The organism is Paenibacillus sp. J53TS2 (genome assembly GCF_018403305.1).
GTDB classification, from domain to species: Bacteria; Bacillota; Bacilli; order Paenibacillales; family Paenibacillaceae; genus Fontibacillus; species Fontibacillus rhizolycopersici.
Window position 1 is genome coordinate 1 of record NZ_BOSK01000002.1, and the last position, 57671, is coordinate 57671.

Sequence of the window (57671 nt, forward strand, 5' to 3'; positions counted from 1 at the left end):
TCCCAGTGTGGCCGTTCACCCTCTCAGGTCGGCTACGCATCGTCGCCTTGGTGAGCCGTTACCCCACCAACTAGCTAATGCGCCGCAGGCCCATCCGTAAGTGACAGATTGCTCCGCCTTTCCCAAGCTCCCCATGCGAGGAACTTGCGTATCCGGTATTAGCTACCGTTTCCGGTAGTTATCCCAGTCTTACGGGCAGGTTGCCTACGTGTTACTCACCCGTCCGCCGCTAAGTTAAGCAGGAGCAAGCTCCTGATTAACTCCGCTCGACTTGCATGTATTAGGCACGCCGCCAGCGTTCGTCCTGAGCCAGGATCAAACTCTCCAATAAAGTTGAAACTTATTGAATAAGCTGATAGCTCATTTTGAATCTGACGATTAAAATTAATCGTTTAAATATTGACGTGTTCCATTTGTTCAGTTTTCAAAGAACTTGCTTGCGGATTCGGCAACCCCTGAAGTCTTCATCAGTTTTTGTCGAACAGTTATTTATTATACTCAATCAGTCGAACCATGTCAACTTCTTTTTCGACAATCCTGTAAGTGTTTCTACAGGGTGTCGTCCGAAGCGACAAGTAATAATTTATCACGCCGGTAATCTTTTTGCAACATGAAATATTCCCCAATCAGCGGGCGTCCATAGTCAACGAGTCATTAACCCGTTGAAGGGTTCATCGCCTTGGATTCGCGCCTAGCTCGCCGGATTCCCCAGAGGCCAACCCCACAGCAGGTCGCTAGCAAAAATCCTGAGGCTATACGCAGCGTAAGATCATAATCTCCCGTAAATGCACTGAGTCCGGAAGAGCCTGCAACAACGCCCAACGAGAAGAAGGCGTAAAACATGCCGAAGGCTTTCCCTTTGTGCTCCGGTCTGACATAACTAACAAGCAGCGCGTTCAAAGAGGGGAACAATAGCGCAAAACCTAAACCGTAAACCGCCATAACGACGTACATCCCCATTTGTAATCCGGTCAGCGATAGCGCAAAGAGGGATACGATCACGATCCCACCTCCCACAGCACATAAACGCAGAGGGGGAACTCGATCAAACCAGCGATTACTAGGCAGTACGAATAAACTGATGGCGACGACGCCGAATACACTAAGCATCAGTCCCGCAGCTTGATCGGGCAAATCCAACGCTTCCGCTTTTAAGGGAAGACTATACGTGAGCGCCCCCATAGCAAACATTAAAGCAAATGCACCGTAATAAGCCATGGCAGCCGATGGGTTGCGCAGCGTAGCGATAAACACGTGTTTAGCGCGGGAGGATGAAGCGTCTTGCTCACGGGACCGCCCCACGTCCTCACGAATTCTGCCCAGTAGAACCACCCCACCACCCGACAGGAGTAGAGCAGAAGCGGCTATGAATAGCCAATCCAGCCCCGCACTTGCTTTCATAATGCCGGCAAAAGCGGGTCCCAAAATGGCGGCAACCCCCACCGCTGCGCCGGAAAGAGCCATGGACCGGCCCTGATCCCGGTCCGAAGCCACGCGCGATACCATAGTAAATGCACTTGGCACCAATAGACCGCCGGAGAGGCCATGCAGCACACGAACCGTCAAGAGCTCGCCAGGCTGCGAAACCAACGTATATAGCAGAAGGATTCCTGCGGTTGCAAATAGACCGACGAGCAGAACTCTTTTTCCTCCAAACCGATCGATCCAGATTCCAGCCAGCATATTTCCAATCATATTGGTTAGAGAATACATACCTACCGCGAGCCCAATCTGAAAAGGACCTGCCCCAAGGCTCAACGCCAGAGGGCCCATAACCGGCAATTGGATAAATAAATCCATGAAGCAGATGAGGACCAACGTATTTAATAACCACTTTGTTTTCGGCATATCGTTCCCCCATCCCGTATTCTTTGAAGATTATACGATATAACGTTCCCGCCAACACCTAAACATTCGAGGTCAATGATGGCAATCTGACGAAATTTTCAGTGCTCCGTAAAAAAAGAGGGTGAGTTCCCTGCTTGCGCAAGGACTCGCCCTCCTATGAATTAGACGAAACCGTCTGTTATTTATTCGCCCGATTTCCCGGATTCGATAACGATGACACCGCCGGTTCCGGCATCGGAGGATTCACCGCTAGTTCCAGTATCAGCCGCTTCGCCAGAACTCTTCTTGGCCGCTTCGTCCTTCACCGCCTTGTCCAAAAGAACCTGGGCTTCGTCCTGAACGGTTTGCAGCGCTTCATCAATCGACTTCTTCTTCTCTTGGGCAAGCTTCAACTCCCGTTCAAGAACCGGTTGATACTGCATATAAAAATCATTAGGGACTTTCTCATAACTACGATTATCGTTGTTGAGTTTCGGCTTCAGTTTATAGAACGGCTCTAGGTTAACTCCGTTATACTCCTTAACAACCCCCATACGGGACAGCAAACCATTATTCATCGTTCTCGATTTGACTCGGGCGAATTCCTCGCCATTTATGAACTTGATAAATTCCCATGCCGCATCCGCATTCGGCGAGTTTGCCCGTATCGCGAAAATCTCGTTAAAGTTGATGTTTCGGGAGGATTGCGGATCAGCGGGATCCACCGGCCCCGCTGCAACACCAATTTGAAAAGGTTTATAATCTTTGAGTGAATCCTGAGCTTGCTTCAGGTCTTGCAGCATATAGAGGCTCTCTACAGCCATCGCCATCCGGCCCATCACAAAGATCTGACTCTTATAGTATTCTTCCATTGTCCCGCCTTGAAAACCATTGCCTTCAGGGATATATACGGCCTTGGAATCCACCGCGTCCATCGCCAGCTTATAAGTTTGCTTCCATGAATCCGTGTTAATTGTCACCTTCATCGTGTCCGGATTCAAGAACTGCAACCCTTGGGCCGATGCGATCGAGGAGGCAAGATTCTCCATCGACATACCGTATTGCGCTCCAAAGCCATAAACGCGTGTATCCTTATCGCCTTCCGTTGGGAACCGCCGCGCCAGGTCAAGAAGCTCCTGCCAAGTCATCCCATCATGCGGTACTTCAATGCCGTATTTCGCAAACAAATCCGCATTGTAAAAGATGGCGCTCCCATTAAAGTTCGGGGACAGGCCGTAGAGCTTGCCGCCTCCTTTATCCTTTAGCATCTCGATCAACGCCGGATAAATGGTCTCGGTATCGTACTTATCCCGCTCGATCAACGTATCCAGTTCCATCAGCTTTCCATCGGTCACGAATTTATCGTAATTGGACGAGTCCAATAAGATGACGTCCGGCTGCTCCTTCTCAACGAACTCGGAGAAGGCTTTCTCATAGTCGATCTGCTCGCCATTCGAGTTGTTGTAAATGCTGTTTGTGCTAACCACTTCGATATTCACGTTCGGATGACCGATGGCAAACAAATCACCATACTCCTGAAAGAAATACCTTTCGTCCCAATACATAATCTTTAAGCTAGACGTTTGCACCTTCTCCTGTGCAGGGCGGTTAGCACAACCCGCAAACACCATACAGGCCAGTATGACCAACATCCCCTTATGTAACCAGTTCCTCCTCATTACGACCTCCAAATGAATATTTTTTAATGATGACTCTATGAATAGAACGTCCGAGGAGGAGAGATAGTTTCATATTTTGGTAAAAAAAACCGATTCACCGCGGTATCAACCCGTCCGCGGGAATCGGTTCTTCTTAAAGTGACGCAGAGTTAGCTTAAGTTGCCCGGAACGGATTTAGATACCCGGCCGGTTTTGACGTGTGCAGGCTGAGCCGCGGAACGAATGACCTTCATGCCTATCACCTCCTTGTCGGGATGGGTGTACAGAGACAAGAACGCAGCCAAACCGTCAAGATAAGGCTTCCGAAGCCTCCGCTTCCCGTTGTTCTTGCAGCCAAATGGTACGCAGGGTCTTTTTGATCTGGCGCTTCTCATAGGAACAAGGGCGATTCCCCGTCCGCATCCGGTACAGCGGGCAAAGATTCCCTTGGCAGGCAGGCCGGAAGAAGCAAGCCTGGCACTTCTCGTCCGTCTCTTCGCCGGAAGTCGTCCATAACGCCAGCTTGTCATAATCCAGATCCATCGTTCCATCCTCATGAATCCGGCCCAAACGGTTATTGTCTTGCTCCAGCGCTACCGAGCATTTATACAGCATCCCGTCCGATCCGACGATCAAGGAATTCGGCTTGGCCGCATAACAAACTGCACCGGTAGGCAGCAAAATGTCCGAGATAAAGGAACTGACCGTCAGCCCTTCAGCGATCGCCTGCTCGTTAAATGCCCAGATGCTGTGGTCTTTGGTCCGCTCATCGCATACCGGCAGGTTTAGATCATTCTCGCCGCCCATACATCCGACGGGACGGAAATATACCTTAAACCGCGGATCATCGCCAAACAAATCGCGAAGCACCGGAATGAACCGGGCCACGTCCTCCAAATTGCTATTGTCAAAGTTCACGCGCAAATTAATTTCAAACGGCCGATCCACCTGCTTCAGGGACAGCAAGTTATTTACGATCGTCTGATAGGTTTCCCCGCCTCCGTTCAGACCGCGACGGGTATTGTGGGTTTCGCCTTCCCCGTCCAGTGTCACCATAAACCGCTCGACGTGCAAATCCAGCATCTGCTCGAAACGATCCCGCGTCAAATAATAACCGTTGGTCGACATTTCCGCACCGTATACGGCGCCGCTCGCCTCGCAGGCGGCCATGAACGAACGGGATAATCGTTCGATTATATGCGGGACCAACAGCGGCTCACCGCCATGCCAGCTGATCGTAAGCTGCTTCAGGGTACGGGCCCGCTCAGCCATATAAGCCTCTAGACCGCGAAGCACCTCTTCGCGCATCGTGGCTCTAGGGAAAGATTCGTAACAGTAGGTACAGCGGAAATTGCAGGCCTCCGTCACCAACAAAACCAAATGCATCGCATCTTGAGCATGCATTGATTGATGCAGAAACAAAGCGCGCCGCATTTCGTCCGTATCGCTAGGGACAAGGAATCCGTGTTCGATCATCGATTCGTACAGCGGAGGTGCGGGTTCGGGGACAGGCGCGGCTGGGGACAGCCACTCCAAGACCTGATTCCGCTCGGCCGGCGAGCATGCGGCGATCGCCCCGGTGTAGCTGTTATACAGCATCAGGCCGCCGTCATCCGTTTCGCTCTGCGCATTAAAGCGCGAAGGCTTCCACTGTAACGCGTCGTGATTCATGTGTTCTCCATCCTTTTCATGGTCAAATTGAAAACATGCAAATATGAGGACCTTCCGGTCCATCGACCTATGATGGAGAAAATCCCGCCTCCTTGCCATGATCCTCGTCACTTTTCCGGCGGTTGGGCCGCAAAAAAATCCCCGAACGCGCTGGCGGGCATCCGCTTTACGCTTCGGGGATATAAGTAGATTTATCGGTTTAGCTATTTTCGTTCTCGTTCAACAGCCGGATCAATTCGTTCTCGTCTTCAATGACCGGAATGCCAAGCTCCTGCGCTTTGGCTAGTTTGCTGCCGGCCTTCTCTCCGGCGATGACGAGATCGGTCTTCTTCGATACGCTGCCGGTCACCTTGGCGCCCAGCGCCTCAAGCCGTTCCGTCGCTTCGTCGCGGCTCAACTGTTGCAGGGTGCCGGTTAGCACGACCGTCTTTCCGGAGAAGAAGGAATCGGTCACCGGTGCGGCCGGTTTGTCCGGAGCTTTCGGCGAAACTCCCAGCTCCAACATTTTGCGGATACCTGCTTGATAGAACGGATCGGCGAAGAAAGTGACAATACTGTCCGCAACGATCCCGCCAATGTCCGGCAAAGAAGTCAACTCTTCAACGGTTGCGGCCGACACGGCGTCCAGGCTGCCGAAATGATCGGCCAGCACCTTGGTCGTCGATTTGCCGGTGTTCGGAATACCCAGCGCAAACAGGAAAGAAGCGAGATCCCGTCCCTTGCTCTCCGCGATTGCCTGGAGCAGATTGTTCGCCTTCTTCTCGCCAAAGCGCTCCAGCTTGATCAGATCTTCGAACGTCAACGTATACAATTCGGCCGGCTCGCGGAGGTTTAACTCATCGTGGAGCTGCTCGGCGGTTTTTTCGCTGAACGTTTCGATGTCCATGGCGTCCCGGGAAGCGAAATGCGTGATCCGGGCGACGATTTGCGGCTTGCATCCCAGCCGATTGTTACAGAACAGATGGGCGCCGCGCTGTTCCAGCGGCGTGCCGCAGGCCGGGCAAACCTCAGGATACGCGATCTCCTCGCCATCGGGTTCGTCCGGCACCTTGCCGAGGATTTCCGGAATGACGTCGTTGGAACGGCGGATGAACACCCGGGTGCCCAAGGCAAACTTCAGGTTCTTACGTTCAATGTCGCCGATATTGTTCAGCGTACAGTTTTGCACGGTGACACCGGCCAACTCGACTGCCTCGACCTTGGCCAGAGGCGTGATCTTGCCGGTTCGCCCAACGTTCCAAGTGACCGATTCAAGGATCGTCGTCGTCTCTTCGGCTTCAAATTTAAAAGCGACCGCCCAGCGCGGGAATTTATCGGTATAACCGAGCACTTCACGCGTACGCATATCGGTGATTTTGATGACGGCTCCGTCGATCAAGTAATCGAGGGTAGGCCGTTGTTCCACGATTTCATCCAGGGTCTCGATCACTTTGTCAAAGCCGTCGTGATACGTTACATAAGGATTCACCTTGAAACGATTGTCCTTAAGGAAGGCCATCATTTCCCGATGATCCTGAAATTTCAAGTTGTCCGAGTATCCGACATTGTAGAAAAAAGCGCTAAGCTTCCGCTCCGCCGTCGTACGTGGGTTCAGATTGCGCAGGGCACCGGCGGCAGCGTTGCGGGCATTCTTGAGCGGCTCGGCCGCCGTCTCGTTGTATTTGGTCAGTACCGACAAATTCATGATACCCTCGCCTTGGACTTCAATTGTCCCATCCCGGTAAGGAATGGTCAGGGGCACGGATTTGATCGTCTTCACCTGAGGCAGAATCCCCTCGCCCACGACGCCGTTACCGCGGGTAGAAGCCTGAACAAGCTGGCCATCGGTATAGGTCAGGTTCAGCGTTAACCCGTCGAATTTTAACTCGACCACATAAGTAGGATCTGGCAGGGGGGTGTTTGGGTTCTTGCCGTTATAGTCCGCGATCAGCTTAAGCGCCCGGTTGTTCCAATTGAGGAGCTGCTCCTGATTTTGAGCTTTGTCGAGGCTCCACAGCGGGGCCAGATGGCGGTGCGGCTTGAAACCCTCCAGCAGCTCGCCGCCCACGCGTCCTGTCGGCGAATCCGGGAGGGTAATTCCCGTCTGCGCCTCGAGCGCGGTCAACTCATCATACAACCGGTCGTATTCCTTGTCGCTGATGAGGGGCTCATCCAAAGTGTAATAATGATAGTTGTACCGGTTCAACTGCTCGACGAGCTGCTCCATTTGTTGCATCGCATCCATGCAGGGACAACCCTCCTTGGGGTAAGTAGGTTTATGTATGACAACGGAGGAACCCGGCAGGGTTCGCTCCGTGTGGTGGATCGTTTGGGGCAACTGCGGCGTTACTCGGAAAGTGCGCGAATCGCACGGCGTAGACCCGGCGTGCAACACCGCCCCCGACAATAAAGGTATTTTATACCGCTATTTGATGGGAATGCTCTCGTTAGCGAGGAATAAGGGTAAAAAATGGCGTTATCCGAGCCAAACTAAGCTGATGAGTGCCATATCGGCCAAATAAGACCATAATACGGTCTTATTTGGCCGATGGGAACCCGATTCGGTGAAAATAAGGACATAAATTACCCCTATTTACAGCCGACGTAGCCCAATTCAGCCCAGCTATCCTCCAACCTTCCCCGGTTTGGGGCAATTATACCCGGTTATTCGCCGTCGGTCACCTTCGTGATCGGGGCGAAACCGGCCAGCAGTCGCTTGACGCCCACCGGGGCCGGAAAAGCGATCTGCAGCTCCGTGTCGTTGCCGGAGCCTTTGATGGCAACGACCGTGCCCACGCCCCACTTGGCGTGGGCGACTTTGTCCCCGGCGCTGAAATCGCCGGGGGCCGTCTTGGCGGCGGCGGAGGCCGCGCCGCCGGTCACGGTCACGCCGCTCCGCATCGGAGCGGCGGTGCCGCGCCCGGCCGGTCCGCTAGGCGCAGCCGCGGACCGTGCCCCCGGGCCGCCGGCCGCGTCCGTGGCCGGGCGGCCGAAGTTGCCGCCGCCGGCGCCGCTGAAGCCGCGGCCGCTGTAGGCGCCGCCCGCGCCGGCGCCTCGGCCGTAGCGGTCGCGCGGCACGCGGCCGCCGTCCTCCTTCAGTTCCTCGGGGATCTCCTCGAGGAACCGGGACGGCGGATTCGCCGTCGTGCGGCCGAACAACGTGCGCATCTGCGCGCACGAGAGGAACAGCTTCTCCTCGGCGCGGGTGATGCCCACGTACGCCAGGCGGCGCTCTTCCTCCAGTTCCTCGTTGTCGAGGAACGCCCGGCTATGCGGGAAGACCCCTTCCTCCATGCCGATGATGAACACGACCGGGAACTCCAGGCCCTTCGCACTGTGCATCGTCATCAGCACGACCGCATCGTCGTTTGGCTTCTCGGCATCGCCGTTGTCGTTCATGCTATCGATATCCGCGATCAGCGCCAGATCCGTCAGGAAGGAGACCAGCGACTTATCTTCATTATTGTTCTCGAATTCCATCGTGACGGACAGGAACTCGTCGATATTCTCCAACCGCGAGCGGGATTCCAGCGTGTTCTCGTTCTGCAGCTCCAGCCGGTATTGGGTCATCTCCAACAGCTTCTCGGTAAGTTCCGTGACGGAGAGGAACTCTACCATTTTGTGCAGCCCGCTGATCATGTCAAAAAACTCAACCAACGCATTGCGCGTCCGTCCGGCAAATCCCAAATCATCCACGAACTCCAGCACACGGTAAATGGATGTTCCCCGCTGCGCCGCCGCATCCGCCAGCTTGCCCACCGTCGTATCGCCGATGCCCCGCTTTGGAACATTAATGACCCGCGTCAAGCTGATATCATCATCGGGATTGGATAATAGGCGCAGGTAAGCGAGCAGGTCCTTGATCTCTTTGCGATCATAGAACTTGATGCCGCCGACAATCTGGTACGGGATATCCGACTTGATCAGGATTTCCTCGATCACCCGCGACTGCGCGTTGGTCCGGTACAGAATCGCGTGATCGCGGTAGTTGCGTCCGCCTTTGACACTGTTATGAATTTCCGTCGTGACAAAATACCCCTCATCATGCTCCGAATCCGCGCGGTACACCTTGATCTTGTCCCCATCGCCTTTGTCAGTCCAAAGCTTCTTCGGTTTGCGCCCGGTGTTCAACCCAATCACTCCGTTGGCCGCATCCAGAATCGTTGAGGTTGAACGGTAATTCTGCTCCAGCAGAATCGTTTTCGCCTCGGGATAATCCTTCTCGAAGTTCAGGATATTGCTGATGTCCGCCCCGCGCCAGCGATAGATCGACTGGTCGCTGTCCCCAACAACGCAGATGCGGTGGTGCTTATCCGCCAGCATCCGGCACAGCATGTACTGCGCGCGGTTCGTATCCTGGTATTCGTCGACGTGAATGTATTGAAATTTCTTTTGATAAAAATCCAACACGTCCGGCGATCCCTTAAACAGCTCGATCGTCTTCATGATGAGGTCGTCGAAGTCTAAGGAGTTGTTTTGGCGCAGCTTCTTCTGGTACATGGCGTAAATTTTGGCCACGATGCCTTCGAAATAATCGCCGATCTTCTGCTCGTATTGCTGCGGGGTGATCAGTTCATTCTTCGCCGTGCTAATTGCCGCTTGAACCGCTTTCGGCTCGAATTTCTTCGTATCGATGTTCTGTTCCTTCATGCAGTTCCGAATCACGGACAGCTGATCTGTTGAATCCAGGATGGAGAAGTTGGAGGTGAACCCGATCCGCTCGATATCCCGCCGCAGAATCCGCACGCACATCGAGTGGAACGTGGATACCCAAATATCCCGTCCCTCCGAACCGCCCACCAGCCGGGATACCCGGTCCTGCATTTCGCGTGCGGCCTTGTTCGTAAAGGTGATCGCCAGGATCCCCCACGGCGGCGCTTTGCGGGTCGCGATCAGGTAGGCGATGCGGTGCGTCAGCACGCGCGTCTTGCCGCTGCCTGCGCCGGCCATGATCAGGAGTGGCCCTTCGGTCGCCTCTACGGCTTGTCTTTGCTGCGGATTCAGGCGGCTTACCGCCTCTTGTATGTTCACAGGTTGCATCAAACTTGCTCCTTCCTTATTAAAAACCATCTCTTCGTCCTTGCCAAAACGACTAACGGACTCCAGAGCCGTTATTCACTCATTTCCCGAGGTTTTCCCGATGTAACGGACTCAGACGACGCTATTTCACCCCAACCGAGTCGGGAGGGTCCATATTTCAGACAAATAAGGTCTTCTCAGTCCGGTAGCTGTTAGGGGGCTCGTTGTTCCGAGAGATAACGTCCCTGGTGTCCGTTATAACCAAAACCTCTCCGCGAAGATGGCGGTGGTGTTTGTTCCGCCACCCCTTCATCGCTTCTAGTGCTTGACTGCTTCCTTCACCGCCGCCACTGTCTCCAGCGCCCGATCCAGATCGCTGTATACCACGTTGCCAACGACCACCGTATCGCTCACGGCAGCCGCCCGGCGTGCGGTTTCGGCATCCGCAATCCCGCCACCATAAAACAAACGCGCTTGATCCAACGTTCGCCGCACGTCCGAGATCAGCTCAAAATCCCCGACCTGACCGCTGTACTCCAGGTAGACGATCGGCAGTTGCAGCAAGCGGTCGGCCACCTGGGCATATGCCCGTGCCGTTGCCGCCTCCAACGGGCCTTGCGCCGCCGTCACTTTGGCTACGGTCGCCTCCGGATTCAGCACCAGATATCCTTCCGGCACCAGCAGTTCCCAAGGAATCAGGTACCCGTATTGCTCGATTGCCCGAGCATGTTGACCGAGGATCCAGTCCGGGTGACCCGCGTTCAGCACGATCGGAATCATATATAGGTCAAACCCCGGCACGACCGCTTCTAGATCGGAGATTTCCAGCACGCAAGGCACCTCAAAACGGCGCACCCGGGATAACAACTCAACCGTATTCTCATAGGTCACTCCGCTCGATCCGCCGATCATGATCGCATCCGTCCCGGACAGGCAAACCGCCTCCAGCTTCGAGTCATCCAGGTCACGGTCCGGATCCAGCTTAAACACATGCCGCAAGGCAGGTATCATCTGCTTCAACTTCCATTCCTCCAACGGCAATTTCGGCAGATGGACCGCGAAAAACGGGGCTTGCTGCTTCGCCCCGCTCTCCCTTGTCCATCCGATATAAAGTCATAAAGACGACTAAATTTCCAGTTCAGTTTTCTCTGTTTCTAGTCTATGTTACCCGGGGTACCCTGTCAATGTTCGCGTCGGATGCGAACACAAAAAAAGATACGTTTTCATCGGACAAAAACGTATCTTTTCAATAAAGAGAACAATCCCGTATTTTCTGCCAAATCCGCTTCCGTCAAAAAGTCGGTGTAAAACCCGTAGGCGCCCATCTTTTTAAACTTGGCGAGGGTCTCTGGATCATTGATCGTATGGATGTAGGAGGGAACGCCAACCCGGCTTAACTCCTTGATCAAGCCCGCATTTGCCCGGGTGTCGGACATCGTGATGGCGGCGAGTTCTTTCTCCTGGGCAAAGGCCACCACATCCTCATCGGTCTCATGCGTCTGGTATAACGTAAAGATAACCGAATCAAACGGGTAGATTCGCTCGACTGGTTCCCACATCGCCCGGTTGTAAATTTGCGGCACCACGCGATCCAATAGCTCCGGATTCCTCGCCAACGCCTCATCGACGATCTGCGTAAAGATCCGCTGGATTTCTTCCGGAGTAGACTGCTTCGTGTCCGTGACGATATACGCATCCGGATACTGTTCCATCAGCTCCAAGACATCGATCCAATCCAGCGGCTCGTAGGTGCCCTGGATTTTCGCCGCTTTAAACTCGGCCTGGGAAAGGACCGCCCCCTGTCGCTCCGTCGCCAGTTGATCCTGCTGGCCGAGCTGTCGCGTAAAGCTCTGGCCCCACTCATGTCGCGCCACCAATCTGCCATCGTTACTAAGCAGCAGATCAACTTCGAAAACGCGAAGGCCTTTTTCATAGTTGGCGAGGAAGGCATCGTAACTATTCGTATACGTAATTCCCTCGATCCCGCCCATGGCGTGGGCCACCATCCGATGGGCCTTAAAGCCCTGCTCTTCCGTCTTCGGCGACTCCGGTAACCAGCTCAGCGCCAGCAACGAGATGCCCATGAGGAGCAGGAGGTTGTAGAGAAGTTTGTTTTTCATAAGAAAATAATCCTATTCTATCGGAGTTCCAGCGATAAATGTCGTTTATTGTCAAAAGTCATTATAGCATATCTCGTAGATTTATCGAGTCGCCGGTAGATTCAGGGAATACGGTTGACGAATGCACCTATTTTCTTTATGGTCATTCTATGCAAAACACCCTGGAGGACAAAATGGAGAGAAAAGCAAAACTCGAAGAGATCGAAGCGCTTCGCGGCGTGGCCTTCTTGGCAGTCGTGTTGCAGCATGCCATCGGTGGATTGTTCGCTCAACCCGGTTTGTCGTCGTTATCCGTCAGCTTGGGGACGACCTTCTTGGGGTTGATTCGGTTTGCCGTACCGCTTTTTGTGTTTATCACCGGCGTGGTGTTGTTTTACAATTACGACCGATCTTTTCAATATGGATGTTTCTTAAAAAAAAGAGGACAGCAGGTCGTCCTACCTTATCTGTTCTGGACGCTCTTCTACTATGCGTGGTTGAGCGTTCGCAGTGGAGGCGCCATCATCGGCGATTGGGGAGACCTCCTTCATGTACTGGAGCTGGCTTTTACGGGTAAAGCCTCGTATCACTTGTGGTTTATGGTTATGATTATCCCGTTTTATCTGCTGTTTCCTGTCTTCCGCCTGCTTCTGGCCGGCAAGCGACCGGCTTCTGTCAATCTGGCGGTAGCCATCGGGTTTCTGGCAGCCAATCTGTTTCTGGTTTATGCCCTGTCAAAAGGGTACTTTCAATCGAATCAACCGATTCTGCAGACTCTCTACCGCTACCTGGACCGAAACTTCCTGTTCTGGACGTTTTATTTCGTACTTGGCGGATTGGCCGGCTTGTATTATGAACGCTGGAAAAAAGCGATGCAGTCGCTCTGGGGCATCAGCCTTGCGATGACCATCCTCTTTCTTATTTACATTGGGACGAAAATCTGGGGGATCAACCAAGGCGCAGCAGCCGGGGACTACTTAACCAGCTCATATGTAACAGGACCCCTCAAGCCCCTGATGATAGCAGCTACTCTCGCCATGCTTCCAGTGCTGTTCTATACAATCCAGCGCTTGACCTCCAAGCCGACGAAGACGGGATTCGTGCTAACCGTCATCGGAAAATACTCCTTTGGCGCCTATTTGGTCCACGCTTTTATTTTGCGATATACGAACCTTCTAGCGCTGAATGTTCTCGGAAACCTTGGCGTTTACATCCAGACCTTAATATCGTTTATCCTCTGCGCCTGCATCAGCGTCGGGTTGGGCATCGGTTTCCGAAGAATCCGAAATCGTTGGCGGAAGGCGCGGGTTGGTGTGGATCGTGGAATAGCGGGGTGAAGGAAGATAAAAAAACGGTCTCACTATGTGGAGGACCGTTTTTTTGCTGCCGATCGAAATTGGCTGCCTACAAAAAAAGGACTAGCCCTGGCCAGCCTTTAATTCTAACAAAAACGCCTTCAACCCCTCACGCCAAGGGCGTAAATCTTCCAACCCTTCCACACGGATGGCCAAATGATCCAACACCGAATTGCGCGGACGAGGGGCCGGACGCGGAAAGTCTTCGGTCGTACAGGGCTTTACTTGTACCGGGTAATCCCCACCGAGGACCTGAGCCGCCTCCTCAAAAATCGCCTGAGCAAATTCATACCAGGTGCATTCCCCTAAATTACTGGCGTGGAATATCCCATATTTCTCCGTTTGGATCAGTCGCAACAGAAACTCAGCTAAGTCCACCGTATAAGTAGGAGAGCCTTTTTGGTCATTTACTACGGTAAGAACTGGCTGCTCTTGGCCTAGCTTTAGCATCGTTTTAACGAAATTTTGCCCATGAAGTCCATACACCCAGGAGGTTCGTACAATAAAGAACGTAGAAGACAAGCTTTGAACTAGGACTTCTCCTGCTCGTTTCGACTTCCCGTAGACACTATGAGGGTTCGTGTTATCGTATTCCTGATAAGGAGAATTAGCGGTTCCATCGAATACGTAGTCTGTACTAATGTAGCAAAACTTTGCCTTCACCCGTTCTGAAGCCAGAACCATGTTCCGCGTCCCCACAGCATTCACTGCATAAGCTCCGGCACTATCGCTTTCCGCCTGATCGACTGCCGTATACGCTGCGCAGTGAATGACCGCTTCTGGCTTAAACTCCTGCGCACATTTCAGGCACGCCGCGTAATCGGTAATATCCAACGAATCTCGATCACTCGGCAATACTAGATGCCCTGCTTTCTCCAAAAGTCTCACGACATCTTTGCCCAACTGGCCTCCGGCACCGGTTACGAGCACCCTCATGAGGGCTCCCCCAAGTGATATCCGCGAGGGTCGGCATTATACTTCCGGTAATCACCTGTTTGAATTCGGGTCCACCATTCTTTGTTGTCCAAGTACCAGCGAATCGTCTCCTGAATTCCGGTTTCGAAGGAGTGCTTCGGTTTCCAGCCTAGCTCTGTCATGGTCTTCGTAGGATCGATCCCGTATCGACGATCATGTCCTAGGCGATCCTGCACCAACGTGATCAACGATTCCGGCTTCCCGAGTTGTTTCAATATCGTACGCACGATCTCCAAGTTGGTCCGCTCGTTGTTGCCGCCGATATTATAGATTTCTCCGTTGCGCCCTTGGTGGATGACCAAATCAATCGCACTACAGTGATCTTCAACGTAAAGCCAGTCACGGACGTTCAACCCGTCTCCGTAAACTGGAAGCTCCTCCCCCACCAACGCTTTTGAAATCATTAAGGGGATTAACTTTTCCGGAAATTGATAAGGACCATAGTTGTTGGAGCACCTCGTAATATTGACCGGGAGACCAAAGGTTTCATGGTATGCCCGTACCAACAGATCGCCTCCAGCCTTGCTGGCTGAATAGGGACTGTTGGGCGCAAGCGGCGTCTCTTCGGTAAACAACCCCGTCTCACCCAGCGAGCCGTAGACCTCGTCCGTCGAAATCTGCACGTATTTGGTAAGGTTGTATTTTCTGGCGGCGTCCAGCAGGACCTGGGTTCCCAGCACGTTGGTTTTGACGAACACATCCGGTTCCGCAATGCTGCGATCCACATGCGACTCGGCAGCAAAGTTGACGATAACGTCAATGCCTTCTTCGCGAATCAGATCGTCCATTTGGATCGCATCCGTAATATCGGCTTGGACAAAGGTATAGTTCGGATGGTTCTCCACCGTTTGGAGATTTTCCAAGTTCCCCGCATAGGTCAAAGCATCCACATTCACCACGCGATAATCCGGATGACGCTTCAGCATATACCTTATAAAATTGCTGCCGATGAATCCGGCACCGCCGGTTACTAGAAGTTTCATGAAAGGAATCCTCCTAATCGAATTTCAATTCTGCTTCCGCGAATGTCGGATGCCTCCGGTCTTTCTCCGAAAGCAACGGCTCACTTACCGGCCAGTCGATGCTTAATGCCGGATCATTCCATAATATGCCGCGGTCGCATTCAGGCGAGTAGTATTCGTCCACTTTATAGAAAACTTGGGTATTTGGCACAAGAGTGCAGAAGCCGTGCGCAAAGCCTTTTGGCACTAACAACTGGCGTTTGTTGTGTTCGCTAAGAATAACCCCCACCCATTGGCCATAAGTCGGCGAACTTCGGCGAAGATCTAAAATGACATCATAAATAGCTCCGGTTAGTACACGAATTAGCTTCGTTTGAGCCTTTGGATACAATTGATAGTGCATCCCGCGCAAAACACCTGGTTCGGCTGAAAGGGATTGATTGTCCTGGACAAAGTCTATGGTCATCCCAAGCTTCTTCATTACGGAGTCATTATAACTTTCCATAAAAAAACCCCGGTGATCCCCATGAACCACCGGTTCCAGCAATGCCGCTCCTTGCAACTTAAGCGGACTCATTCTCATGCACTAGCTCCCTCCCAGTCTATCGTTTGAGTTTGCCAAACTCTTCACCGAACACTAAATCTTTGGCAAGTTCATTGGCTCGAGCCAAAGATTCATGCGTTCCTGCATCTGTCCACCATCCTTGAAGTATGTCATAGGTAAGCTCTCCACGTTCAATATATGCATTATTTACATCTGTGATTTCCAATTCTCCGCGGGCAGACGGCTTTAAATCCCGAATAATCTCAAATACATGATGATCGAACATATAAATTCCTGTCACGGCATAATCAGACTTAGGATCCTTGGGTTTCTCTTCAATAGAGACGATTCTCTCCCCATCAAGTTCAGGCACCCCGAACCTAGTAGGGTCCGGGACCTTCTGAATCACGATTTTCGCCCCAGCCTGCTGATGTTTAAAGTGATTAACATATGGCGTAATGTCATCTGCAAATACATTATCCCCAAGAATAACGACCATTTGGTCGTTACCCACAAATTTTTCTGCCAAGCCCAGTGCTTGCGCGATTCCACCGGCTTCATCCTGAACTTTATAGGTTAACGAAACCCCCATTTCACTACCACTGCCGAGCAAGCTCACAACATCGCCCATATGCTCTTTACCCGTAACTAACAAGATATCCGTGAGCCCTGCTTTTTTCAGCTTATAGACAGCATGAAAAACCATGGGGTACTTACCCACAGGTAGAAGATGTTTGTTGGTAACTTTGGTTAAGGGAAAGAGGCGGGAGCCTGTCCCACCTGCTAGAATAATTGCTTTCATCGCCTATCCTCTTCCTACAAATGTTAGTTTTTTTGCAAAGTATGATACATAGTTTCCCATAATTACATTATGGCATTGATTCCGGTAGCTAGCTAGTACTTTGCTTCCTAAATTAGCTCGAATTCACTCGACCGATGCCACGAACCGCGAGATTGCCCGTTGGTATCTGGCTGCCTTGCAGAAAACCGGTGCTAGCGATCAGGCCGTATATGACCGTTTGCTGCAAGTCGATCCATCCGAGAGGGATTCGATTGAGCAATTAGCTAACCTAACGTTTTAATCAAAAAACCGGTCTCTCCCAAAGGAGAGGCCGGTTTTTAGTTCAAGCTATCCAAAATAATTTCCGACATATATTTGAGCAGTTGGTCACGAAGCTCGGGGTTCTCGAGGGCATAATGGATCGATGTCTTAATGAAGCCTAGTTTCTCGCCAACGTCATGACGAGTGCCTTCGAAGTGATAGGCTAATACCCGTTCCTTTTCACCTAGGCGCGATATGGCGTCGGTCAACTGGATTTCCCCGTTGACGCCGATGCGTTGATTTTCCAGGATATCGAAAATAGCCGGCGTTAAAATGTAACGACCCATAATAGCCAGGTTGGACGGTGCTTTGCCGACTTCCGGTTTCTCCACCAACTGCTTTGCCTGGTAAACGCGGTCCCGAATCCCCTCGGGATCAACGATCCCGTATCGGGATACTTCATCCCAGCCCACCGGTTGAACCCCTACGATGGAAGCTTGTTGTTCGTCATACACCTCGATCATTTGCTTCAGGCATGGCTTGCCGGATTCAACGATATCATCGCCGAGCAGCACCGCAAACGGCTCATCGCCGATAAACTTTCGCGCGCACCAAATGGCGTGACCGAGACCCTTGGGTTCTTTTTGCCGTATATAATGGATGTCCGCCATTTCCGAGGATTTGCGCACCTCTTCCAGCAGCTGATATTTCCCTTTTTCGTTCAGATTGTATTCCAGTTCAAAAGAGGTGTCGAAATGGTCCTCGATCGCCCGTTTGCCTTTCCCCGTCACGATAATGATATCCTCGATGCCGGAAGCGACCGCTTCCTCCACGATATATTGAATCGTCGGCTTGTCGACGATCGGCAGCATCTCTTTGGGCATCGCCTTCGTTGCTGGCAGGAAACGCGTCCCTAGCCCGGCCGCGGGGATGATCGCTTTGCGGATTTTCATGAAAGCATGACTCCCTCGTTCCAAGAATAATTTCACTGGTTCATTATACCATATCCCTGCCGGTGGTTAGCAAAAAGGACCCCGAGGTTCACCCCCGAAGTCCGACTGAAGTTATAGGTAAGTTAACAACGATTTAGTACATCGGATTTATTGGATCCAGAATTTCCGCCATGTGAAGCGCTGAGGAAGTTTTTCCTCGTTGCGGATCCGATTACCCGGTTCTGGCGTGTGCAGGAAACGTTCGGTGCCGAACTCGATTCTACGATATTCTTGTTCGCCGCCGAGTTCCAGCCGTCCTTGTACACGGGTCACGACCGACTGCATCTCGAGGAATCCTTCAAACATCACTTTCACCCTCCTAAAAGTTTGTGAGCGAAGCTAGAAACGGGTGTTTTCGTCGATATCCCTTGCACTAACAAACCCGCTTAGCGCCTCATTTGTTTACGCTTTCATTATAGCATATCAGCGATTTTTTGATAACCGATAAAGATCGGTTATCGCCCCTATCCTTAACGAGTTCACAAACCTTCCACAAGTTGTATTTGATAGGAAAACAGGTGTCTTTATGAGGTGTAGTCGTCCTTCTGGGGAGGACATTTGTAAGCGGGTTTTGTTCTTTATAAAGAAGGGGATGGGCGGGGCATTGGGAGGATGGTGTGGTAACGGACCTGAGGGACGTTATTTGCTTAAAGTATGGGGCTGCGGATTTGTAACGGACCCCAGAGACCTTATTTGACACGATATGGACTGAAATTCAACCTTTTGTACTGAATAAGGTCATCTGGGTCCGTTAGGATGGGAAATGTCCGGGAAATCGACGAATAGCGTCGATACGGTCCGTTAGAAGTGGGGTACGATGGCGGTGACGGTCATTGCATTGCACACAATGCAAAAAAGAAGCCCCCACGGCAAAACCACTGCCGTTAGGGCTCCCTTCGTCCTTATTTCACTAACTGTCCGCGCGTAACGCCGAGCTGGTTGGTCGCTTTGAGCGTTTTCCAGACCTGCGTGCCGCTGATTTCTCCGCGAAGCGCCTTGTTGTAGAGGTCGATGACCTCGTGCACCTGCTCCGGCGTTTCCTCGAGGAATTCGACGCGGTATTTCGCTACGCCGAGCTCGAGAAAATGGCTCAGGTACTCCGCGCCCGACTGCTCGATGGCATTGTACACCGTGTTGCGGCAGCCTTCGTCTACGCGGACGGGATGCGACATGCCGATCCGGTCCTGCAAGGAAGCGCGATGCTCCTCGCATGGCCGCCCGCAGTTAGTGTAGTCAGTCCCTTCGCTGAGGAAGGTACAGTACACGCAGTGCTCGGTGTGGAACATCGGCAGATGCTGGTGGATGACAACCTCCATGTCAGCCGTAGGGCTGACCCGGAGCAGATCGACCATCTGTTGGATGTTCAGGTCGTAGGACGGCGTCACCACGTCGCAGCCGACCTCCAGGAACAGCTCGGCCGTCTTGTGATTGGCGATGTTCAGCGAGAAATCGCCAATCAATTGCGGATGCACGGCCGAAGGGTTCTCTTGCCGGTGGCGCAAGTAGTAATACAGCGCCCCGGTGTTGCGCACCAGCACCGCGTCGGGCTGGAGGCGCAGGATGTTGTTGTGGTAGCCGTTTTCGCCCGGCATGTGGATGCGCGGCGTCGCCAGCGCAATCCAGGCTCCGGCTGCGCGAACGGCGTCCACCGCTGCCGGGAACTGCTTGATAAACTCGAAGTCGGCGTAGATGTGTGATACGCCGGCTTCCAGTGCAGCCTGCACCTGCGGCAGGCTGCGGCACAACGCGGCGAGCTGCGCCTCGCCGCGCTTCACAGGCGCTGCGGGCCCGCGGCCCTGCGCCTGCTGCGCCGAAGACGCCCCGCCCGTGGCAGGGGCGTCAACCCCCGCCGCCGCCCGTGCCCATACGGGCGGCTTCGGCCGCTCGGCGGCGAGCAGCTCCACCGCCCGCCGGCGGATGCTGTTCAGCTCTCGCATCGGCAGGATCACGTCGCCATAGAGCTCCGCATCTAGCTTCTCGAGCTGGAACACCGTGCCGCCGAGACGCCCGAACTGCTCTTCGAGCAGAGCGGCGTCCATCGGCCGTTTTTGCGCGACCTCGAGCTCAAGCTCCGAGTCGACTTGCACCATCGTCCCCTTCTGCACATCGGTCCAGAAGGTCGAGAGCAGCCCGCCGGCGTGGCCCACCGCTCGCACCTGCACCGGGAAGACGCGGTACGGCTTCTCGGTCTCGTACGTCTGGCGCAGCCGTTTGTCGAGCGCCGGATCATTGGTCTTCCAGATCCGGTCGCCGACATGCACACGGCGCAAGTCGACGTCATTCCGGCCTGGCACGATATCGACGATCCAGCCTTCCCCGGCTTCACCCTCCTGCTTCACGCCTTGACGGCGCAGGTCGTAGACGCGTCCACCTTCTTCTTTTTGCGTCGGATCCCCGGCATCAAAGACGATCCCGTCCCCGCGTTTTAATGGGGCATCCAGCTTGCAAACCACACCGTCGCGCAGCACTTTCTCTACGCGGCCCAGGTACACGCCCCGGCTTTTCGGGAACGTTCCATCCAGCAGCTTCTTATTATTTGTCCCCTCCAGGAAGCCATGCGTGAAGCCGCGCGAGAAGCTTTGCTGCAGCTCACGGATCTCTTCCTTCGACGGACGGGTATCATCCCCGTCAAAATAACGGTCAATCGCCTTGCGATATTTGCTCACCACGTTAGCGACGTACTCCGGACTTTTCATCCGGCCTTCGATTTTAAAAGACGTCACCCCCGCCTCAATCAGCTCCGGCATGATGTCGATCGCCGCCAAATCCTTCGGCGACAACAGGTAGGCTACATCGCCCATCGGCTTCTGTTCCCCGTCGACCATCAGGTCGTACGGCAAGCGACAAGCCTGCGCACATTCGCCGCGGTTCGCCGAGCGCCCGCCCCACATCTCCGACGTCAAACATTGACCCGAATAGGACACGCACAGCGCCCCATGCACAAATACCTCCATCGGCAGCTTGGCTTGCTCCCCGATCACCTTGATTTGCTTGAGGTTATTTTCCCGCCCCAGCACCACGCGTTCCATATTCCAAGGCTTCACGAACTCCACCGCTTCCGGAGAGGTGATCGTCATCTGCGTCGAGCCATGAATCGGAAAATCCGGCGACAATTCACGAATCAGCTTCACTAGCCCCAGATCCTGCACAATGACCGCATCCACGCCACCGTTAATGCACGCCTCGATCAGTTCCTGCGCATCCCGCAGCTCATCTTCAAATACGAGAATGTTGAACGTCAGGAAACCTTTGACCCCATAACTGTGTAGAAACGCCATGATTTCCGGCAACTCGTCCATGCGAAAATTATTCGCCCGCGCCCGGGCATTAAACTTCTCCACGCCAAAAAAGATCGCGTCCGCCCCGTTCGCCACCGCCGCCCGCATGCAATCCCAATCGCCAGCCGGCGCCAACAGCTCAACATCCTGCCGCGTTAACGTTGTTTTGCTCATATATGTCCTCCCAAGCCAGCTTCAGCCAGCGTCTATTCTACTTGATTCGGAAATTTCAAAATTAAAGTGTCAACCAACTTATATATTCTAGCAGACATTGCCCGTGCACTCTAGCTTTTCCATCCATTCGCAAGGAAAAACATGGGGTAACCTCATTCTCACTGTCCTCAAGCCCTCTTACGCTTCTTTCCGCGATTATCCCTTTCGTTCAGGAGGGGCCTAACATTCAATTTTCGAGTCGTCCATGACCTGATGCAACGGGATAATCGTCAAAAGGGTTGGAACAGCTAGCCTGCCTGTCAAAAAAAGAAGCCGACCAGACCCACAAAGGTCCCATCGGCTTCTCCATGCATTATTTGCCCAGCTGTCCCCGCGAAGTCTGAATGATCTCCGCCGCCTGGCGGATGATTTCGTCGAGCGATGCCTCGTCCGTTGCATCGTAATCATCGATGTTCAGTCTTAGCACCGGACAAGCATTGAACTCGTTGATCCAGTTCGCGTACCGTTCATGCATATGCTCCCAGTAGGAGACATCGGTTTGAATCTCCATTTCCCGGCCTCGCAACTGGATCCGGTTCAGGATGGACGTCAGATTCCCTTCCAGGTAGATCAACACATCCGGATGCGGAAAATACGGCGTCATCACCATCGCCTCAAACAAACTGGTATACGTTTCGTAATCCGTCTTCGACATCGTGCCTTGATCGGCGTGCATTTTGGCAAAAATTCCGGTATCCTCATAGATCGAACGGTCCTGAACATATCCGCCGCCCGCTTCGACGATCGCTTTTTGCTCTTTAAACCGCTCCGCCAGAAAATAAATTTGCAGATGGAAGCTCCATCGCTCGAAATCGTGGTAGAACTTCTCCAGATACGGATTGGTATCGACCTTTTCCAGCGAGGTGCGAAAGCCGAGTCGGGAGGCCAGCGCGGTGGTCAACGTGGATTTGCCGACGCCGACGGTACCCGCTACCGTAATCAGAGCGTCCTGGGGGATGCGAAATTCATGATTCATCTCTATAAGTGCTCCTTTATTTTGGCAACGATCTGCTCGAAATGCTCCGGATGTTCAACAAAATCCAGCTCATTTCCGTCAATCGTAATAATGACCGTATCCGGTTCCTGCGTTCGAAGCTGCGTAATCGCCGTTTCATAATCCTCAATCAACCGCTCCAGATAACCTGGATCGATGTCCTGCTCAAAGCCGCGCCCGCGTTTTTCAATTCTTTTCAGCAAGGTGGCCAGCTCCGTTTGGATGTACACAATCACATTCGGTTTGGGAAGATCGTCGGTCAGAAGATGATAAATCTGCCGGTATTTTTCCCGTTTGTCCCCATGCAGCGTGCGTTGAGCAAAAATCCAGTTTTTATAAATATGATAGTCCGACACGACCGGCAAACCCCGGGACACGTAATTTTGCACCGTATCCTCCAATTGCTTGTACCGGTTGCACAAAAAGAACATTTCCAGCTGGAAGGCCCATTCCTCAATATTTTGATAGAACTTGTCCAGGAACGGGTTCTCATCCACGATCTCCTTCAACAGGGGATAATCAAACCGCTCGGCGAGCATCGTAGCTAGCGTGGTTTTTCCGGCTCCGATGGCGCCTTCCACGGCGATAAACGGGCATGGCTTCTTCACTTGATGGTCCTCCCACATCTCTCTTGCCTGAAAAAATAGACTTAAACATTGTAACATAGAACCGGCTTCATGGCCTTTTCATTTTTTGATGATAACGGTGGATCTGCGACGATTCGAAATAAGGGATAAACAGGTATTTTTAACTTTTTTTACAGGAATTTCTGGAATTGTGCCGAATTACTGAAAGGATCAGCTTAGTCGTTGGGAGGTAAACCGATGAGAAGAAGAGGTATCGTTCGAGCATTGGATGAATTGGGGCGAATCGTATTGCCCATTGAATGGAGAAGAGTATTGGAAATCGAGGAGAAGGACCCCATGGAGTTCTTTATTGACCCCGAATCCCGATGGATCATGATTCGTAAATATCAGTCGCAGATCTGTATGTTCTGCCAGACGATGGATAACCTAATCTATTTCCATGAGAAGTTTATTTGTTCCTCTTGTATTCAGAACCTTCGGCTTCAGGCTGCCTTAGAGCTCAGCCCCTCACCTTTTACACCGGGAACAGAGGAAGTGGCGGTAGCAGCTACCACCCCCACAAAGGACGTCGCATCAGGTCAATCCAACGACACCCCTCCTTTAAGGAGACGAGGCCGCAGACGTAGTAATGCCTATGAACTGTTGCTAGAAGCCATTCGCACCCATCCCAACTACACCCAAACCGAATGGGCTGGATTGATTGGCATCTCCCAAAGCCGGGTAAGTCAACTTCTCCAAGAAATAAGGGAATCCGAAAAAAACTCCTCCCCCATCAAGGGAAGGAGTAAATAATGCGATAGGCGGGGTTAGTGCGTCACCAGCGGCCGAAAATCATCTCGGCTCGACAGATCCGCATGATAAAATACTACATCCCCGTCTTTCAGCGCGTAGCGGCGCCCGTAAGGGTCCATCACGCTCCGCGCAAAACCTTCCATCCCGGCCCACTGGTTCATCAGCGGCGCACGGATGTATTGGAGATACGGCTTCCCGGTATCCCCGTTCCGAACGGTTTCGATGTTGAAGTTAACGACGATATAACCTTTTTTCAAAAAGATCGCCGAGCGATCCGTCAGCCCCCCATGCGTCCGTCCGTACTCAGCCACGTTCGTGCCTGCCGGAACGGCGTACAATTCGGCCGGAAGGCTGTATTCACCGTACCATCTTTGTACTGCGGCATTCACCCGCGCCGGATCTACGGCGAAGGGAATCCCCGTCTTCGGACCGATCAGTGTGCGTACCCCCGCCGGTAAACGCAGCAGGCTGAAGCTGCCTACCGGCGTTTTTTGCATCGAAGGCTTGTGGATAAACCACTGCACGAATTGACTGCGACCGATCCCGCCCACTTGGTCAAACGTATAGTTGTGATCGTATTGATAGAGCGCCGTATCCGTCAACTCCTCGACAGGCACGTTTCTTAGCCGCTCGTTCAAAATCACGTACCGCTGCACCTGGTCCGATGCCGAACCGATCCGCACGTAACTTTGGCTCCCGGTATGGTAATACAAATCAACGGGCTGCCGCGTTCCACTCGCCGCATCAATGAAATCAAATGAAGGAGTAATCGCGATTTGATCTAAAGGGCTAAACATATTCCCTTTCGTTTTGAGGTCGAATTTGAAATGGTACCCCGTTTTAATGACGGCGTTTTTGTACAGCGGGTGGCTCCCCGGGCGAATCGGCAACGTGTATTGCGTTGGATTGCCTCTTGGCGCCCCATCGATTCCGTTTAACCCAACCCAGTAAGAAGCTCCCGTTGGCGTTCGACTTCCGGTTGCTGTCCGAAACACGCCTTCCCAATTGTAATCGGCGATATCGGTTACCTGAAAATCATATACCCGCCCGATCACGTCAACCGGCACTGTGCCGTAGGCAATGTGATGGCTGAGGTTCAAGTTGGCATTGGTTTGCTCCGTGGCTCCGGGCGGCGCGTTATGCGCTATGCTGCGAAACTCCACGGCATAAAACCCTTCATCCACCCAAACAGGCAGGTAGAAGGCAAATTGCTCCCGAGACTTGTCTACTTCAATCCAGATGTTTTTCGGATAAAACGCCGCTTTCGTCCCTTCATACACATCAAACGGGAAGCGAACCTGCTTGCTGTCGATGTATTTCAGATAATCCCGGTTTCCATACCCTAAATCATTCGTATGCTGACCGCTGTTGGGCATCATGACCGTAAAAGGCCGGTCCAAAATAATCGCCGACCGTCCTGCCGCCGGAGTCGTCTTCTGATTATGAGCCCGATCGTCGGAAACGCCGGGGTACATGACCACGGGTGTATGTACGGTAACGCTGTTGATGCCGTAGATGGGGAAGCTTTTGTCAGATCCGCCATTGATATTGCCGCTCATGAGCCCATAATAAATCGTCCCGGTGCTCGGCTGATCCGCTTTGTTCGTCTTGCTGGTGGGAATGACATGTCCCGGACTGTACAGCACGTTGTTGGAGATTTGCGTTGCCGTGGGGATCTGCGCCGGGCGTTGTCCAGCACGTTCCGTCTGGGAGCCGTTCATTACCGCACTTCCGTTGAAGGTGAGGCTGTCGTTTTTAACCTTGACCTCATCAACGGCGTCCTCAGCATAGGAATTCAGGTTTTCTCCGCTGACGTCCGGTTTCGTCTTCCCGCCCGACCTGCTTCCGGACGGCGCTTCTACCGTGCTCGGCGGCGATGGCGGAGTATATCCGCTGGATTTCGATGTAGCGTAGCTTGGCGGCGAGTACCCGCTGGGTGTAATCCGAATGCCGTTTCCTTCAAACGCATAGTTTTGCAGCGCTGCCTCGTTGATTTTGTAAACCTCCAGGTTATCAATAACCCAGAAGGAATACTTTCGCTCGATCGTATACGACTTCGTCACCGTTTCGCTGGCCGACTGCGGATCAGGTTCGGTGTGCTTATTCCCCTTCTCGTCCGTGACTTCCTTCCCGGGATCCCAGGTCAGTTCATACGTACGGTTCACCGTAATATCAAAGCTGCACGTCCCGCTCATTTCCACGAATTTATTTTTGGATATGTAACTTTTCGCAAGTACGTTTCCATACAAACTCTCCGTCGTCGGAATCCCATCCAACACATTAAACCTCTCACTCCCCCGGCTGTCCGCCTGTATGACCGCGCTGACAGAGGGATCATTCAGCGGAACGTCGATGGAGTTGCCACTGGGGGCGGGGGAGGTGCATTGGCTGGTAGGGTTACCCGGATCTCCGCCAGGCGGCGATCCCTGCTTATCATAATAGTAGTAGACGTAATAAGTTGAGAAGTTCCCCTCATACTTGAACCCTTGCGGGTCCCCCTCATCCTCCGTTGGGCCTCCCTCCGGTTCTTTATCAATCCTCTTTTGATAGCCCTTGTAGGTATAGTTTGGTGGAGGGGGATCCAGATGTTCGGCTTGAAAAGGCTGCTTCATAACGAGTTTATGCGTTTCATTCTTAAAGCCATCAACCCCGTCCAGCGGCGACCCAGTGGTGGTGAAGTATTTGATTACAGCTTGTCCTTCCTCCGGTTCTAAAGTGAACTCGAAAAGAATCGGGAAGTAGTAGCGGTAGGCTTTAACGCCTGCTCCAAATTCGCCAGGGCTGTGTTCTAGGGCTATTACATCGTATATTACAGATGAATAAAGTCGACCTGTAACACCCAAACGAAAAGATATATCGCTCGTCCCTTTCCCAGTTATCCCCTCTGCTGCTCCAACTGAAATGACCTGAGAGAAAAAGTTTTCTAAGTCGTTTAGATTACCAGCTCTTGAGTTCGCGAAATACTCAATATGCTTCGGATTACTTGGCAAAAACTTTTGAATTTGTACATCCAACACTTTTCGCCCTGGAAAAGGAAAGTCATAGTTGTGAAACAATTCGTCGCTACCTACAGTTTCTCCGGGAGCCCTTGTTGTCCATTGACCTGCCGAATTTGACCAGATTTCATACGACATAAATCCTACGGCGTATCGCTTGTTAGGATCACCTGTAGGGTCTTTATATGGTGTGATATGAGCGTTGCCGAAATCTGAGCTGGATGCAGACTTGGCTTTTTCGGAATGTACTGCTGCAATTGCTATAAACGTAAGGATGAAACAAAATACTCTCCATCCTATTGGCTTGAGCAATATCAAACACCACCTTGATTATTTCGTAAAATCATTCTTGACGAATACTGCTGCATTCGAATCTACATCAACCCCAACAAATTCAATGTCCTTCAGCTCTAGGCTCTTGTAGCTTCTGATCCCTAACATATCTTCATCAATACGAGCTATGATCTGATGATATTTAATCCTCAAATCATTATCTTGGCTAGTTCTCTCCCGAAGTCTAACAACCTCCCCCCTATACTTTAGAGGCTCACCTTTTTGCATTAAATAATAATTCGTGCCTATTTGTGACTTGCTATCCGAAATTGAACGAAGAAATTCCGTTTTATCTGTTGACTGAGCATAATCAATCCGATAAATAATTTCATTTTCGAACTGTATCGGGAAATCATCTTTACTAAGAATGCGAACTTGAGAATAAGTGATATTGCCAAATTTCAGAACATATTCGCCCTTCTTAAACAAATCCAAATAAGGCTCAATCGACACCGGCTTTGCCACATCCTCCAATTTAGGGACTTCTGTGCTGCCGATCCATATGTACTGATTTACGCCATCCCATTTTATGGTTTCACCTAACGCCTGGCTGACAAAACGAAGCGGTACCAGCGTCCGCCCGTTGACGGCAACCGATGGAGTATCCAAGGTAACGGTTTCCCCGTTAACGGTCGCTGTTCTCCCTCCAATCGTCATGGCGATTTGGCGGTCACCTTTTTCTATCGATATGTTCTTTCCGGTTAACGTCAACTTACCGCCAAGTTTATCCGTTACAAATCGCAATGGAATTAGGGTAGTTCCATTATTGATTTGCGGACGGACATCCGGGAAGGCAACTCTGCGAGCATCAACCAGCACCTCAATGGACATGTTTTTTACTTTTGGAATATCTGCGGAAGCCGCATTAGTGACTTGTCCAAAGTTCAACCCTAAAAGAATGAAGCTACACAAACCAATTATTAGCTTTTTCTTCACTTCCATCACTCCCATGAAATTTTATTTCGTCACCCACTTCATAGTAATAGTCCCTATCACACTCCCCATTGCTCGCATAATTTTCCTGAGATACAATAAGGATAAAGAAGGGACGAGGCACATTCGCCCCTCCCGGAAAAGGATGTTGCCCTAACGTTTGCGGCGGTGGGAGCCATCCTTTTTTTCTTTTGTCCGCAAACAGCATCTATTTAGGAAAAATATGCCTCCTCACTTATTCGCTAACCTCTTCTATACACCTCCTTTGTTCTTGCTTTTCTGATAAATTCATCCATTTATGAAAACAAAAAAACACACCTCGCCATCGGATTGATGTCAAGGTGTGCTTCACCTGTCCTTTATTATAATCCATATCCTGTAAATTGAAAAGACACTCCATCCCTCCATAATAAGGAATAAAGTGTCCTGGCTTATTTCATAAGATGAAATATGTATCCCTCGTTCTGGCTTAGCTAAACCAAGTTTTGATCATAATTGCATCGGACGCCAAAAAGACCAACAGGCTGATGATCCCGAAAGCGATCGCGAACAAGTTCTTCTTCGGGCGCTGGGTCACCAAGCGGATGACGCCGATCAAAATGATGATCGTAAACAAAATCATAAAAATATCAAACCCGTTAAATGTCGTTGTTTTTGCCGTTTCTTGCGCTGCTTCGAGCAACATCGCGAAACCTCCTCTTGAAATCCACGAAATCACAACTCTTCTTCTATGTTATCTTCCCTCCGGTTCGGATGCAAGAGGAAAGACAAGTTTTTGTCAAACTTTTCGCTAAAAACATGCATTCACCGTCGGTTTTAACCCTTATTTTGTGTTAGAGGTCATTGACATATGTATTATCATCAGATCTTTAGTTGTTCATAAGTAAGTTTTATGTCCAGAAGTCCCTTTCATTATTTACGCTATATCTCAACTATGGTACCATGAAAATTAACATTATTCATAGTTTTGTTGTCGGAATTAACAAGCTCAAGGAATCAAAGGGAGGTTATCGCATGGCGTATGAACCGATATGGACCGCAGAGCCGGAGAAACTCAACAAATTTGAATTCGTCAAATTGGAAAAAGACGGCCTGGACGTGATCCGTACGATAATTGAAGAGTATGCGGTTAAAGGGTTCGACTCCATTCCAGCGGACGATATGGACCGTTTCAAATGGGCCGGCGTATATCAGCAAAAGCCGAAAGACGGACATTTCATGATGCGCGTGCGCATTAATACAGGGATCATGACCACCGCGCAGGCGCGTGCCCTGACGGACATTGCCCGCTTATACGGACGTGACCTGGTGGACGTGACGACACGTCAAGCCATTCAATTCCATTGGCTGCGCGTGGAGCATTTACCGGATATTTTTAAGCGGCTAGATGAGGTTGGCTTGTATTCCTACGAGGCTTGCGGTGACTGCCCGCGTACGATCGTCGGCAACCCGCTCGCCGGGATCGACAAGGATGAATTGATCGATACGACGGAGATCGTCGAAGAGGTCAACCGATTTTTCTTGTTGAATCGGGACTTCTCTAATTTGCCGCGAAAATATAAGATGTCGATCTCCGCAAACGTCTATAATAACGCACAAGCGGAAATCAACGATTTGGCCTTAACACCGGCGATTAAAGTGATTGATGGCAAGGAAGTTATCGGGTTTCATGCCATGGTTGGCGGCGGTTTATCCGCAAAACCACATTTGGCCAAAACGCTGGACATATTCGTAAGACCAGAGGAAGTGCTGAAGGTAGCGATCGGGGTCACCACGATATTCCGTGATTACGGATACCGGGAGAAACGCCATCAAGCCCGCCTGAAATATCTGGTTGCCGACTGGGGACCGGAGAAATTCAAAGATAAACTAGTCGAGTTGGTTGGCGAGCTGGAATCTCGTGGGGAAGACAAAACCGCCGGCTGGCAAGCAGCCTACTTTGACGGAGTACATCCACAGAAGCAAGAAGGGCTTAACTATATCGGTCTCAACGTACCGGTGGGGCGGTTAAATGCCAATGAGCTGGAGCAATTGGCCGACGTGGCTGATCAATACGGTGACGGCAAAATCCGTACCACCATGTCTCAAAATATTTTGCTTAGCGGTATCCCCGACGACAAAGTGGAGGAAGCCCTTCAGGCACCGGTACTGCAACGGTTAACGCCGTTTCCGAAGCACTTTATGAGCCGGACCGTCTCCTGCACGGGCAATGAATTTTGCAACCTGGCCATCGTGGAAACGAAGCAACGCGCGGTCGAAGTGGCGGAGTATCTGGACGCACATGTGGCTTTGGACGAGAAGGTTCGAATCCACTTTATCGGCTGCCCGAATGCCTGCGGACAGAAGCACATCGCCGATATCGGATTGCAAGGCTCTTTGGTTAAAACGCCGGAGGGCATGGTCGATGCGTTCGACATTGCAGTAGGCGGTACCTTGGGTGGTGGAGCAAATGGTTCACAAGCCCAGTTTAACCAAGCACTGAAAGGACGCGTTAAAGGGGACCAGGTCGCGTACGTCCTGGAACAACTGCTGCTGTTCTATAAATCAAATCGGAATGCCTCCGAGTCCTTCCATGATTTCGTCCTTCGCGTTGGAGTCCCAGCGTTCCAAGAGCAATTAAGCCAGATCCTAGAAGCGGGAATCGCCTCATAACCCCATTTTATTTGCAGCGAGAGTTGTGATATTATGGGAATTAGAAGGATACATTAAAAAAGAGCGGAGATGCGCGAACATCTCCACTCGGCAACAGCCGCTTTTAAGGGCGGTTGACTGTGAACGGTTTTGTCTACTGAAATAGACCGGTACCTTGTTCGGGGCGGTCTATTTCTTTTTGCTTTGGTTCAGTGCCATGACGATCGTAACGATCAGCCCGATCAGTGCAACATGAAGCGCACCAAAGCTAATCATTAACGCCAAAGCATCTTTTACCTCCACAGGCATCACCTCCTTTACAGGAGACTAGCCGACCGCCCTTGCAGCCATTCTGTTGTTAGTGTAATTATACCATTATTGGAATATATTAATAGCCAAAGAAACAGCCTCAATTTAAAGAGACTGCTTCTTTTTATCCTCTATACGACTTCCCGATCCTTCTCTTCCATTATGCTTAATTCCGCGGTGCGCTTGGCATCCCGCTTGAGGATTGGAGCCAGGTAGCGCCCGGTATAGGAATTCTCCACCTTTACGATGTCCTCCGGCGTACCGGTGGCAATTATCGTTCCGCCGCCGCTGCCGCCTTCTGGACCTAAGTCGATCAGGTAATCGGCCGTCTTGATCACGTCCAGGTTATGCTCAATGACAAGGACCGTCTCCCCGGAATCGACGAGGCGATGAAGCACGTTGAGCAAACGATCGATGTCATCGACATGCAAGCCGGTCGTTGGCTCGTCAAGGATGTAAATCGTTTTGCCCGTGCTGCGTCGATATAATTCCGAAGCCAATTTCACGCGCTGGGCTTCCCCGCCAGACAACGTTGTAGCCGGTTGCCCCAGGGTGACGTAACCCAAACCAACGTCCAGCAGCGTTTGCAGCTTACGATGAATCTTCGGAATGTTTTGGAAGAAGTCTGTGGCATCTTCGATCGTCATCTCGAGCACGTCGGCAATACTCTTGTTCTTATACTTCACTTCCAACGTCTCCCGGTTATACCGTTTACCTTTGCAGACTTCACAAGGAACGTATACATCGGGCAGGAAGTGCATTTCAATCTTGATGATCCCGTCCCCTTTGCAAGCTTCGCAGCGGCCGCCTTTGATGTTGAAGCTGAAGCGTCCTTTCTTATAGCCGCGCACCTTCGCTTCGGTCGTTTGGGAGAACAGATCGCGAATGTCGTCGAACACCCCGGTGTACGTTGCCGGATTGGAACGTGGCGTACGACCGATTGGAGATTGGTCGATATCGACGACCTTATCCACATGATCAAGCCCTTTGATCTCCTTGTATTGCCCCGGACGTACTCTCGCTCGATTTAAATCACGAGCCAATGTTTTATACAAGATTTCGTTGACGAGGGTCGACTTGCCGGAACCAGACACCCCGGTCACTGCCGAAAATACGCCGATCGGGAATTTCACATTGATGTTCTTCAGATTGTTCTCCTTGGCCCCTTTGACCTCCAACCAGCGGCCGTCCGGTTTGCGCCGCGATGCCGGCACCGGAATAAACTTCTTGCCACTTAAATACTGGCCGGTCAGGGAACGTGGGTCATCCATGACTTCCTGCGGTGTACCTTGCGAAATCACTTGGCCGCCGTGGATACCGGCTCCAGGTCCGATATCGATAATATGATCCGCTGCCAGCATCGTATCTTCATCGTGTTCAACGACGATCAACGTGTTGCCGAGGTCACGCATGTGGTTCAGTGTGGAAATCAACTTATCGTTATCCCGTTGGTGCAGCCCGATGCTCGGTTCGTCAAGGATATACAGGACGCCCATCAGACTGGATCCGATCTGCGTAGCCAGCCGGATACGCTGCGCTTCGCCGCCGGATAACGTGCCCGCCGCCCGACTGAGCGTCAGGTATTCCAGACCAACGTTCACCAAGAACCCGAGCCGACTATTGATTTCCTTCAAGATCAGATTGGCAATGGATTTTTCCTTTTCCGTGAGCTCCAGTTTATCAAAAAACTCTCTTGCATCGCCGATCGACAAGGACGTCACGTGCGCGATGTTTTGGTTGTTGACCGTGACTGCGAGGACTTCCTTCTTCAACCGGTCACCATGACAGGTACTGCAAGGTTTAGAGCCCATAAACTCCTCAATGAACTCACGAATGCCCTCCGAAGCGGTATCGCGATAACGCCGTTCCAGGTTTGGAATGACCCCTTCAAATGTCACATAGGCATCTCTACTCATACCGAAGTCATTCTCATAACGGAACCGAACCTTCGTATCGCCGGTTCCATACAGCAGCTTGTCCATCTGCTCCGCCGTTAGCTCGGAAACCGGAACATTTTGCGGAATATGAAAATGCTCGCAAACCGATCTCAAAAACTGTGGATAGTAGTTGGAGGTGCCACCCGCCCACGCTTCAAAAGCGCCCTCCTCAATGGATTTGGACGGATTGGAGACAAGCAAGTCCTTATCGATGATCATCTTCACGCCAAGTCCATCACACTCCGGACAAGCCCCAAACGGGCTGTTGAACGAAAACATCCGCGGCGACAGTTCCTCCATGCTAAACCCGCAAATCGGGCAAGCATAGTTGGAGCTAAAGCGAAGCTCCTCTTGGCCGATTATATCGACGAGGATTTGTCCGCCGGACATCTTAAGCGCGGTTTCGATGGAATCCGCTAGGCGGCTGCGTGCATCTTCCTTCACGACAATCCGGTCGACGATGACCTCGATCGTGTGCTTCTTATTCTTCTCGAGTTCAATATCCTCCGACAAGTCGCGTTGTTCGCCATCCACCCGAACCCGAACGAAACCTTGTTTGGCGATTTCACTGAATAAGCTTTTGTGCTCACCCTTTTTGCCGGAAATCACCGGAGCTAGAATCTGCAATCTCGTCCGCTCCGGATATTGCATAATGCGATCAACCATTTGCTCTACGGTCTGCGACGTGATCTCAATGCCGTGCTCCGGACAGTGCGGATGGCCAATCCGAGCAAACAAGAGACGGAGATAGTCATAAATTTCCGTGACCGTACCCACCGTTGAACGGGGGTTACGACTTGTCGTTTTCTGGTCGATGGAAATGGCCGGGGACAATCCTTCGATCGAATCCACGTCCGGCTTATCCATTTGCCCCAAGAACTGCCGCGCATACGCGGATAGCGACTCAACGTAACGACGTTGTCCCTCCGCATAAATGGTATCAAAAGCAAGCGAGGACTTGCCGGAGCCGCTCAGCCCCGTAAGCACGACAAACTTGTCGCGCGGTATCGTGATATCTATGTTTTTCAGATTATGCGCTCTGGCGCCTTTAATGACGATACTCTCACTACCCAACAACTTCATCTCCCTTTTTAGATGATGTTTAAAAATCGGCTTCCCATCACGATGTTATTCGTAGGAGCTTTTCGACGTCGAATCTTGAATTCAGTCGGTCGCTCCGTTGCTCACGTAGATCTGTCTACGCTCCGCTACTCCCTCTCTCCTTCATCCAACCTTCTCGGTGCTGATAACCCGATTTTTAAACTATGATTGAACTTTTTCAAACCAACTTCCCATCACGATGTTATTCGTAGGAGCTTTTCGACGTCGAATCTTGAATTCAGTCGGTCGCTCCGTTGCTCACGTAGATCTGTCTACGCTCCGCTACTCCCTCTCTCCTTCATCCAACCTTCTCGGTACTGATAACCCGATTCCTAAACTATGATAGTAACCTAACGGAACGTAGAGACGTTATTCGATCATTTCCCGGGTATATCCCGGTTTAACGGAACACAGAGACCTTATTGGGCATATATCTCTGCGTTTACGGTCATTCTCGAGTAAATAGCGTCTCCTCGTTCCGTTAGAATGAAAAACGGTAGTTCTTAGAGCTAATAAGGTCGCTCAGTTCCTTTACAATGGTTCGCGCCCCCTGGTCGAAGGCAACAACAGCGGAAGAAGGCGGCGGCAGGATCCGGTCCTAGCGATCAAGGCCGGCCTTCCCCGCTCGAATCCGGTCAACGATGCTACCTACAGCAACCGGCTCGCGGCCAATAGTCACCCCCATTTAGAGGGGCGGCACTCTGTCAGCCATCACTCAGCCCGCAACTCCAAAATCGCGTCACGCAGCTCCGCGGCGCGCTCGAATTGCAGGTTCTTGGCCGCTTCCTTCATCTCGACTTCCAGACGGCCGATCATCGCTTCGCGGTCGCGTTTGGACATCTTGCCTTTGGCGTCGGCCAGATAATCGGCTTTGCTCTCCGCCACCTTGGTCGCCTCGATCACGTCGCGGACCTTCTTGCGAATCGTCTGCGGCGTGATACCGTGCTCCTCGTTGTAAGCAATCTGGATGCTGCGCCGCCGTTCGGTCTCCTTGATCGCCCGATCCATCGACTCCGTGATCGAGTCGCCGTACATTAGCACTCGGCCGTCCGAGTTCCGCGCGGCCCGACCAATGGTCTGGATCAGCGATCGCTCCGAGCGCAGGAAACCTTCCTTGTCGGCGTCCAAAATCGCCACCAGCGACACCTCCGGCAAGTCAAGACCTTCCCGCAGCAGGTTGATCCCAATCAGTACATGGAACGTCCCCAGCCGCAGGTCGCGCAAGATCGTCATCCGTTCCAACGTTTTGATATCGGAATGGAGATACCTGACTTTGATGCCGACTTCCTTCAGGTAATCGGTCAAATCCTCCGACATCTTCTTGGTCAGTGTTGTTACCAGTACGCGTTCATCTTTAGCGATACGGTCGCGGATTTCCCCGATCAAATCGTCGATCTGTCCCTTGGTCGGCCGTACCTCGATAATTGGATCCAGCAGACCCGTCGGACGGATGATCTGTTGCACCATCGTAGGGCAATGCTCCAACTCATAAGGACCCGGCGTAGCCGATACATAGATCAGCTGCGTCGCTTTCTCCTCGAACTCCTCGAACCGCAGCGGGCGGTTATCCAACGCGGATGGCAGACGGAAACCGTGGTCCACCAGCACATTTTTACGCGCCTGGTCACCATTGTACATCGCTCGGATTTGCGGCAGCGTAACGTGGGATTCGTCGATGACGATCAGCATATCATCCGGAAAATAATCCATCAACGTATACGGCGTCGCCCCCCGCTCCCGGAAAGTTAACGGTCCCGAATAGTTCTCGATCCCGGAACAGAAGCCGACCTCCTTCATCATTTCGATGTCGTAGCGCGTCCGCTGCTCCAGCCTCTGGGCTTCCAGCAGTTTCCCCTGCGCACGGAATACCTCCAGCCGTTCTTCCAGTTCACGTTCGATGTTCGTGATGGCGATCTTCATCGTCTCTTCTTGAGTAACGAAGTGAGACGCCGGGAAAATCGCAATATGCTCGCGTTCGCCAACCAGTTCTCCGGTCAACACATCGATTTCCGTGATCCGCTCAATCTCGTCGCCAAAAAACTCCACGCGCACCGCCTGCTCGCCCCGGGAGGCCGGAAAGATTTCCAGCACGTCGCCGCGAACCCGAAACGTACCGCGCACAAAGTTCAAATCGTTCCGTTGATATTGGATATCCACCAGCCGGCTCAAAATCTGATTGCGCGGCTTTTCCATCCCTACCCGCAGCGACAGTACCAAATTGCGATACTCCATCGGGGAACCGAGACCGTAAATACACGACACGCTCGCCACGATGATAACATCCCGCCGCTCAAACAACGAGCTCGTCGCCGAGTGACGTAATTTATCGATTTCTTCATTAATGCTGGAATCTTTCTCGATATAGGTGTCGGAGGAAGGAATGTAGGCTTCCGGCTGGTAGTAGTCGTAGTAACTAACGAAGTAGTCAACCGAGTTATTGGGGAAAAATTCGCGAAACTCGCTGGCCAGCTGCGCCGCTAAAGTCTTGTTATGCGCGATGACGAGGGTGGGCCGTCCGAGCTTCGCGATCGTATGAGCGATCGTAAACGTCTTTCCTGTCCCGGTCGCCCCGAGTAACGTCTGGTGCTTCTTTCCAGCGAGTGTACCCTCCACCAGTTGTCGAACCGCCTCCGGTTGGTCCCCTTGTGGCGTATATTCGGAGATCAGCTCGAATTTATTGTCGCTAACCACGATTTCACTCATTGTCCAACATCACCCTATCGTCTAAAATGGAATACTAGAGGCGTCTCCGGTATTCGTTCTATCTATGCATGAGAGGTTTCCTCAAGATGTTCGTTTCTTCATCTAAACTAGGATCGTCATCATTCCGATGAATAAACCAAGCTTAGCCTTCGAGTCCTTCCTAAATTTATCAAAATAGGAATGGGTGTTCCCATGTATTATACCTTTTTCATCCTATAGATGCAAACGGTAAGTCGAGAATAGGAGTTGTACACAATCCATGGATATTGCAACGCTGATAGGCATCATTGTCGGACTAGCCGCCTTGGTTGGCGGATTTATGCTGGAAGGCGGTCAATTGGGTGGTTTGCTGCAGATTACCGCCGCTTTGATCGTGTTTGGCGGCACCTTCGCCGCAGTGTTGATCAGCTTCCCCGTCGCCAAGCTGCGTACGGTGCCGAAGGCGTTGGCGCTGGCGTTTATGAGCAAATCTCCTGCACAGGATGACGTAATCGAAGATATTGTCGGGATGTCATCGATCTCTCGCCGCGAAGGCGTATTGGCCTTGGAAAAAAAAGCTGCTGAGCATCGGGATCCTTTTCTGCGCGAAGGCATTCAGCTTGTGGTGGATGGTACAGACCGCGCGATGGTGCGGCAAATCATGGAGCTTGAAATCGATGCTGTATCGAAAAAATATGACGGCTACGCCAAAATATTCGAATCGGCCGGCGGGTACGCTCCAACGATGGGGATTATCGGCACCGTGATGGGGCTCATCCACGTACTCGGCAGCTTGTCCGAACCGACCGCGCTGGGGCCATCGATCGCACTTGCATTTACGGCGACGTTATACGGGGTGGCCAGTGCCAACCTGATCTTCCTTCCGATCGCCTCCAAAATCAAAGCGCGCTGCGATGACGAGATCGATCGGATGGATATGATGCTCGAAGGGATTTTGTCGATCCAAAACGGCGACCATCCTTTGCTCGTGCGGCGGAAGCTGGAGTCTTATACCGCGGAAACCACACGGCTTCTGCCTGACAGCGAACCGGAGAAACCGGCTGGATTCGAAATCGGCTCCCGCATTCGCAGCTCTGAGGAGAATGAGCGATGAGGCCGAGTAGTAAATCAGGCAAGAACACGGGGCCGGAACGTTCGCCGCGAGAACCCCGCAGGCGCGGACGCCGTGCGGAGCGCAACGAAACGAAGGACCGCTGGTTGATTACCTATGCGGATTTAATTACGTTGTTGTTGATTTTTTTCGTGATGATGTATGCCATGAGCCGTTTAGACGTGGAAAAATATGAAGTCGTGACCTCCTCCCTCCAGCAGACGTTCAAAGGCGGGGATTCCATCCTGGAGTTGGGCAGCGGGATTACCGGGACGGAGGGAAGGTACAACCACAAGAATCCGCCGGCTTCAGCCGATAACGGCAGCAAGCAAGGCGAGGGAAAAGGCACAACGGGGCAAGCGGACAGTACCGGTCAAGGGCCGTTGACGGAGCGGGAGCTTGCTTTTCGCAAACAAGAGGAAGAACTCGCGAATTTGATGAAGCTGATCGAGGCTTATGTCAAGGACAACTCACTTGAGGATCAAATCCGCGTGACCGACTTGCCGAAAGGCATCTCGATCACGTTAAGCGACCGGTTCCTGTTCGACACCGGACAAGCCGATCTGAAGAGCGGTTCGGCCAAGACGCTTGCCAAGCTGGCCAGCTTGTTCCGGCAGCTCAATACCGTGATCAGTATTGAAGGCCATACCGATAGCCTGCCGATCGTGTATGCGTCGGAATTTAAGGACAACTGGGAGCTGTCGGGGGCAAGAGCGCTGTCGGTGCTGCGGTTTTTCGTGGACAAGGAGAAGCTGGACCCGCAGCACTTCCAATATGCCGGTTACGCCGATACCCGCCCCGCCGCGGACAACGACACCCCCGAAGGCCGCCAGAAGAACCGCCGGGTGGAGATCACGGTGTTACGGCAGTTGCAGAAGTAGGGGGCGAGTCGTCGGGTGTGTATCCGCGCCGATGGCCCGGGCCCTTTCCCGCGAGCCTAGCTCTAACGGACCTCAGTGACGTTATTCGCTATTTCCTGGCCTATTTCCCCAGCTAACGGACTGAAGAAGCCTTATTGGCTAGTTCATCGGCGCTAATGCTCGAATTTGCACCATATAACGTCTCTGAGGTCCGTTAAAATCTACAACTGATGTTTACGGACTAAATAAGGGCCACTCGGTCCGTTAGCAGTAACAATTGGTAAGGAACAGCCTACTGAACCATTGCCAGCAGACACTAAAAGCGATAAACTATGCTCAAACAGGCCGTGAAGCACACGCCGTCTTGATCCTTCTACCCTTTATTTGTGGAATGGGATCGGGACGGCGTTTTTGTTTTCACCATATGGAGGAAGGATGAGTTGAAATGAAATTTGATCAAGCCTTTAATGCGTGGATGGCACGCCAAATGGAGGAAGAGAAGAACCCTAGACGGTTGGAGCTCCTCACAAAGGGATTGGGACACGGTACCATGGAATTTTTGCGGCTCGTCTGGTACCCTGCCGTAGGTCAATTCGATTTCTTATACGCGGAATGGGAGGTGCGGGACTTCAACAACGGTTACCGATACTTGGACCTCGCTTATCTCCCTGGGTCAGGATCGATGAAAGGGGCTATTGAAATTCAGGGCTACGGCCCCCATGCAAGAGATCTGGACGTACGGCGCTTCAAGGATTTATGCTGGCGGCACAGCTTACTGGCGTTAGATGGCTGGACGTTACTCCCCATCGCTTATTTGTCTATCGTGGAGGAGCCGAAACAATGTCAGCAGTTGGTCTTGTCGTTTATCGGAAAATTCATCACAACGGACCTGATGGCTGATCTCAACTGGCTGGAAGCGGAAACTGTTCGCTTCGGTCGCCGTCTTTATCGCCCATTCCCGCCCAACGAGCTGGCAGTACATCTCAGGGTTTCTGATCGCCACGCCAGAAATATTTTGCATGGGTTAATTGAGAAAAACCTCTTCGCCGTCACCAACGGTAAAGCTAGATATCGCAGTTACCAGCTAGTTGATTAGGGCTCAAGGCTTCGTCAGCGCTCTAACGGAACGTAAGGACCTTATTAGTTATTTCCCACTCGATTTCCCGCTCTAACGGAACGTACGGATCTTATTTAAGTTGTTTTACCGCAGATTGCACACGATAGGGCTAAATAAGGGATCCTGGTTCCGTTACATGCTGGAAATGTTCGAATCGAGCTAAATAAGGGCTTCTAGTTCCGTTAGAGAGACAGTTCTGCTAAAAAAATCCCCTAATGAGCGGGTGAACCACCTCATTAGGGGATAGGATTGCATAAGACCGCGCGCGCCCTACGCCTCGGCGGCCGGCCCATCGGCCGCCGCCGGCGCACCGCCGCCCGCCCGCGCTTCGCGCTGCGGTGCGGGCGTGGCGCCCCGAGCGCCACGCACCACGCGGGCGCTCGTGCGCGGGCGCAGTAGCTGCAGCAGCGATAGTGGCTGCAGCCTTACCGCCGCCGGCGCCAGCTCATCCGGCGCGAGGATCGCGCCGAGCTGGTGGTGATCACCGGCGTAGATGGCGCGCTGGAGGAATTTACTCTCGCCCGCGAGATTCAGCACCTCCAGCTTGCAAAAAGCCGGGTTGATCCGCAGCGCTGCATGCAGATCCTCCTTGGTTGGCACCGGCACGCCGTTGACCTTCACGATCGACTCGCCAGCCCGGATCCCAAGCTCTTCCGCCGGACTGCCCGGCAGCACCGCAAGCACCTTCAGTCCCCCCTGCGGATGGACGAACAACGGGCTGCGTTGCTGCTCTTCGAAACGGCTCAGCCAAATCAGCGCTTCGTGCAGCACAAACGCCGCGAGTGCGGCTACCGGCAGCAGCGGGCTCCACCACGCCGTTAACAGCGCCAATACCGTGATGACCGCGCCGTAACCCAACAGCCGGCCGGACGAGATGCGGGCTTTGTCTTTTGGCAGCAGCCCCATCGTCATCTCCGAGAACCCAAGCACAATCGGCAGCGCCATCAATCCAAAGCCGCCTTGCCAAGCATCCCCGCCGAACAACGGCGTCCACGGCAGCACCCCGCCCGTGGTTTGAGCCGGAATAAGCAGGAATAACGGCACCGGCCACAAGCTTTGCATTTGGTACCCGCCGATCAGCTTGCCCCGCTTCCCTTCGTAAAACAACGGTCCGGCAAACGACGCGCCCTGCCACCGTACCAGCATGCCCTCAACTAGATGCAGCAGCCCAACAAGACAGAGCAGCGCCGGGATGTCCAGCTCTCGGACGATACGCACGACGTCGCCCACGAAGCCGCTGCCCGCAAATCCCGGGAACAAATTCAACCCGAACTGAATTAACCCGAGTATACCCACGGAATAGGCCAGGCATAAATAGCGTATGCGGAACAGCATCAGCACGATCGTAACCGCCCAGAGGCAGAGGATCCCCTCCATCGTCAGATTCATTCCCAGGAATACGAAGACGACGGAAACCGCCAGACCCGCCAACAAGCCGGCAAGAACGGTACGCCAAGTCTGCAAGCCCCAGCTGTGCAGGCGAACATGGAACAGACGGCGTTCCAGCACAACCTGCCTGCGATAGATCAGCAGGACGACGATGATCGAAATATAGTAAAACGGCTGCAGCAACAGCTGCACCCCTGCTTCCGCCAGACTCCATAATCCTTCCAGAATGAGATCCAAGAGGTACTCACGCTCCTTTATGTTAACTTATACACTTCCGCTAATCAGAAAAAAAGAGGGCCGGATTTCAGCCCTCTAAGGGATTCGACAATTATGAGGTGATTTCCTTCCGTACAACCTCGAGTGCGCGATTTAACTGCGCATCGTTTTTCGGATCGCGGATTTGTTTAATGACGCTGCTCTCCAGCGCCTCGGCTGTTTTCGCATCCAGTACGCCGTTCACCGTGAGCTTTTGGTCGGACTGGAATTTCTTCAACGCCTTCTCGGTATTTTTATCGAAGTAACCGTCCTTCCGGCCCGGAGCGTATCCGAGTCCATCCAGCATCGTTTGGGCGCTTTTGATATCTTCGCCGAGCATATCGTATTTGTACGTTTTTTCTTTATTGATTGGGGCTACCGTAAAATAGTCCGGTTGAGACACCGCAATATCCGGCTTGATCCCCTTCTTGTGAATCCATTCGCCGTTTGGCGTCAGCCACTTGGCGATGGTGATTTTCAGCAGGCTGCCGTCCCCCATCTCCTGGCTATAGCTCGATTGCACTGTACCTTTACCATAGGTGGCTTCACCAACCAGCTTCGCTCCCGCGGACTCCTGCAACGCTCCCGCTAGGATCTCCGAGGCGCTTGCGCTGCCCTTATTAGTGACGACAACGATCGGATAGGATTTGCCGCTTCCTTTGGATACCGACTGTTGCCGGCGTTTGTACTTATCTTCGATTTGAACGATGGCTTTGCCCTTCGGCACGAACACCTCGGACATCGCTTCGACGACGTCAAGCACCCCGCCCGGGTTGTTCCGAACGTCGATTACCAGACCCTTCATGCCTTGTTTCTCCAAGGCAGCCAGCTCTTTTTTGAAACGATCGGCCGTATTCAAGGAGAACTCGGTAACCTCGATGACTCCGACCTTTCCTTCCTTCATCTCCGCATACACGGTCTCTAGGGCGATGTCGTCACGAACGATTTTAAATTCCAGCGTGCTGGCTGTTCCAGCCCGTTTGACCTTAACCGTGGCTGTTGTGCCTTTCGGGCCGCGAATTTTGGCCACCGCTTCATTCAAGCTCAATCCCTCGAACGATTCGCCGTTTACCGAAAGCAGGATATCCTTCGGCTGAATGCCTGCCTTTTCCGCAGGAGAGCCTTTGATCGGGGACACGACGACCACATTGCCGTTCTCCATGGAGACCTCTGCCCCAATTCCGGTAAAAGAACCCTCAATCTGCTCCGAAAATTGCTGCGCCGTATCAGGCGCCATGTAGGAGGAGAATGGATCCTCCAACGCATTCATCATTCCGTCAATCGCGCCATCAATCAATTTGTTCGTATCCACGTCTTCGACGTAGTTTTTCTGGACGAGCTGCAGCGCCGTCTCGATTTTTTTGATGTTTTGCTTCGAGTCGGTGCCGGCCGTGTCGGCAAAATTTCCGCTGCGCAGCGGTCCCGTACCGGCAAAGCTCCATTCCCCTGTCAGCGTTAATGTCAACAAGCTGCTGACCAGCATGGCTGCGACAACGAGCAGGGTTACCGTACGACCTTTAAACATCCTAGATCACCGCCTCTGAAAAATAGTCGTTATCAAATTGGTGCTAATAACCCCATTTGATAACTCTCATCTAAACAACGTGCCGGGTCCTACCGGCCCGTCCGATTTTGAACGTCCCATAGTATATGTCCCGCCCATGAGAAATATTTACAATATAAGGCTGTTTTCAAATTGGCTCCTTAGCACGATGCACCATCAAGGAGCCTAATCGACGTCGAATCTTGAATTCAGCCGAGCCTTCCGCTGCTCACGTAGCCTACGACTACGCTCCGCTACTCAGTCTCTAGCTTCATCCAACCTTCTCGGTGCTAAGAACCAACTAATAACCTTGATCAAACGGGGAAAACGGACCCTTGCCCCAAAAGAGGCGGTATCCGTTTTCGCTCGAACACTATAGCTATTTTATTACAAATAAGGCATCGGGTCCACCGGATTTCCGTTAATGCGGACTTCGAAGTGGCAATGCGGGCCGGTCGAGTTACCGGTGCTACCCACTTCGGCGATTTTTTCGCCTTTCTTCACTTGCTGGCCTTTCTCCACTTTAATCCCGCCGTTGCGGATATGCCCATAAAGCGTCCATACATTGTCGCCGTGGTCAATAATTACCGTATTCCCGTAACCGCTCCACCATTCTGCGACGATAACGACGCCGTCCTCAGCCGCATGGATGTCCGTACCTTGGGGGGCCGCGAAATCCACGCCGGTATGTTTCTTCTTCACGCCGGTAATCGGGTGGATCCGCGTACCATATCCGGAAGAAATTCGTGCGCCGTCCACCGGCAGACCAAACGAACCGCCGTTGCCTTTGAATCCGCCCGAACCGTTAGAACTCTTTTTATATTTATAAACCTGAGCCGCCTTCAGCTTGTTCTTCTCTTGCTCCAAAGCGGCCCGTTTCGTTGCCAGTTCAATGAGGAGCGCTTCCTGCTCTTCGCTAATGTCTTCGGATTGTTCAATGTCGGCGTTGTATTTCGCGATCAGGTGCTGCTTCTCGTTCTCTTTTGATTCCAAATCGCTCTTGCGGGATTCGGCATCCGCGTAAAGCTGCTTCACTTTTGCATAGTCCTGCTTCAACTGTTGTTGCTGCTGCACGATCAGTTCCTTGTCCCGTTTGTGCTCATCCAAAAGTACATGGTCCTGGTTGGCTATCGCCTGCAAGGAGTCTGCCCGTTCCAGAAAATCAGTAAAGCTAGTGGAGGACAGCAGCACGTCCAAATAGGAAACGACGCCATCCGTATACATCAACCGGACACGGGTATCGAGCAAATGCGAGCGTTCCTCGATCCGAGCCTGGGTCTGGTCCAATTTTTCCGCGGTCGTCCGCAAGTCTTGCTCGGTCTTATCAATGTCTAGCGAAATTTGGGTCAACTCGTTGCTGACAACCTCGATCTGCCCCATCAATTGTTTCAGGTAATTGGTGTTTTTATTAACGTAATGCTGCGCTTCTTGCTTCTGATTTGCGGCATTTTCTTGTTGCTTCTTGGCCTGTTTGGCCTGCTCCTGAAGCTGCTTCAACTCTTTGTCGATCTGGCTGATGGTTTTCGTTTTGGCGAAGCCTTCGGTAGGTTGGAAGATGAAAGCGGCTAATGCGACAACGGTGATCGTGGTTATCCATTTCTTCAACTTTGTTTCCCCATCCTTCGTATAAGGTAGTTATAAATACGGCTTTTGATCGCGATGTAATTCTCCGAAGCAACTCGACGTCGAATCTTGAATTCACCCAGTCGCTCCGTTGCTCACGTAGCCTCCAGCTACGCTCCGCTACTCACTCCCTAGCTTCATCCAACCTTCTTGACGCTGAAAAGCCGGATTTTTAACCTCATTAAATTTCTTGAGTTCAGCTTTTGATCGCGATGCACTACACCTTCAGAAACTTCCGGATCGACATCGTACTTCCCCAAACCCCGATCAAGAATCCCAGCCCAACGAGTAATCCGCCCAATTCCAGTCCGATCTCGCTTAACGGAACCAACTGAAGGGCCAGGGTGACATCGGCTTTCACCGAGGATACCAGTTCGTTGTAACCGAAGAACAACACGCCAACGGTGATCAGGGAACCGATCAAACCGATCATTGCGCCTTCCACGAAAAACGGCCACCGAATAAAGGTATTCGTCGCGCCGACCAGCTTCATGATGCCGATCTCACGGCGACGGGCCAAAATCGTAACACGGATCGTATTGGAGATGAGGAACATCGCCATCAGCCCTAGGCCTGCCACAAAGGCAAAGCCGATATTGCGGATCGCCCGGGTGATTTTGAACAATTTCTCCACCGTGCCTTGTCCGTAATTGACTTTATAGATCGGCTTCTCCTCGTACTTATCGTTCAGCGCGGTAATTTTGCTTGCTACATAAGGCGCGGTCGTCGGCTCGATGACCTGCACTTCGAACGTATCAGGGATCGGGTTCGTCGTTTCGTCGTAACCCTCCAACAAGTCCTTGCCTTCCTCGCCAAGCTTTTCCCGGAAATCCTTCAAGCCTTCGGCCTTGGGGATCAGCGTGACTTTGCTGACTTCTTCCATCGAGCCAATATCGTTATATACCTGATCGCGTACAGCTTCGGTCACATTTGTGTTCAGATAGGCCTTGATCTGCACCTGGCTGTCCGCCTCATCGGCAAACGAATTGACATTTAGCACAAGCAGGGTAAACACGCCTAAGATCAGCAGCGAAACGATAATCGAGGTCACGGACGCCACCGACATCCAGCCGTTACGGAACACGCTCTTCGCGCCCTCCCGCAAATGCCGCAAGAAGGTGCTAATATTCATAACCGTATTCCCCTCTCAGCTGGTCTCGCACGATATTGCCGTGTTCGATCGCGATGACGCGTTTGCGCATCGTGTTCACAATCTCTTTGTTGTGGGTAGCCATAACGATGGTAGTTCCGCGGAAATTGATTTCATCCAACAGCTGCATGATCCCCCAGGAGGTCTCGGGATCGAGGTTCCCCGTGGGCTCGTCCGCAATAATGACGGACGGATTATTCACGATCGCCCGGGCGATCGCCACACGTTGCTGCTCTCCGCCGGAAAGTTGGGAAGGATCGCGGTTGGCTTTATTTTTCAGCCCGACGAGGTCGAGCACTTCCATCACGCGTTTCTTGATGATCTTCTTGGGGGCTTCGATGACCTCCAAAGCAAAGGCGACATTCTCGTAGGCCGACAGCTTCGGAAGCAGCCGAAAATCCTGAAAAATAACCCCGATATTTCGGCGCACATAGGGAATTTTGCGAGGTTTGAGCTTGCCAATGTTAAAGCCATTGACGGAAATTTGCCCTTTAGTAGGCACTTCTTCCCGGTAAATTAGTTTCATGAAGGTCGATTTCCCTGCACCGGAGGGACCAACTAAATACACGAATTCATTACGGTCGATTTTGATTGAAACGCCTTTAAGGGCGTGGGTTCCATTCGGATACGTCTTCCAGACATCCTGCATTTCTATCACTTAATCACGTCCTAGATCTATGATTCCGTTCTATAGATGACCCTTTTTTACATTCGACATGTTCCTGCCAAATCCTTTAAAACCTGAGTAATTTCCTTGAAGTCCGATTTTTATTGTAACAAAGATGTTACCTCTTGAGTACCCGAAAGTTTCCGACATTTTGATCATACATATGGTTGTACAACGTTCTTTTCTATTAAATATAGGTCTTTAGATAAAGGAGCCGGTTATGAAAAAGAAACATTTGGCAGTGATCTTCCTCTGTGTCGGGCTCCTCGGCACGGCGTTTTGGGGAGCGTTAACTTTATATGTCTCGCAGGACAGCTTGCCGTCAGGCACCCTTGTGGCCGGATTGGAGTTGGGCCGACGCCATCGGGCGGAAGCCTTGCAACTGCTCGACCAGGAAATCGCCGCATTGAGCCGAAAGCAAGTAGTGTTTACGGTGGACGGCAGTGTGAAAACGATGACTTGGGCGGAGGCAGGGGTTACGTTTGGAGCGGAGCCGTTTAAGGAGGAGGTACGTCGGCTGGGGGAGGGATCTTTATGGGAGCGACTCCAGACAAGAAGGAATTTTGATCGACAGTGGATGCTTACCATAACTTTTGATCCTCGGAAGCTGCAAACGGTGTTTACCCCTGAATGGGAAAAATCCCAGTTTGGCTCTCCGGTCAATGCCGTGCGGACGATCACCACGGACGATCAGATCCGTTACCAGCCGGGAACCGCTGTGAAACGCATCGATTGGGACCGCTTTTTGGAGAACGTACCGACGCGGCTCGGGGAGGAAGTGCGCCGATTGGAAAGTAATTCATGGCGTAAACCGATGCCGACACAGGAGGCATTATCGTTGTCGAGCCAGCTTCCCACAATGCGATTTACCGTGCCGCTGAAAACCGTGCAGCCCAAGATCACCGTGGATCTACTCAAAAAGGAAGGAATCCGCCGCAAAATCGTCCAATTCTCCACCAGTCTGCGGACCAGCGGGGTCGGACGGGTACATAACGTCGACTCAGCGGCCCGCAGCATCGATGGGACTGTGCTGGCCCCGGGCGAGATTTTCGATTATGGCGAAGCGATCGAATATGCCGAGAAGACGTTTGGGTTCCAAGAAGCCCCGGTTATATTTGGGGGCAGGCTAGTGCCCGGGGTCGGGGGCGGGATCTGTCAGGTGTCGAGCACCCTCTACAATGCGGCAGTTCGTGCCGGGCTGTCGATCGTGGAGCGGCGGAACCATTCCCTGCCGGTCAGCTATTTGCCTAAGGGGCAGGACGCGACGTTCGCTAAAGGCTACATTAACTTCCGCTTCAAGAACACCTCTGGGCACCATCTCTTAATCCGCGCCACGGTGGAAAATCGCCAACTCACCGTTAAACTGTTCGGCGATATCCCGGAGAACGTCAGCTACTCGCTCGAATCCCGTACGACGGAGATCATCCCTCCACCAAACAAATTTGTGGCGAATGCCTCCCTCCCAGCCGGAAGCCGTCAGGTGCTCGTACGCGGGAAACAGGGGTATGTCGTTGAAACGTATCGGATCAAAATGGTGAACGGCCGCACGGTCGACCGCATGCTGCTCTCCAAGGACACGTACCCGGCTCAGCCGACAGTGATCGCCGTGCGCGATACTAAGGGTGGCGCGGCAGGCGGCGGCAACTCCAACAATAGCAATAGGAGCGGTCGTCCCGAGGGCACGCCGTCGGAGCGCCCTCCCAAACAACTTTTAGAGGACGGCGTGAACGGTCCGAATTTCTAGGGGGCACTCGCCCCCCCACCCCTTAACCATTCGAAGAGAAGAAATAACGTTAAAATATCACCCTATTTTGTCGTTCCTGCGGAATTTGTGTTAGATAGCGTTAATAAATAACGCTATTCCACCGAGTTTCAGCAAAATCAGGGGCTAGTGAGGAGAATAGCGACATTTTATCACTTTATTTCCCCGGAAATTGTCTTTCCAACTCAGATAGAGACAAAAAATCACTCTATTTATACAAGCTAGCGCGAACTAACCGACGATCTTCCTCCCTCGTTCATCCAATAGGTAGGTTCGTACACGTTCCGACCCGCTCGCCGGTTGAATCCACTCTTTGCCCATCAAATGCCGGAGCCATTTTCTTGCCGTCTGATTCTTCATCCCCAAACTTCGAGAAACATCAGATGGAGTGACGGGCCCTTCAGCACGTAGAAACAAGCGGAGAATTTCCCTTTCGATAAAATGTACCGCATCGATGTTCTCCCCCTCCCCCAACCACCTTCCCATAAACTGCTGCAGTGTCTGTTGGCAGTAGCGAGGGTTGTCGCTGACGTCATCGTAGGTAAAGCGCAGCACTTTCCAACCATCCAGAATCAGGTCGTTTTGCCGCCGACATTGGTCCGAGAAGCGGTCACGGCTGATGTTTCGTAAGTGTGGGCCAAACCCGTCGATTTCGATCGCCAGTTGCACTCCCGAGCGAAGGTAAGCAAAGTCGAGATATCGCATCCCATCTTTAAAGTCCGTCACCTCATATTCGGGATGAAGATGGCGGAAATGCCCGAAGGCGGGCCACCACACTTTTTCGACAAAAGCCTTCTCTGCGTGCCCATGGCCCTCCCGCAACCTCCGTTCCCTCTCACCTTCCCGATGACTCAAATTATCGCTGAGCCACCATGCATACGTCTCCTGAAATCCCATCTCATTAACCTCCCCGTAGAAAATAAAAACGCCTTTCGTCGACGGATATTTCATCCGACAACAAAAGGCGTGTGCTTCACGACTAGTTTACTTGTTCTATGCCCCATTCTACCACAAGCCTGCGAAATCCTTCCACTTCTCCATTAGTTAGTTTACTCGTAAATAGCTGTAGTTCTCCGCGCTGACGTCTGAGTTGCCGCACAAAGTAACTTGAAGTATACTGAACTGCGTCTGACGTATCTCCTCAAGTCAGCGATCAATTCACTGCATAAAATAACCATTCAAATCTCTAAACTAGAGTAACAGAGCGAAGGAGGCTTCCTTTCATATGAATAAAACGATCGTCCCCGCCTTGCTTCGGGAACGCGGTGCCTCCGTTTGGCTGCTGGTCACCGCGGTTCTGCTAACCGCCGCCGCCTTGCGGTCCCCTATCACCGGGGTTGGCGCCATCATTGGCGAGATCGAAGCGGCCACGGGCTTGTCGCACGCGCTGTCGGGTATGCTGACGACGCTCCCGCTGATCGCCTTCGCGGTGTTTGCGTTGGCTGCGCCGGGCTTCTCCGCGAAGTTCGGCATCGAGCGAACGTTATTCTTCAGCATGATCCTGATGACCGGCGGTATTCTCGTCCGTTCGCTGCCGTCCGTGACCGCGTTATTTGCCGGTACCGCGCTAATCGGCATCGCCATCGCCATCGGCAACGTGCTGCTACCCGGGCTGATCAAACGTGATTTTCCGCAACAAGTCGGGCTAATGACCAGCCTGTTCACCACGTGCCTGACCTTCTGGGCGGCGATCTCCTCCGGGATCAGCGTGCCGCTATCCCAAGGCCCGCTCGGGTGGCGCGGCGCGTTAACCATTTGGGTTGCGTTGACAGCGGTCAGCGCCCTCGTCTGGCTACCATTGCTCCCACGGCTTGATAAAGCATCCGGGCGCAACGGCCAGACCACGGGCGCAAGCCACTCCCGCATCTCAGAGGTGGGAGTGGCCACCGACCCGGCGAGCCGCCCATCGACCCAAGGCGAAGCCACCGGCACACGCTTCCGCATATGGCGCTCTCCGGTCGCTTGGCTGGTGACGATGTTTATGGGCTTCCAGTCGATCCTGTTTTACGTCAGTATCTCCTGGCTGCCGGATATCCTGCAGGAGCGCGGAATGAGCGCCGAACAAGCCGGTTGGATGCTGTCGCTCATGCAACTGATCAGTATGGCCGGTTCGTTCTTGATGCCGCTGCTCGCCGCGCGGTCCAACAGCCAGAAATGGCTGACCGCCGCCACCGCCGCCTTATGCGTGATCGGCTTCGGCGGCATCTGGGCCGGGCCGGTCTCGCTGGCCGCTCTCTTCATCCTCTTGCTCGGGATCGGCTCCGGCTCAACCTTCGGCCTTGCGATCGTCTTCTTCTCGCTTCGCTCACGGACGACGGAGCAGGCCAGCGCCCTGTCGGGTATGGCGCAATCGGTCGGTTATGTACTTGCCGCGTTCGGGCCTACGCTGTTCGGTTATCTCCACGACTTTAGCGGTAGCTGGGATACTCCGCTTGCCGTGATTACCGGAGTATCGATCCTAACCGCCCTGTTCGGCTACGCCGCCGGCCGCAAAGGATATGTCGACGCCGCATAGGCGCAGACCGTAAACCGACCGATTACCCGTCCCCGCGGCCCTGTCGGTTGTCCGAATGTTGCACTTTCTGCAACATTCAGCCCCACCACCTTCACCTCATCCCAACGCAAAAAAGCTGTCCCGGACGGGGCTCCTATTACAGGAACTCCGAAGGACAGCTTTTATTTACCTCCAAACCTCAGCTCGTAGGCTGTTCGCCCAACTGCGGCTGTTGCTGCGGAGCCGGTTTATGTTTGAAGATCGGCACCAGAATCATCGCACCTAGCAACATGATGATGCCGGATACAGCGTATATCCCGACGAGCGGGAAGATGGTCTTCAGCACGCCGGACAACGACATCATGATGACCATCATCCCCATGAACATCGGACTCAATACACCGTTGACCCGGCCTACATAAGACTGTTCCGTCCATTGCAGGATCATCGTGTTGATCCCGATCTGGATGCAAGGGAACGTCAGACCGTTCAGGAACTGCAGCACCAGGGTTAACGGAACACTGGTCGACAGCCCCATGCCTACGATACAGACGGCGCTAATCGCCATCCCGAAGGCAAGCAGGACTTGGGGGGGAACTTTTTTGGCCAGGCCCATAATTGCACCGCCGCCAATCAACATTGCTACACCGTTAACCGCCAGAAGAAATTGTAGGAATTCCTTAGGCTGGCCCAACCGTTCGGTGACGACGAACAACCCCAACGTCTGGATGATCCCGACGGAGAAGCCAGCGATCGCGAACGTCGCGCCCAGCACTTTCAATACGGGGCTACGCCATACATACCGGAAGCCGTCCGCCAGTTCTTTGCGGATATTTCCGGTTTGCTCGCGCTTTGCCTCTTGCTCCTCATCCGCCGGAAGCCGGAACAGTACCAAAGCGGAGATCAGGAACGCCACGCCCATAACGCCAATCGACACGTAGATCCCAAATTGGTGGTAAGAGAAAATCCCCAGCGACGGCCCAATGACCATGAAAATGGCTACCAGCGACTGGAACAACGCCATTCCCTGTTGCACCTTCTCCGGATGAACATGCTGCTTGAACAGCTTCATCACCGATGGCTGCGAGAACTGCGACAGAATCGCCGAAATGAAGGTCGCAAAATAGACCGCTTCCCACGATTCATACAGCAAGGTCAACAGCACGGCGAATACCGAGATCGCGGACAGGAAGTCGCACCAGATCATCGTCCGCTTCGGCTTCCACCGGTCGGCGAACGCTCCGCCGATGAAGGAGAACACAAAAATCGGTGCAAATTCGACGACAGAAATCAACGAGATCGCAAGCGGATCGTTGTTGGTCTGATCTGTTACGAACATCAGAATCGCAAAGTTACGGACCCAGATCCCGATCTGCAAAAACAGGTTGGAGATTAGGATCGTCTGGTAGAACCGGTTCCGGAACAAACTGCCGGAAGCGGGTAAAGCCTGTGAATTATGACTCATCTTCTAAACACCTCATTACTTCTTAACTTGCTAGGATGAACTATTGATTATCCATATTTCATAGAGGGATGTCAAATGTTTCTTTTAATCCCTTGTTTCCGGAAAAGATTACTTAGAGGCCGCCGGCTTAGCTTCTTGTACGATAGCGGCTCCCGGCCCATACCCCATCATTTTGGCGTTGCCCATAAAGCACACCGTGATCAACGCCAGCACAGCCGGCACTAGCGTCCACCAAAACATCGTCGTGATCGACGTCGACAAGCCGCCCACAATCTGCTCCAGAACAGGAGCCGGAATCGCCTTGCGCGCTTCGGAGGCGAGCAGCGTCCGAGGATCGTCCATGGATGGCAATCCTTCTGCCCCGCCGCCCATGGCGGACAGCGATTCGCTTAATCGGTTCGCAAACAGGTTGCGTTGCACAATCCCGAACACCGTAATTCCCACCGTCATCCCAAGCGAGCGAATGAATGACATGGTTGAACTGGCCGCTCCCCGCTGCGAAGGTCCGAAATCTTGAATCGCGGACATCCCCAGCACGGAGAACGAGAACCCGACGCCAAATCCCGCAATCGCCATATAGATCGACAGCAGAGTTTTGGTCGTGTCCGGCGTGATCGTCGCGAGTAAAGCAATCCCTGCCATAAAGATGATCGCCGACAACACCATGACGTTACGGAAGCTGGTGCGCTGCACGAGGAAGCCCCCAACTTGGGAAGCGACCACGGAACTCAGCGTCATCGGCAGCAAGATTAAGCCGGAATTAGTTGCCGTACCGCCTGTTACCCCTTGCACAAACAAGGGAATATACACGGAAGCAGCGATAAACGCAGCGCCGTAAAACAATCCGGCCAGGTTACTGCTGGCAAACAGACGTTTGCGGAACATCCCGAAGGAAATAATCGGCTCCTCCGCCTTCCGTTCGACTAACAGGAAGGTGGTAAACAGCACGGCAAAGGCCGCGAACAGTCCCAGAATCTGTCCGGAATCCCAGGCGTACAGCTGCCCGCCCAGCTCCAGCGCAAACATCAGGGCGACGATCGAGCCGATCAAGGTCAATGCGCCCCACCAATCGATACGCTGTTTGGCATGGACGGCCGATTCCCGATAAAAGGCCAGAATCAGGAACAGCGCGAGGATGCCAAGCGGAATATTGATGTAGAAATTCCAACGCCAGTTCAGATGGTCGGTGATAAAGGCGCCAAGCAGGGGGCCTGCAAGGCTGGAGATCCCAAATACCGCGCCAAATAGCCCCCCCATGGCGCCGCGTTTTTCCACCGGGAATACGTCAAACACGATGGCAAACGCGATCGGCATCAACGCCCCGCCCCCGATCCCCTGGATCGCGCGGTAGATGCTAAGCTGCACGATGGTGTCGGCCGTACCGCATAACACGGATCCCAGCAAAAACATAGCAATACCAAAGACAAAAAATCGTTTGCGCCCATACATGTCGGACAGCTTACCAAAGATCGGCATCGCCGCCATTTCGGCGACCATGTACGCCGAGGTGACCCAGACGTATTTGTCCAGGCCGCCCAGCTCGGATACAATGGTTGCCATTGCGGTGGACACGATGGTATTATCCATCGCGGCCATTAAAATGCCGAGCAGCAGACCGGCGACCACGAAGCCGAGACGGCTGTTTTGTTGCGCGTTCATCCCTCGTTCCTCCAAACGTTCAGGTGTTCCCCCACTTCCGCGTGCGGGTCCTGATGATAGTGTTTTGTATATTCCACGAGCCGGATCCGGCAGCCGGGACCAATCGAGACGTCCCCGCCGCGCACGATATCGGCTACGGTATTTTCCAAACGAATAACATCGCCTTCGATGATGCTTGCCTGCATTCCCGGCGTCCCCCAGGACTTGAATAGCGCCACCCACTTCCATGTCGGATGCGGGGCGATGCGGATCTGCCCGCCGACGATTTCACTCGTCTGACTACGGCCGAACATCGCGATTTCAACGCGCTCGGCATTGATCGTCCCTTGGGATTGGATTGCTCCTTTTAGGCGTAAACGCTCAGCTTGGCAGTCGCCCGTCAACTCGCAGCTCCCATACAAGCCGATGTCCTCGCCGGTGATGCCGCCATCGATACGGATCTCCCCGTTGAGCCGAGCTTTGTCAGCTTGCAGACCGCCCCGGACACTTAAATTGCCGGTCAGGTTCAGTTCTTCACCGCCCATCGGACCGGACACAACGATTGTGCCCGTGGCCTTCACCGTCCCGACACGTAAACCGCCGTCGACCTCCAGCGTTCCCGTGCAGATCAGGGTTCGGCAATCGACATCCCCGTTGATATCGCCTTCGCCGACGATTTTGATCTTATTGAACACTCCGCCGTTTGACGTCCCGTTGCCGACAATTTTCAAATCAGCACTGCGGTCACGGTCATCCTGTACTTGTACGGCCATCCCCGTTCCCTCCTGTTTCATCATCGATTTATTTCTGTTCTGCGCGTCCCACCGAGGCCTGCGGCGAAACCTCATAACGTTCCTTATATTCCACAAGGCCAATCTCGCAGCCCGGTCCAATCACGACCGAATTGCCACGGACCACATCCGCCTTGGTGCCTTCCAGTTGAATGTCGTCCCCTTCGATCACGCCTGCCGTTAACCGGGAGGCTCGCAGCGGGGACAGATAGTCTAGCAGCCGTTTGCCCTTGCGCTGCCGCACGACGATGGACTCCCCACCGATCTCTTTGGCGTGGCTAGGGCCTTCCAGGTCGATCGTCAAGCGTCCGGCATTCAGCATGCCACCAACCTGAAGCTGACCGTAAACCTCGGCTTCCTCGAACTCGGCGCTGCTTTCCAGCTTTAAGGCGCCATCCACTTTGGCCGTCTCCCCGGTAACGGAACCTCCGACCTTGAGGATCCCCCGGACATGTAACCGAGAGAACCGTACGTCCCGGCCGACTTTAAACATCCCGTCCAGCTCGAACCTTCCGCCTCGCAGTGACTCTTCCGATGAGCCGGTACCGTTCAGCCGAAACTCGCCCGCGTCGATCATCCCTTTGATCTTCAGCGTCCCGTTAGCCCCCAAAGACTCGCAGGTGATATCTCCGTTCAACGTAGCAATCCCTTCAGCCTGTATTTTTCGATACGCACCGCCGGACGCCTGACCCACCCCGTTGATTTTCAAATCCTTGACGCTTCGTTCCGCCATTACCCTTCACTCCCGCTCACCAATAGTTTCAATTCCTCCGTGCAGCGCGCCAGTGAAAGACGGGCCACCATCCTAACGCTGCGGTCCATATAAAGCTCGACATCCCCCGGCACTAGGATAAAAGCAGCCACCCCCATTTTACGAGTGAGACGAACGCCGCATTCCTGACCGGCCAAGCCAGGTAAATATTCTTCCAGTGTCTGAACCAGTAAACGCCCTTCCTCCAGCGAAATATCTCCGCTTTGCAGCAGCTTGTCGAGCACGTAAACGGTCAAAATCCGGTCAAAGGTAAACAGCGACTTCCTCTCGGCCGACCCTATGGTCTCGATATATAAATTCAAAGATGTTGACGTAACAATGTTTCGGTCGAGCAAGTCACCTGCGCTCAGACGAATATCCCCCGGACTCGGTGAAAAGACGTCCGCCAATGCATCCAGCGATAAATCGTCCTTCATACCCAGAATTCGGTCGATACGCTGCAGGATTTTCTCCCTTGGAAAAAACGTCTCCTGTCCCGTAAAAGACGACTTGCGGATAAACCACTGCTCCGGGATCAGGTTTTTGCGCTTCCAGCGATACAACTGCCCGTACGAAATGCCCGTCAGATCAAGCAATTCCTTCTTGGAGATCAATTCCTCACTCATTGTCATGCTCCTTTCTCGCTCCAACAACGTAACATAACATTGTTACGTTGTAAAGCAGGCGTGAGCGGATACCGAGCAAGAGCGTTGCTGCTATTCATCTTAATCGACTTCCCTGCGACCTCCATCCGTCTCGAGGCGGATTTACATCCCCGGCCCAAGGTGGAAATTGAGCTAAAGAAATAGCCCCCTTCGCCAATGTTAATGGCTCAGGGGGCTAGAAATGCCTCTATAGGTTATAACTTAAACCGGTCGATCTGGGCATGCATATCCGCTGCCATCCGTGCCAAGCCATCCGAAGCGGAGGAGATTTCCTCCATGGAAGCCAGTTGTTCTTCGGTCGCAGCCGTTACGCCTTGGAAGCTCTCCATACTGCTGGCCGAGGTTGCGGCGATCTGTTCGACAGAGTGCGCAATTTCATCGGCACTAGCCGACATTTGCTGTGTTATGGCCGACACCTCGTGAATCTGCTCCGAGATGCGCTGCGTGGAACGCTCGATCGCCTGGAAAGCCGTTTGCGCCTCCTCAGTCACCGACATCCCTCGCTCCACATTGGCATTCACTTTTTGATTCATCATTTCATAAGCCTTGCCCGTGAGCTCGGTCATCCGCCCGATGTTCTGTTGAATCATTTCCGCCGTCGATCCTGACTGTTCCGCCAGTTTACGCACCTCACCCGCAACAACCGCGAAGCCACGTCCCTCTTCTCCGGCACGCGCCGCTTCGATCGCCGCATTTAACGCCAGCAGGTTGGTTTGGTTGGCGATCTCGGTTATTGCGCTGCTCATCCCGGCAACTTGTCCGCTGAGCTCGTTCATCTGCTGCATCAACTCCGCCGATTCCAGCGTTGATCTGCGGATTTCCTCCATCTGCAAACCAACGAGGTTGATCTTCTCGCTACCACCCCGGACATCCCCTACCGTCTGCATCGAAGACTCGACGATCGTACCGGACGCTTCAGCGATTTTTCGGATACCCTGAGACATTTCATCCATCGTATCGGCACTTTCCGCCGAAGTGGAGGCTTGTTTCTCCGCCTGACCGGAAGCGTTCTGAACCAGCTCGGCGACATATTCCACCGCCTTGGCGTTCTGTTCCGTTCCCGCGGTTAGTTCTTCGCTGGAGGCGGCGAGCTGACTTGCCGTCTCGGACATCTCCCGCACCATTTGCCGCAAGGAGGCCAGCATCCCGTTATAGTTCGCGGCCAATTGTCCGATTTCATCCTTCCGCTTCGTGCTTACATCCTCGTTCAAGTAACCTTCACTAACTCGTTTAGCCGAACGGTTCAACTGCTCGATTGGACGCGTGATGTTAAGGATGACGATGAACAACAGGACACCGGCAACCACTAAAGAGATAGCTAGAACAATCAGGGAGGTCCACATAATCGGCAGCGAAGCATCGCTGAATTCCTTCACATCCAGAACCCCTACGATTTTGAAACCCGTCAGCTTATTTGTCGTAAAAAACGCGCTTTCCTCCGTCCCGGATACCGGGTCGATATATTTCATGTAGCCCGATTC

At 52.7% G+C, this 57671-nt stretch carries 44 protein-coding genes and 1 rRNA gene (1 of these 45 running past the window's edge); 10 read left to right on the forward strand and 35 right to left on the reverse strand.

Going from position 1 to position 57671, the window contains the following annotated elements:
* The 5 genes from KJS42_RS04665 to ligA form a co-directional block, all read right to left on the reverse strand.
* Nucleotides 1–331: ribosomal RNA gene (locus KJS42_RS04665) — 16S ribosomal RNA — on the reverse strand; the annotation flags it as partial.
* 323 nt (nucleotides 332–654) lie between these two features.
* Nucleotides 655–1848 (reverse strand): MFS transporter, encoded by a 1194-nt coding sequence (locus KJS42_RS04670; protein WP_213622128.1) that lies wholly within the window; start codon nucleotides 1846–1848, stop codon nucleotides 655–657.
* A 182-nt stretch (nucleotides 1849–2030) separates the two neighbouring features.
* Nucleotides 2031–3506, reverse strand: coding sequence for an ABC transporter substrate-binding protein (locus tag KJS42_RS04675; RefSeq protein ID WP_213622129.1), 1476 nt, complete (start codon nucleotides 3504–3506; stop codon nucleotides 2031–2033).
* Between the two features lie 288 nt (nucleotides 3507–3794).
* A complete protein-coding gene (locus KJS42_RS04680) occupies nucleotides 3795–5156 on the reverse strand; it encodes a radical SAM/SPASM domain-containing protein (protein WP_213622130.1) in 1362 nt (453 codons plus the stop codon).
* A gap of 199 nt (nucleotides 5157–5355) precedes the next feature.
* Nucleotides 5356–7380 carry an NAD-dependent DNA ligase LigA gene (gene ligA, locus KJS42_RS04685; protein ID WP_213622131.1) on the reverse strand — a complete coding sequence of 675 codons (2025 nt, stop codon included), beginning with the start codon at nucleotides 7378–7380 and terminating at the stop codon, nucleotides 5356–5358.
* Nucleotides 7381–7417: 37 nt separating this feature from the next.
* On the opposite strand from ligA, the gene KJS42_RS04690 reads away from it, so the two are divergent.
* A complete protein-coding gene (locus KJS42_RS04690; RefSeq protein ID WP_213622132.1) occupies nucleotides 7418–7657 on the forward strand; it encodes a hypothetical protein in 240 nt (79 codons plus the stop codon).
* Nucleotides 7658–7799: 142 nt separating this feature from the next.
* On the opposite strand, the gene pcrA is transcribed toward KJS42_RS04690, so the two are convergent.
* From pcrA to KJS42_RS04705, 3 genes are all read right to left on the reverse strand, one after another.
* Nucleotides 7800–10175, reverse strand: coding sequence for a DNA helicase PcrA (gene pcrA, locus KJS42_RS04695; protein ID WP_213622133.1), 2376 nt, complete (start codon nucleotides 10173–10175; stop codon nucleotides 7800–7802).
* Between the two features lie 297 nt (nucleotides 10176–10472).
* Nucleotides 10473–11174: a heptaprenylglyceryl phosphate synthase gene (pcrB, locus tag KJS42_RS04700; RefSeq protein WP_213622134.1), complete on the reverse strand. Its 702-nt coding sequence runs from the start codon at nucleotides 11172–11174 to the stop codon at nucleotides 10473–10475.
* Between the two features lie 203 nt (nucleotides 11175–11377).
* Nucleotides 11378–12274 (reverse strand): phosphatidylinositol-specific phospholipase C/glycerophosphodiester phosphodiesterase family protein, encoded by an 897-nt coding sequence (locus KJS42_RS04705; RefSeq protein ID WP_213622135.1) that lies wholly within the window; start codon nucleotides 12272–12274, stop codon nucleotides 11378–11380.
* A 173-nt stretch (nucleotides 12275–12447) separates the two neighbouring features.
* Here KJS42_RS04705 and KJS42_RS04710 point away from each other — a divergent pair, with 173 nt between their 5' ends.
* Nucleotides 12448–13590 (forward strand): acyltransferase, encoded by a 1143-nt coding sequence (locus tag KJS42_RS04710; RefSeq protein WP_213622136.1) that lies wholly within the window; start codon nucleotides 12448–12450, stop codon nucleotides 13588–13590.
* An 81-nt stretch (nucleotides 13591–13671) separates the two neighbouring features.
* Here KJS42_RS04710 and rfbD read toward each other — a convergent pair whose 3' ends face one another.
* From rfbD to KJS42_RS04730, 4 genes are read right to left on the reverse strand one after another with little or no spacing between them, the layout of a single operon-like run.
* Nucleotides 13672–14544, reverse strand: coding sequence for a dTDP-4-dehydrorhamnose reductase (gene rfbD / locus KJS42_RS04715; protein ID WP_213622137.1), 873 nt, complete (start codon nucleotides 14542–14544; stop codon nucleotides 13672–13674).
* Nucleotides 14541–15566 (reverse strand): dTDP-glucose 4,6-dehydratase, encoded by a 1026-nt coding sequence (rfbB, locus tag KJS42_RS04720; protein ID WP_213622138.1) that lies wholly within the window; start codon nucleotides 15564–15566, stop codon nucleotides 14541–14543. The genes rfbD and rfbB overlap by 4 nt, the downstream gene beginning before the upstream one ends.
* 13 nt (nucleotides 15567–15579) lie before the next feature.
* Nucleotides 15580–16128, reverse strand: coding sequence for a dTDP-4-dehydrorhamnose 3,5-epimerase (gene rfbC, locus KJS42_RS04725; protein WP_213622139.1), 549 nt, complete (start codon nucleotides 16126–16128; stop codon nucleotides 15580–15582).
* 19 nt (nucleotides 16129–16147) lie between these two features.
* Nucleotides 16148–16891, reverse strand: a complete 744-nt coding sequence (locus KJS42_RS04730; RefSeq protein ID WP_213622140.1) for a sugar phosphate nucleotidyltransferase — start codon at nucleotides 16889–16891, stop codon at nucleotides 16148–16150.
* 100 nt (nucleotides 16892–16991) lie between these two features.
* On the opposite strand from KJS42_RS04730, the gene KJS42_RS04735 reads away from it, so the two are divergent.
* Nucleotides 16992–17171 carry a hypothetical protein gene (locus KJS42_RS04735; RefSeq protein WP_213622539.1) on the forward strand — a complete coding sequence of 60 codons (180 nt, stop codon included), beginning with the start codon at nucleotides 16992–16994 and terminating at the stop codon, nucleotides 17169–17171.
* 37 nt (nucleotides 17172–17208) lie between these two features.
* On the opposite strand, the gene galU is transcribed toward KJS42_RS04735, so the two are convergent.
* The 5 genes from galU to KJS42_RS04760 form a co-directional block, all read right to left on the reverse strand.
* Entirely contained in the window at nucleotides 17209–18084 is an 876-nt protein-coding gene (gene galU, locus KJS42_RS04740) for a UTP--glucose-1-phosphate uridylyltransferase GalU (RefSeq protein ID WP_213622141.1), read from the reverse strand.
* Nucleotides 18085–18231: 147 nt separating this feature from the next.
* Entirely contained in the window at nucleotides 18232–18429 is a 198-nt protein-coding gene (locus tag KJS42_RS04745; protein ID WP_155608181.1) for a hypothetical protein, read from the reverse strand.
* 596 nt (nucleotides 18430–19025) lie between these two features.
* Nucleotides 19026–21575, reverse strand: coding sequence for a U32 family peptidase (locus KJS42_RS04750; RefSeq protein WP_213622142.1), 2550 nt, complete (start codon nucleotides 21573–21575; stop codon nucleotides 19026–19028).
* Nucleotides 21576–21927: 352 nt separating this feature from the next.
* Entirely contained in the window at nucleotides 21928–22590 is a 663-nt protein-coding gene (locus KJS42_RS04755; protein WP_213622143.1) for a deoxynucleoside kinase, read from the reverse strand.
* A 2-nt stretch (nucleotides 22591–22592) separates the two neighbouring features.
* A complete protein-coding gene (locus KJS42_RS04760; protein ID WP_244868382.1) occupies nucleotides 22593–23216 on the reverse strand; it encodes a deoxynucleoside kinase in 624 nt (207 codons plus the stop codon).
* A 216-nt stretch (nucleotides 23217–23432) separates the two neighbouring features.
* On the opposite strand from KJS42_RS04760, the gene KJS42_RS04765 reads away from it, so the two are divergent.
* Nucleotides 23433–23987 carry an AbrB/MazE/SpoVT family DNA-binding domain-containing protein gene (locus KJS42_RS04765; protein ID WP_213622144.1) on the forward strand — a complete coding sequence of 185 codons (555 nt, stop codon included), beginning with the start codon at nucleotides 23433–23435 and terminating at the stop codon, nucleotides 23985–23987.
* Between the two features lie 14 nt (nucleotides 23988–24001).
* On the opposite strand, the gene KJS42_RS04770 is transcribed toward KJS42_RS04765, so the two are convergent.
* The 3 genes from KJS42_RS04770 to KJS42_RS04780 form a co-directional block, all read right to left on the reverse strand.
* On the reverse strand, nucleotides 24002–26599 hold the full coding sequence (locus KJS42_RS04770) for a DUF5704 domain-containing protein (RefSeq protein ID WP_244868383.1): 2598 nt from the start codon (nucleotides 26597–26599) through the stop codon (nucleotides 24002–24004).
* A 714-nt stretch (nucleotides 26600–27313) separates the two neighbouring features.
* The gene (locus KJS42_RS04775; RefSeq protein ID WP_213622145.1) at nucleotides 27314–28252 is read right to left on the reverse strand and encodes a stalk domain-containing protein; all 939 of its coding nucleotides are present in this window, start codon (nucleotides 28250–28252) and stop codon (nucleotides 27314–27316) included.
* A 466-nt stretch (nucleotides 28253–28718) separates the two neighbouring features.
* Nucleotides 28719–28934, reverse strand: a complete 216-nt coding sequence (locus KJS42_RS04780) for a hypothetical protein (RefSeq protein ID WP_155608185.1) — start codon at nucleotides 28932–28934, stop codon at nucleotides 28719–28721.
* A gap of 329 nt (nucleotides 28935–29263) precedes the next feature.
* Between KJS42_RS04780 and KJS42_RS04785 the strand changes: the two genes are divergently transcribed.
* Nucleotides 29264–30901, forward strand: a complete 1638-nt coding sequence (locus KJS42_RS04785; RefSeq protein WP_213622146.1) for a nitrite/sulfite reductase — start codon at nucleotides 29264–29266, stop codon at nucleotides 30899–30901.
* Between the two features lie 168 nt (nucleotides 30902–31069).
* On the opposite strand, the gene KJS42_RS23095 is transcribed toward KJS42_RS04785, so the two are convergent.
* From KJS42_RS23095 to uvrB, 3 genes are all read right to left on the reverse strand, one after another.
* Nucleotides 31070–31183 carry a putative holin-like toxin gene (locus KJS42_RS23095; protein ID WP_244868384.1) on the reverse strand — a complete coding sequence of 38 codons (114 nt, stop codon included), beginning with the start codon at nucleotides 31181–31183 and terminating at the stop codon, nucleotides 31070–31072.
* Nucleotides 31184–31320: 137 nt separating this feature from the next.
* Complete coding sequence (uvrA, locus tag KJS42_RS04790; protein WP_213622147.1) at nucleotides 31321–34200, reverse strand: excinuclease ABC subunit UvrA; 2880 nt, start codon at nucleotides 34198–34200, stop codon at nucleotides 31321–31323.
* A gap of 738 nt (nucleotides 34201–34938) precedes the next feature.
* Entirely contained in the window at nucleotides 34939–36930 is a 1992-nt protein-coding gene (gene uvrB / locus KJS42_RS04795; RefSeq protein WP_155608188.1) for an excinuclease ABC subunit UvrB, read from the reverse strand.
* Nucleotides 36931–37189: 259 nt separating this feature from the next.
* Between uvrB and KJS42_RS04800 the strand changes: the two genes are divergently transcribed.
* From KJS42_RS04800 to KJS42_RS04810, 3 genes are all read left to right on the forward strand, one after another.
* Nucleotides 37190–38023, forward strand: coding sequence for a flagellar motor protein (locus KJS42_RS04800; protein ID WP_213622148.1), 834 nt, complete (start codon nucleotides 37190–37192; stop codon nucleotides 38021–38023).
* Nucleotides 38020–38901, forward strand: a complete 882-nt coding sequence (locus tag KJS42_RS04805) for an OmpA/MotB family protein (RefSeq protein WP_213622149.1) — start codon at nucleotides 38020–38022, stop codon at nucleotides 38899–38901. The genes KJS42_RS04800 and KJS42_RS04805 overlap by 4 nt, the downstream gene beginning before the upstream one ends.
* A gap of 424 nt (nucleotides 38902–39325) precedes the next feature.
* Complete coding sequence (locus KJS42_RS04810; protein WP_213622150.1) at nucleotides 39326–39976, forward strand: transcriptional regulator; 651 nt, start codon at nucleotides 39326–39328, stop codon at nucleotides 39974–39976.
* A gap of 291 nt (nucleotides 39977–40267) precedes the next feature.
* On the opposite strand, the gene KJS42_RS04815 is transcribed toward KJS42_RS04810, so the two are convergent.
* The 5 genes from KJS42_RS04815 to ftsE all read right to left on the reverse strand — a co-directional run bounded on the left by KJS42_RS04815 (nucleotide 40268) and on the right by ftsE (nucleotide 46615).
* A complete protein-coding gene (locus tag KJS42_RS04815; protein WP_155608192.1) occupies nucleotides 40268–41623 on the reverse strand; it encodes a PDZ domain-containing protein in 1356 nt (451 codons plus the stop codon).
* A gap of 91 nt (nucleotides 41624–41714) precedes the next feature.
* Nucleotides 41715–43166 (reverse strand): S41 family peptidase, encoded by a 1452-nt coding sequence (locus tag KJS42_RS04820; protein ID WP_213622151.1) that lies wholly within the window; start codon nucleotides 43164–43166, stop codon nucleotides 41715–41717.
* 405 nt (nucleotides 43167–43571) lie between these two features.
* Nucleotides 43572–44789: a murein hydrolase activator EnvC family protein gene (locus KJS42_RS04825; protein WP_213622152.1), complete on the reverse strand. Its 1218-nt coding sequence runs from the start codon at nucleotides 44787–44789 to the stop codon at nucleotides 43572–43574.
* A 235-nt stretch (nucleotides 44790–45024) separates the two neighbouring features.
* Entirely contained in the window at nucleotides 45025–45939 is a 915-nt protein-coding gene (ftsX, locus tag KJS42_RS04830; RefSeq protein ID WP_155608195.1) for a permease-like cell division protein FtsX, read from the reverse strand.
* Nucleotides 45929–46615: a cell division ATP-binding protein FtsE gene (gene ftsE / locus KJS42_RS04835; RefSeq protein ID WP_193417900.1), complete on the reverse strand. Its 687-nt coding sequence runs from the start codon at nucleotides 46613–46615 to the stop codon at nucleotides 45929–45931. Before ftsE ends, ftsX begins: the two co-directional genes overlap by 11 nt.
* A 229-nt stretch (nucleotides 46616–46844) precedes the next feature.
* Here ftsE and KJS42_RS04840 point away from each other — a divergent pair, with 229 nt between their 5' ends.
* Complete coding sequence (locus tag KJS42_RS04840; protein ID WP_213622153.1) at nucleotides 46845–48368, forward strand: VanW family protein; 1524 nt, start codon at nucleotides 46845–46847, stop codon at nucleotides 48366–48368.
* 249 nt (nucleotides 48369–48617) lie between these two features.
* Here the strand turns inward: KJS42_RS04840 and KJS42_RS04845 are convergent, their stop codons facing one another.
* Complete coding sequence (locus KJS42_RS04845) at nucleotides 48618–49283, reverse strand: DNA-binding response regulator (protein ID WP_213622154.1); 666 nt, start codon at nucleotides 49281–49283, stop codon at nucleotides 48618–48620.
* 328 nt (nucleotides 49284–49611) lie between these two features.
* On the opposite strand from KJS42_RS04845, the gene KJS42_RS04850 reads away from it, so the two are divergent.
* On the forward strand, nucleotides 49612–50901 hold the full coding sequence (locus tag KJS42_RS04850) for a CynX/NimT family MFS transporter (RefSeq protein WP_213622155.1): 1290 nt from the start codon (nucleotides 49612–49614) through the stop codon (nucleotides 50899–50901).
* A gap of 178 nt (nucleotides 50902–51079) precedes the next feature.
* Here KJS42_RS04850 and KJS42_RS04855 read toward each other — a convergent pair whose 3' ends face one another.
* From KJS42_RS04855 to KJS42_RS04880, 6 genes are all read right to left on the reverse strand, one after another.
* Nucleotides 51080–52345 carry an MFS transporter gene (locus KJS42_RS04855; protein WP_213622156.1) on the reverse strand — a complete coding sequence of 422 codons (1266 nt, stop codon included), beginning with the start codon at nucleotides 52343–52345 and terminating at the stop codon, nucleotides 51080–51082.
* A 108-nt stretch (nucleotides 52346–52453) separates the two neighbouring features.
* Nucleotides 52454–54004 (reverse strand): DHA2 family efflux MFS transporter permease subunit, encoded by a 1551-nt coding sequence (locus tag KJS42_RS04860; RefSeq protein WP_213622157.1) that lies wholly within the window; start codon nucleotides 54002–54004, stop codon nucleotides 52454–52456.
* Nucleotides 54001–54756 (reverse strand): polymer-forming cytoskeletal protein, encoded by a 756-nt coding sequence (locus KJS42_RS04865; RefSeq protein ID WP_213622158.1) that lies wholly within the window; start codon nucleotides 54754–54756, stop codon nucleotides 54001–54003. The genes KJS42_RS04860 and KJS42_RS04865 overlap by 4 nt, the downstream gene beginning before the upstream one ends.
* A gap of 28 nt (nucleotides 54757–54784) precedes the next feature.
* Entirely contained in the window at nucleotides 54785–55507 is a 723-nt protein-coding gene (locus KJS42_RS04870; RefSeq protein WP_155608203.1) for a hypothetical protein, read from the reverse strand.
* On the reverse strand, nucleotides 55507–56151 hold the full coding sequence (locus KJS42_RS04875) for a YhbD family protein (protein ID WP_155608204.1): 645 nt from the start codon (nucleotides 56149–56151) through the stop codon (nucleotides 55507–55509). The genes KJS42_RS04870 and KJS42_RS04875 overlap by 1 nt, the downstream gene beginning before the upstream one ends.
* Nucleotides 56152–56384: 233 nt before the next feature.
* Nucleotides 56385–57671, reverse strand: the 3' portion of a protein-coding gene (locus KJS42_RS04880) for a methyl-accepting chemotaxis protein (RefSeq protein ID WP_213622159.1). It continues 711 nt past the right edge of the window; only the last 1287 of its 1998 coding nucleotides appear in the window; the start codon falls outside the window, past its right edge — the gene reads right to left on this strand; its stop codon occupies nucleotides 56385–56387.

What these genes read in the sequence shown, in the direction of transcription:
- KJS42_RS04670 (WP_213622128.1), bottom strand. Translation starts at nt 1,848, where the DNA reads ATGCCGAAAACAAAGTGGTTATTAAATACGTTGGTCCTCATCTGCTTC.
- KJS42_RS04675 (WP_213622129.1), bottom strand. Translation starts at nt 3,506, where the DNA reads ATGAGGAGGAACTGGTTACATAAGGGGATGTTGGTCATACTGGCCTGT.
- KJS42_RS04680 (WP_213622130.1), bottom strand. Translation starts at nt 5,156, where the DNA reads ATGAATCACGACGCGTTACAGTGGAAGCCTTCGCGCTTTAATGCGCAG.
- ligA (WP_213622131.1), bottom strand. Translation starts at nt 7,380, where the DNA reads ATGGATGCGATGCAACAAATGGAGCAGCTCGTCGAGCAGTTGAACCGG.
- KJS42_RS04690 (WP_213622132.1), top strand. Translation starts at nt 7,418, where the DNA reads ATGACAACGGAGGAACCCGGCAGGGTTCGCTCCGTGTGGTGGATCGTT.
- pcrA (WP_213622133.1), bottom strand. Translation starts at nt 10,175, where the DNA reads ATGCAACCTGTGAACATACAAGAGGCGGTAAGCCGCCTGAATCCGCAG.
- KJS42_RS04705 (WP_213622135.1), bottom strand. Translation starts at nt 12,274, where the DNA reads ATGAAAAACAAACTTCTCTACAACCTCCTGCTCCTCATGGGCATCTCG.
- KJS42_RS04710 (WP_213622136.1), top strand. Translation starts at nt 12,448, where the DNA reads ATGGAGAGAAAAGCAAAACTCGAAGAGATCGAAGCGCTTCGCGGCGTG.
- rfbD (WP_213622137.1), bottom strand. Translation starts at nt 14,544, where the DNA reads ATGAGGGTGCTCGTAACCGGTGCCGGAGGCCAGTTGGGCAAAGATGTC.
- rfbB (WP_213622138.1), bottom strand. Translation starts at nt 15,566, where the DNA reads ATGAAACTTCTAGTAACCGGCGGTGCCGGATTCATCGGCAGCAATTTT.
- rfbC (WP_213622139.1), bottom strand. Translation starts at nt 16,128, where the DNA reads ATGAGAATGAGTCCGCTTAAGTTGCAAGGAGCGGCATTGCTGGAACCG.
- KJS42_RS04730 (WP_213622140.1), bottom strand. Translation starts at nt 16,891, where the DNA reads ATGAAAGCAATTATTCTAGCAGGTGGGACAGGCTCCCGCCTCTTTCCC.
- galU (WP_213622141.1), bottom strand. Translation starts at nt 18,084, where the DNA reads ATGAAAATCCGCAAAGCGATCATCCCCGCGGCCGGGCTAGGGACGCGT.
- KJS42_RS04745 (WP_155608181.1), bottom strand. Translation starts at nt 18,429, where the DNA reads ATGTTTGAAGGATTCCTCGAGATGCAGTCGGTCGTGACCCGTGTACAA.
- KJS42_RS04750 (WP_213622142.1), bottom strand. Translation starts at nt 21,575, where the DNA reads ATGAGCAAAACAACGTTAACGCGGCAGGATGTTGAGCTGTTGGCGCCG.
- KJS42_RS04755 (WP_213622143.1), bottom strand. Translation starts at nt 22,590, where the DNA reads ATGAATCATGAATTTCGCATCCCCCAGGACGCTCTGATTACGGTAGCG.
- KJS42_RS04765 (WP_213622144.1), top strand. Translation starts at nt 23,433, where the DNA reads ATGAGAAGAAGAGGTATCGTTCGAGCATTGGATGAATTGGGGCGAATC.
- KJS42_RS04770 (WP_244868383.1), bottom strand. Translation starts at nt 26,599, where the DNA reads ATGAAGCAGCCTTTTCAAGCCGAACATCTGGATCCCCCTCCACCAAAC.
- KJS42_RS04780 (WP_155608185.1), bottom strand. Translation starts at nt 28,934, where the DNA reads ATGTTGCTCGAAGCAGCGCAAGAAACGGCAAAAACAACGACATTTAAC.
- KJS42_RS04785 (WP_213622146.1), top strand. Translation starts at nt 29,264, where the DNA reads ATGGCGTATGAACCGATATGGACCGCAGAGCCGGAGAAACTCAACAAA.
- uvrB (WP_155608188.1), bottom strand. Translation starts at nt 36,930, where the DNA reads ATGAGTGAAATCGTGGTTAGCGACAATAAATTCGAGCTGATCTCCGAA.
- KJS42_RS04800 (WP_213622148.1), top strand. Translation starts at nt 37,190, where the DNA reads ATGGATATTGCAACGCTGATAGGCATCATTGTCGGACTAGCCGCCTTG.
- KJS42_RS04805 (WP_213622149.1), top strand. Translation starts at nt 38,020, where the DNA reads ATGAGGCCGAGTAGTAAATCAGGCAAGAACACGGGGCCGGAACGTTCG.
- KJS42_RS04810 (WP_213622150.1), top strand. Translation starts at nt 39,326, where the DNA reads ATGAAATTTGATCAAGCCTTTAATGCGTGGATGGCACGCCAAATGGAG.
- KJS42_RS04820 (WP_213622151.1), bottom strand. Translation starts at nt 43,166, where the DNA reads ATGTTTAAAGGTCGTACGGTAACCCTGCTCGTTGTCGCAGCCATGCTG.
- ftsX (WP_155608195.1), bottom strand. Translation starts at nt 45,939, where the DNA reads ATGAATATTAGCACCTTCTTGCGGCATTTGCGGGAGGGCGCGAAGAGC.
- KJS42_RS04840 (WP_213622153.1), top strand. Translation starts at nt 46,845, where the DNA reads ATGAAAAAGAAACATTTGGCAGTGATCTTCCTCTGTGTCGGGCTCCTC.
- KJS42_RS04845 (WP_213622154.1), bottom strand. Translation starts at nt 49,283, where the DNA reads ATGGGATTTCAGGAGACGTATGCATGGTGGCTCAGCGATAATTTGAGT.
- KJS42_RS04850 (WP_213622155.1), top strand. Translation starts at nt 49,612, where the DNA reads ATGAATAAAACGATCGTCCCCGCCTTGCTTCGGGAACGCGGTGCCTCC.
- KJS42_RS04855 (WP_213622156.1), bottom strand. Translation starts at nt 52,345, where the DNA reads ATGAGTCATAATTCACAGGCTTTACCCGCTTCCGGCAGTTTGTTCCGG.
- KJS42_RS04860 (WP_213622157.1), bottom strand. Translation starts at nt 54,004, where the DNA reads ATGAACGCGCAACAAAACAGCCGTCTCGGCTTCGTGGTCGCCGGTCTG.
- KJS42_RS04865 (WP_213622158.1), bottom strand. Translation starts at nt 54,756, where the DNA reads ATGGCCGTACAAGTACAGGATGACCGTGACCGCAGTGCTGATTTGAAA.
- KJS42_RS04870 (WP_155608203.1), bottom strand. Translation starts at nt 55,507, where the DNA reads ATGGCGGAACGAAGCGTCAAGGATTTGAAAATCAACGGGGTGGGTCAG.
- KJS42_RS04875 (WP_155608204.1), bottom strand. Translation starts at nt 56,151, where the DNA reads ATGAGTGAGGAATTGATCTCCAAGAAGGAATTGCTTGATCTGACGGGC.